At 39.6% G+C, this 57,671-nt stretch carries 46 protein-coding genes and 1 pseudogene; 12 read left to right on the top strand and 35 right to left on the bottom strand.

Going from position 1 to position 57,671, the window contains the following annotated elements:
• Nucleotides 1-617: 617 nt before the first annotated feature.
• The 3 genes from ESZ39_RS09295 to plsB all read right to left on the bottom strand — a co-directional run bounded on the left by ESZ39_RS09295 (nt 618) and on the right by plsB (nt 10,324).
• A complete protein-coding gene (locus tag ESZ39_RS09295; RefSeq protein ID WP_146879642.1) occupies nt 618-2,105 on the bottom strand; it encodes a glutamate synthase subunit beta in 1,488 nt (495 codons plus the stop codon).
• A 20-nt stretch (nt 2,106-2,125) separates the two neighbouring features.
• Nucleotides 2,126-6,733 carry a glutamate synthase large subunit gene (gene gltB, locus ESZ39_RS09300; protein ID WP_146879643.1) on the bottom strand — a complete coding sequence of 1,536 codons (4,608 nt, stop codon included), beginning with the start codon at nt 6,731-6,733 and terminating at the stop codon, nt 2,126-2,128.
• Nucleotides 6,734-7,882: 1,149 nt separating this feature from the next.
• Complete coding sequence (gene plsB / locus ESZ39_RS09305) at nt 7,883-10,324, bottom strand: glycerol-3-phosphate 1-O-acyltransferase PlsB (protein ID WP_146879644.1); 2,442 nt, start codon at nt 10,322-10,324, stop codon at nt 7,883-7,885.
• Nucleotides 10,325-10,535: 211 nt separating this feature from the next.
• Between plsB and ESZ39_RS09310 the strand changes: the two genes are divergently transcribed.
• A complete protein-coding gene (locus tag ESZ39_RS09310) occupies nt 10,536-11,027 on the top strand; it encodes an NYN domain-containing protein (protein WP_146879645.1) in 492 nt (163 codons plus the stop codon).
• 175 nt (nt 11,028-11,202) lie between these two features.
• Nucleotides 11,203-12,147: a response regulator gene (locus tag ESZ39_RS09315; RefSeq protein ID WP_146879646.1), complete on the top strand. Its 945-nt coding sequence runs from the start codon at nt 11,203-11,205 to the stop codon at nt 12,145-12,147.
• 497 nt (nt 12,148-12,644) lie between these two features.
• On the opposite strand, the gene ESZ39_RS09320 is transcribed toward ESZ39_RS09315, so the two are convergent.
• From ESZ39_RS09320 to ESZ39_RS09390, 15 genes and pseudogenes are all read right to left on the bottom strand, one after another.
• A complete protein-coding gene (locus ESZ39_RS09320) occupies nt 12,645-13,253 on the bottom strand; it encodes an SLATT domain-containing protein (protein WP_146879647.1) in 609 nt (202 codons plus the stop codon).
• A 155-nt stretch (nt 13,254-13,408) separates the two neighbouring features.
• Nucleotides 13,409-14,779: a reverse transcriptase domain-containing protein gene (locus tag ESZ39_RS09325; RefSeq protein ID WP_191321744.1), complete on the bottom strand. Its 1,371-nt coding sequence runs from the start codon at nt 14,777-14,779 to the stop codon at nt 13,409-13,411.
• 210 nt (nt 14,780-14,989) lie between these two features.
• Nucleotides 14,990-18,268 carry a type I restriction endonuclease subunit R gene (locus ESZ39_RS09330; RefSeq protein WP_146879649.1) on the bottom strand — a complete coding sequence of 1,093 codons (3,279 nt, stop codon included), beginning with the start codon at nt 18,266-18,268 and terminating at the stop codon, nt 14,990-14,992.
• Between the two features lie 27 nt (nt 18,269-18,295).
• Complete coding sequence (locus ESZ39_RS09335) at nt 18,296-19,333, bottom strand: virulence RhuM family protein (RefSeq protein WP_146879650.1); 1,038 nt, start codon at nt 19,331-19,333, stop codon at nt 18,296-18,298.
• Nucleotides 19,334-19,453: 120 nt separating this feature from the next.
• On the bottom strand, nt 19,454-20,044 hold the full coding sequence (locus tag ESZ39_RS09340; protein WP_146879651.1) for a DUF559 domain-containing protein: 591 nt from the start codon (nt 20,042-20,044) through the stop codon (nt 19,454-19,456).
• Nucleotides 20,045-20,073: 29 nt separating this feature from the next.
• Nucleotides 20,074-20,286 (bottom strand): hypothetical protein, encoded by a 213-nt coding sequence (locus tag ESZ39_RS09345; RefSeq protein ID WP_146879652.1) that lies wholly within the window; start codon nt 20,284-20,286, stop codon nt 20,074-20,076.
• A 103-nt stretch (nt 20,287-20,389) separates the two neighbouring features.
• Entirely contained in the window at nt 20,390-20,623 is a 234-nt protein-coding gene (locus ESZ39_RS09350) for a hypothetical protein (protein WP_223270317.1), read from the bottom strand.
• Nucleotides 20,613-22,043: a restriction endonuclease subunit S gene (locus ESZ39_RS09355; RefSeq protein ID WP_146879653.1), complete on the bottom strand. Its 1,431-nt coding sequence runs from the start codon at nt 22,041-22,043 to the stop codon at nt 20,613-20,615. The genes ESZ39_RS09350 and ESZ39_RS09355 overlap by 11 nt, the downstream gene beginning before the upstream one ends.
• Nucleotides 22,043-23,080, bottom strand: a complete 1,038-nt coding sequence (locus ESZ39_RS09360) for an Abi family protein (protein WP_146879654.1) — start codon at nt 23,078-23,080, stop codon at nt 22,043-22,045. Before ESZ39_RS09360 ends, ESZ39_RS09355 begins: the two co-directional genes overlap by 1 nt.
• Nucleotides 23,081-23,255: 175 nt before the next feature.
• Nucleotides 23,256-25,665, bottom strand: a pseudogene (locus tag ESZ39_RS09365) (N-6 DNA methylase).
• A gap of 34 nt (nt 25,666-25,699) precedes the next feature.
• On the bottom strand, nt 25,700-26,806 hold the full coding sequence (fic, locus tag ESZ39_RS09370; protein ID WP_146879655.1) for a protein adenylyltransferase Fic: 1,107 nt from the start codon (nt 26,804-26,806) through the stop codon (nt 25,700-25,702).
• A 264-nt stretch (nt 26,807-27,070) separates the two neighbouring features.
• Complete coding sequence (locus ESZ39_RS09375) at nt 27,071-27,934, bottom strand: YicC/YloC family endoribonuclease (RefSeq protein ID WP_146879656.1); 864 nt, start codon at nt 27,932-27,934, stop codon at nt 27,071-27,073.
• Between the two features lie 123 nt (nt 27,935-28,057).
• Entirely contained in the window at nt 28,058-29,782 is a 1,725-nt protein-coding gene (locus tag ESZ39_RS09380; RefSeq protein WP_146879657.1) for a GMC family oxidoreductase, read from the bottom strand.
• Nucleotides 29,779-30,549, bottom strand: a complete 771-nt coding sequence (locus ESZ39_RS09385; RefSeq protein ID WP_146879658.1) for a gluconate 2-dehydrogenase subunit 3 family protein — start codon at nt 30,547-30,549, stop codon at nt 29,779-29,781. The genes ESZ39_RS09380 and ESZ39_RS09385 overlap by 4 nt, the downstream gene beginning before the upstream one ends.
• A complete protein-coding gene (locus ESZ39_RS09390; protein ID WP_146879659.1) occupies nt 30,527-31,090 on the bottom strand; it encodes a thioredoxin family protein in 564 nt (187 codons plus the stop codon). Before ESZ39_RS09390 ends, ESZ39_RS09385 begins: the two co-directional genes overlap by 23 nt.
• Before the next feature lie 167 nt (nt 31,091-31,257).
• Here ESZ39_RS09390 and rph point away from each other — a divergent pair, with 167 nt between their 5' ends.
• Nucleotides 31,258-31,971: a ribonuclease PH gene (rph, locus tag ESZ39_RS09395; RefSeq protein ID WP_146879660.1), complete on the top strand. Its 714-nt coding sequence runs from the start codon at nt 31,258-31,260 to the stop codon at nt 31,969-31,971.
• An 18-nt stretch (nt 31,972-31,989) separates the two neighbouring features.
• Nucleotides 31,990-32,631: an orotate phosphoribosyltransferase gene (gene pyrE / locus ESZ39_RS09400; protein WP_146879661.1), complete on the top strand. Its 642-nt coding sequence runs from the start codon at nt 31,990-31,992 to the stop codon at nt 32,629-32,631.
• A gap of 97 nt (nt 32,632-32,728) precedes the next feature.
• Here pyrE and ESZ39_RS09405 read toward each other — a convergent pair whose 3' ends face one another.
• From ESZ39_RS09405 to bioH, 3 genes are all read right to left on the bottom strand, one after another.
• Entirely contained in the window at nt 32,729-33,736 is a 1,008-nt protein-coding gene (locus tag ESZ39_RS09405) for a putative metalloprotease CJM1_0395 family protein (RefSeq protein ID WP_146879662.1), read from the bottom strand.
• A gap of 5 nt (nt 33,737-33,741) precedes the next feature.
• Nucleotides 33,742-34,050, bottom strand: coding sequence for a hypothetical protein (locus tag ESZ39_RS09410; protein WP_146879663.1), 309 nt, complete (start codon nt 34,048-34,050; stop codon nt 33,742-33,744).
• A gap of 124 nt (nt 34,051-34,174) precedes the next feature.
• Entirely contained in the window at nt 34,175-35,011 is an 837-nt protein-coding gene (gene bioH / locus ESZ39_RS09415) for a pimeloyl-ACP methyl ester esterase BioH (RefSeq protein ID WP_223270320.1), read from the bottom strand.
• Between the two features lie 23 nt (nt 35,012-35,034).
• Between bioH and ESZ39_RS09420 the strand changes: the two genes are divergently transcribed.
• Nucleotides 35,035-35,802: a ComF family protein gene (locus ESZ39_RS09420; protein WP_146879664.1), complete on the top strand. Its 768-nt coding sequence runs from the start codon at nt 35,035-35,037 to the stop codon at nt 35,800-35,802.
• Between the two features lie 4 nt (nt 35,803-35,806).
• Here ESZ39_RS09420 and ESZ39_RS09425 read toward each other — a convergent pair whose 3' ends face one another.
• Nucleotides 35,807-38,275 (bottom strand): M14 family zinc carboxypeptidase, encoded by a 2,469-nt coding sequence (locus tag ESZ39_RS09425; RefSeq protein ID WP_223270321.1) that lies wholly within the window; start codon nt 38,273-38,275, stop codon nt 35,807-35,809.
• 319 nt (nt 38,276-38,594) lie between these two features.
• Here ESZ39_RS09425 and nfuA point away from each other — a divergent pair, with 319 nt between their 5' ends.
• From nfuA to ESZ39_RS18360, 3 genes are read left to right on the top strand one after another with little or no spacing between them, the layout of a single operon-like run.
• Nucleotides 38,595-39,173 carry a Fe-S biogenesis protein NfuA gene (gene nfuA, locus ESZ39_RS09430; protein WP_146879683.1) on the top strand — a complete coding sequence of 193 codons (579 nt, stop codon included), beginning with the start codon at nt 38,595-38,597 and terminating at the stop codon, nt 39,171-39,173.
• 27 nt (nt 39,174-39,200) lie between these two features.
• Entirely contained in the window at nt 39,201-39,437 is a 237-nt protein-coding gene (locus ESZ39_RS09435; RefSeq protein WP_146879666.1) for a hypothetical protein, read from the top strand.
• Between the two features lie 25 nt (nt 39,438-39,462).
• Nucleotides 39,463-39,513 carry a hypothetical protein gene (locus tag ESZ39_RS18360; RefSeq protein WP_411266872.1) on the top strand — a complete coding sequence of 17 codons (51 nt, stop codon included), beginning with the start codon at nt 39,463-39,465 and terminating at the stop codon, nt 39,511-39,513.
• A gap of 20 nt (nt 39,514-39,533) precedes the next feature.
• Here the strand turns inward: ESZ39_RS18360 and ESZ39_RS09445 are convergent, their stop codons facing one another.
• A complete protein-coding gene (locus ESZ39_RS09445) occupies nt 39,534-40,865 on the bottom strand; it encodes an MATE family efflux transporter (RefSeq protein WP_223270322.1) in 1,332 nt (443 codons plus the stop codon).
• A 100-nt stretch (nt 40,866-40,965) separates the two neighbouring features.
• Here ESZ39_RS09445 and ESZ39_RS09450 point away from each other — a divergent pair, with 100 nt between their 5' ends.
• The gene (locus tag ESZ39_RS09450) at nt 40,966-42,015 is read left to right on the top strand and encodes a polysaccharide deacetylase family protein (RefSeq protein ID WP_146879667.1); all 1,050 of its coding nucleotides are present in this window, start codon (nt 40,966-40,968) and stop codon (nt 42,013-42,015) included.
• 840 nt (nt 42,016-42,855) lie between these two features.
• Here ESZ39_RS09450 and ESZ39_RS09455 read toward each other — a convergent pair.
• The 5 genes from ESZ39_RS09455 to ESZ39_RS09475 form a co-directional block, all read right to left on the bottom strand.
• The gene (locus ESZ39_RS09455) at nt 42,856-43,521 is read right to left on the bottom strand and encodes an SCO family protein (protein ID WP_146879668.1); all 666 of its coding nucleotides are present in this window, start codon (nt 43,519-43,521) and stop codon (nt 42,856-42,858) included.
• Nucleotides 43,521-44,438, bottom strand: a complete 918-nt coding sequence (gene cyoE, locus ESZ39_RS09460; RefSeq protein ID WP_146879669.1) for a heme o synthase — start codon at nt 44,436-44,438, stop codon at nt 43,521-43,523. Before cyoE ends, ESZ39_RS09455 begins: the two co-directional genes overlap by 1 nt.
• Before the next feature lie 9 nt (nt 44,439-44,447).
• A complete protein-coding gene (locus ESZ39_RS09465) occupies nt 44,448-45,455 on the bottom strand; it encodes a COX15/CtaA family protein (protein WP_146879670.1) in 1,008 nt (335 codons plus the stop codon).
• Nucleotides 45,456-46,016, bottom strand: coding sequence for a hypothetical protein (locus tag ESZ39_RS09470; RefSeq protein ID WP_146879671.1), 561 nt, complete (start codon nt 46,014-46,016; stop codon nt 45,456-45,458).
• Nucleotides 46,017-46,097: 81 nt separating this feature from the next.
• On the bottom strand, nt 46,098-46,844 hold the full coding sequence (locus ESZ39_RS09475; protein WP_146879672.1) for an SURF1 family protein: 747 nt from the start codon (nt 46,842-46,844) through the stop codon (nt 46,098-46,100).
• 51 nt (nt 46,845-46,895) lie between these two features.
• On the opposite strand from ESZ39_RS09475, the gene ESZ39_RS09480 reads away from it, so the two are divergent.
• Nucleotides 46,896-47,105 carry a DUF2909 domain-containing protein gene (locus ESZ39_RS09480; RefSeq protein WP_146879673.1) on the top strand — a complete coding sequence of 70 codons (210 nt, stop codon included), beginning with the start codon at nt 46,896-46,898 and terminating at the stop codon, nt 47,103-47,105.
• Nucleotides 47,106-47,175: 70 nt separating this feature from the next.
• Here ESZ39_RS09480 and ESZ39_RS09485 read toward each other — a convergent pair whose 3' ends face one another.
• From ESZ39_RS09485 to lexA, 5 genes are all read right to left on the bottom strand, one after another.
• Nucleotides 47,176-48,060: a cytochrome c oxidase subunit 3 gene (locus tag ESZ39_RS09485; RefSeq protein WP_146879674.1), complete on the bottom strand. Its 885-nt coding sequence runs from the start codon at nt 48,058-48,060 to the stop codon at nt 47,176-47,178.
• A 30-nt stretch (nt 48,061-48,090) separates the two neighbouring features.
• Nucleotides 48,091-48,669, bottom strand: coding sequence for a cytochrome c oxidase assembly protein (locus ESZ39_RS09490; protein WP_146879675.1), 579 nt, complete (start codon nt 48,667-48,669; stop codon nt 48,091-48,093).
• 11 nt (nt 48,670-48,680) lie between these two features.
• Nucleotides 48,681-50,285 (bottom strand): cytochrome c oxidase subunit I, encoded by a 1,605-nt coding sequence (ctaD, locus tag ESZ39_RS09495; RefSeq protein WP_146879676.1) that lies wholly within the window; start codon nt 50,283-50,285, stop codon nt 48,681-48,683.
• A 12-nt stretch (nt 50,286-50,297) separates the two neighbouring features.
• Entirely contained in the window at nt 50,298-51,851 is a 1,554-nt protein-coding gene (gene coxB, locus ESZ39_RS09500; protein WP_411266871.1) for a cytochrome c oxidase subunit II, read from the bottom strand.
• Nucleotides 51,852-52,424: 573 nt separating this feature from the next.
• A complete protein-coding gene (lexA, locus tag ESZ39_RS09505; protein WP_146879677.1) occupies nt 52,425-53,039 on the bottom strand; it encodes a transcriptional repressor LexA in 615 nt (204 codons plus the stop codon).
• A gap of 346 nt (nt 53,040-53,385) precedes the next feature.
• On the opposite strand from lexA, the gene ESZ39_RS09510 reads away from it, so the two are divergent.
• Nucleotides 53,386-53,688, top strand: coding sequence for a hypothetical protein (locus ESZ39_RS09510; protein ID WP_146879678.1), 303 nt, complete (start codon nt 53,386-53,388; stop codon nt 53,686-53,688).
• A 202-nt stretch (nt 53,689-53,890) separates the two neighbouring features.
• Nucleotides 53,891-54,790: a DNA-binding transcriptional regulator OxyR gene (oxyR, locus tag ESZ39_RS09515; protein WP_146879679.1), complete on the top strand. Its 900-nt coding sequence runs from the start codon at nt 53,891-53,893 to the stop codon at nt 54,788-54,790.
• 132 nt (nt 54,791-54,922) lie between these two features.
• Here oxyR and ahpF read toward each other — a convergent pair whose 3' ends face one another.
• Nucleotides 54,923-56,524, bottom strand: coding sequence for an alkyl hydroperoxide reductase subunit F (gene ahpF / locus ESZ39_RS09520; protein ID WP_146879680.1), 1,602 nt, complete (start codon nt 56,522-56,524; stop codon nt 54,923-54,925).
• Nucleotides 56,525-56,632: 108 nt separating this feature from the next.
• The gene (gene ahpC / locus ESZ39_RS09525; RefSeq protein ID WP_146879681.1) at nt 56,633-57,202 is read right to left on the bottom strand and encodes an alkyl hydroperoxide reductase subunit C; all 570 of its coding nucleotides are present in this window, start codon (nt 57,200-57,202) and stop codon (nt 56,633-56,635) included.
• Nucleotides 57,203-57,671 lie beyond the last annotated feature (469 nt).

Below are 57,671 nucleotides of genomic sequence, written 5' to 3' on the forward strand. Positions count from 1 at the left end.
TAGTTAAAATAGCTCAAGGCTGTGTTGCTCTCAATCCCAATAGCCAGCTATTGCTCAATCGAGCGCCTTACCTTGAGTTATTTTTCCTGCGCACAACAAGATCACAAACTTAATGGAACTGGTATTAGATCTTTAGAGCCTAATGTCTTTTTTTTGGCAAAGTTAGCGTTTTGAGATCGACTCCCACTGGCTATATTGAGCTTGAAGCAGTCATAGGAATTATTCTCGTTCTATAACTGTATTTGATTTTTTGATCATGATATTAGTCTCAAAATAAATTTTTGGAACAGCTGCTATGCCAATGATTATCAGGTTAACTTTTGATCTGCTTGAGTCAACTAACGGATGTACAGTCGTTAGTTGACCTATACTGAAAATTTCAGACTAATTGTGGGTGGCTTTTGTAAATCCTCCTAAAACACTTACTACCAAATTTTTTCTATCTTTATTCACGAAAGCCCATTTTTCTCAACGGCATGAATAGGCTTGCATAGAATTTTGTTTCGATCTTTATTTAGCTTCTACACCTGTACATAAAAAAGTCCTACCGTCATTAAAACGGTAGGACTTTTTTATGCCTTGGTATGTTTACGTTAAAAGCCGTTGTCACTACTACCTTAAGGTAAGTAACTACTGCCCATTAAGTAAGTGTCTACTTCACGAGCGCAACGACGACCTTCGTCAATAGCCCAAACAATTAAACTTTGACCACGACGACCATCACCAGCAGCAAACACGCCTGGCTTGCTAGTAGCAAACTTATCGTATGCTGCTGCTATGTTAGAGCGATTGTCTTGCTCAAGGCCGAACTGCTCAACCAAGCCACCTTCAGGGCCCATAAAGCCCATGGCGATGAGTACGATATCAGCAGGAATAACTTTTTCGCTGCCTACCACTTCTTGTGGGAACATTTGTCCCTTGTCATTGCGCTGCCAAGTAATATCAACAGTATGAACCGCTTTAACGTTACCTTGCTCGTCACTTTCAATTTTTTTAGTCATCACTAAATATTGACGAGGGTCTTGACCTTGAATAGCAATCGCTTCTTTTTGACCATAATCAACCAACAAACGTTTTGGCCATTCTGGCCAAGGATTGTCTGCACTACGTTGTCCTGGAGCGCATGGCATAATTTCTAGTTGAATGGCATTTTTGCATTGATGACGTAATGAGGTGCCAATACAGTCAGTGCCGGTGTCGCCACCACCAATAACCACTACATTTTTGCCCTGAGCATTAATGTACTGACCATCTTTATGTTCGCTGTCGAGTAAACTTTTAGTATTGGCTTTCAAAAAGTCCATGGCGAAATGAACACCGTTAAGTTCACGACCTTCAACCGGTAAATCTCGAGCTACTGTTGCGCCAATACATAGCACGACAGAGTCAAAATCGCTTTCAAGTTGTTCTGCACTAATATCTTTACCCACTTCGGTATCAGTGACAAACACAATGCCTTCTTCAGCTAAAATATCAACGCGACGTTGCACTAATTCTTTTTGCAACTTCATATTGGGAATACCATACACTAACAAGCCACCAATGCGATCGGCGCGCTCATAGACAGTCACCATATGACCCGCTTTATTAAGCTGCGCCGCAGCAGCAAGGCCAGCAGGGCCAGAGCCAATAACAGCCACGCTTTTACCTGTGCGTGCTGATGGTGGCTGAGCAACGACCCAACCTTCTTTAAAAGCATGATCAATAATTTCTTTTTCATGCAGCTTAATCGCTACCGGGTCAGCATTAATACCCAGTACACAAGCACCTTCACAAGGCGCTGGACATACTCGGCCAGTAAACTCAGGGAAATTATTGGTTTTATGCAATAATTCAATGGCGTCTTTCCAACGTCCTCGGTAAATTAAGTCATTCCACTCAGGAATAATATTGTTAACCGGACAACCGGCCACCACGGGAGCAAACTCTGATTTCGCTGACTGACAAAATGGCACACCACAGTCCATACAACGAGAAGCTTGCTGCTCTACGTCTGCTAATGGTATTTCTTCATATACTTCAAGCCAATCAATTAAGCGCTCACTTGGGTGGCGTTCAGCTGGCAAGGCACGACCTACGTTGATAAATCCTGTTGGATTTCCCATAATATATTCTCCTTCGCAGCTTAAGCTTTTGCGCTAGCTATGTTGTTTAAATGGATATCGAATGCTTGAACGGCTACGTCATATTCTGACTCGAACTTACCACTTTCGCGGACGTCATTCATGTAACCTTGCATACGCTTGTAATCAACTGGCATGACTTTCACGAAACGCTTAACGCTGTTGTTCCAATCGCTCAATAATTCACTGGCAACATCTGAAGCCGTAGCGTCAAAATGTTCAGTAATTAAGGCTTTTAGTTCAAGACTTTCAACCTCGGTGTCAACAGTTTCTAATGCCACCATTTCCATGTTGCATTTAGCAGCAAAGTCATTGTTATTATCAAGTACATAAGCGACACCACCTGACATACCCGCGGCAAAGTTACGACCCGTCGTGCCTAAGATAACGGCTTTACCACCAGTCATGTATTCACAGCCGTGATCACCAACACCTTCAACAACCGCGGTCGCACCTGAGTTACGCACACAAAAACGCTCGCCAGCAATACCGCGTATAAAGGCACTACCTGAGGTTGCACCAAAGAAGGCAACGTTACCAATGAGAATATTTTCACTGGCTGAGAACTTAGCTTGCTTACTTGGGTATACCACCAAGTTTGCACCAGAAAGCCCTTTACCAAAGTAATCATTGGCATCGCCTTCTAATTCAAAATACAAGCCTTTGGCTGAAAAACAACCAAAACTTTGACCCGCTGAACCATTAAACTTAACCTTAATAGTGTTTTCTGGTAAGCCTTCGGCATGATATTTTTTAGAAATTTCATTAGAAATCATCGCGCCAACGGTTCTATCAGTATTGATCACGTCATATTCAAGTGAAACACTTTGCTGAGCATCAAGTGCTGCTTGAGCATCTTTTATCATCTTACGATCGATAATGTCGTCAATCAGATGTTTCTGGTCAATTGATTTATACAGGGTTTCATTTTCACCACAGGCTTCTTTGTGCAATAGCGGTGTTAAATCAACACCTTTGTACTTCCAATGATCTACGTTTTCAAGTTGCTTAAGACATTGGGTCTGACCAACCATTTGCTCAATACTACGAAAGCCTAGCTCCGCCATGATTTCGCGTAAACCTTCCGCCATCATGGTAAAGAAATTCACTAAAATATCAGCACGACCGGTAAAGCGCTCACGCAGGCCTGGATCTTGTGTTGCTACGCCAACGGGGCAAGTATTTAAATGACACTTACGCATCATAATACAACCCTCAACCACTAGTGCTGCCGTTGCCATGCCGTACTCTTCTGCACCCAGCAGTGTCGCAATCGCTAAATCGCGTGGTGTTTTAAGTTGGCCATCTGTTTGTACGGTAATACGGCTACGCAGTTTATTACGTACCAAGGTTTGATGGGTTTCAGCCAAACCAAGTTCCCACGGCAAGCCGGTATGCTTAATCGAGCTAAGTGGTGAAGCACCTGTGCCGCCATCGTGGCCGGCAATCAATACCACATCAGCATAGGCTTTAGCCACACCTGATGCGACCGTACCCACACCGGCTTCAGAGACTAATTTAACGTTAACACGGGCATCGCGGTTAGCATTTTTCAAATCGAATATCAGCTGCGATAAATCTTCAATCGAATAAATATCATGATGTGGCGGCGGCGAAATCAAGCCAACGCCTGGTGTTGAGCCACGTGTTTTACCAATCCAGGCATCAACTTTATCACCCGGTAACTGACCACCCTCACCCGGTTTTGCGCCCTGTGCCATCTTAATTTGTAACTCGTCAGCATTCGCCAAGTAATGACTAGTAACACCAAAACGACCTGATGCAACTTGCTTAATGCGCGAATTCATTGAATCGCCATTCTCCAACGGCGTAAAACGAATCGGGTCTTCACCGCCTTCACCGCTGTTGCTCTTACCGCCAATGCGATTCATGGCAATCGCTAATGTGGTGTGTGCTTCCCACGAGATTGAACCAAATGACATCGCACCTGAAGCAAAACGTTTGAAAATATTTTCAATCGGCTCAACTTCACTCAATGGAATTGCAGGACGATCGCTACTTAGTTCCAGTAAGCCACGTAAGGTAAAGGCTTCTTTACTTTGGTCATCAACTGTTTTTGCGTACTGCTTAAATTGATTAGTATCATTACTCGCGGTTGAATGCTGCAACAAACGAATAACCGTTGGGCTAAATAGATGACGTTCACCATCATGTCGCCATGAGTACTCACCACCGGTGGGCAATAAGTTTTCAATAGCAATACGGCTCGCTTCAGGAAAACCTTCACGGTGGCGTAATAGCGCCTCTTGAGCGATTTGATCTAGGCTTAAACCTTCGATTCGACTCACGGTACCCGTAAAGTACTTATCGACAACTTCAGCGTTAATACCTAAGGCTTCAAAAACTTGCGCACCTAAATAAGACTGTAGCGTTGAAATACCCATTTTAGAGAAGGTTTTCAATAAACCACTGCCTACTGCTGCCGTATATTTTTTAGTGATTTGCTCGTTTGATAATTGACTATCAAGTACGCCTTCATCACGTAAACCATACATGCTTTCTAGTGCTAGGTAAGGGTTTACCGCGGCTGCACCGTAACCAATAACGGTGGCAAAATGGTGCGTCTCACGAATATCAGCAGATTCAAGAATAAGGTCAACGTAAGAACGTAAATCTTGACGAATTAAATAATGATGCACCGCGGCTGTAGCTAATACCGATGGAATAGCGACATGGTCGCTGTCAACTTCACGATCACTTAATATTAAGATGGCATAACCATCTTCAACGGCATTTTTTGCATATAAACAAACCCGATCAAGTGCCTTTTTAAGCGCGCCAGCTTTACCACTCGCTTTAAAGGTAATACTAATCGTTTTTGATTGCAGGTGATCATTATCAATATGTTGTAATTTACGTAATTGCTCGTTGGTTAGTACCGGTTGCTCAATTTCAACTTTATGACAATGTGCTGCGGTTTCTTCTAGTAAGTTAAGTGACTTACCGATATAACCACGCAATGACATTACCAACTCTTCACGAATCGGATCTATGGGTGGATTAGTCACCTGAGCAAACAACTGCTTAAAGTAATGTGATAATTGCTGTGGACGATGTGACAATACCGCTAATGGCGTATCGGTACCCATCGCGCCTAATGGTTCTTTAGACGTGCCCACCATGCCAGCAAGCACTAAATTAAGGTCTTCACTGGTGTAGCCAAAAGCTTTTTGTATTTTACGCAGTTCTGCTAAGGGTGGCTGTGCAATAGAAGCCGTTGATACGGGTAACTGATCTAACTCAATTTTGTTTTCTGCTATCCACTGACCATAAGGCTGTGCCGAGCTGACTTGCTGCTTTACTTCGTCATCACTGATAATGCGACCTTGCTTTAAATCAGCAATAAATATTTTACCCGGTTGCAAACGACCTTTTTCAACAACGGTGGACTGATCAACACACAAGGTGCCGGTTTCAGACCCCATTATTAAGGTACCATCGTCAGTTAACAAGTAACGCGAAGGACGTAAACCGTTACGGTCAAGGGTTGCGCCGATAACATTACCATCGGTAAACGATAACGAGGCGGGACCATCCCACGGCTCCATAATACACGCATAATATTCGTAAAATGAACGCTTGGTCGCATCCATATCTGTTTGAGTTTGCCATGCTTCTGGCACCATCATCATCATTACTTGCGCTAGCGAACGTCCACTGAGCACTAATAACTCAATCGCCATATCAAGGTTGGCAGAATCGGAGTTATCGTTATTACAAATCGGCGTTAACATTCTCAATTCAGCAGCGCTAAAATTAACTGAACTAAACAATGCTTCACGGGCATTCATCCAGTTAATGTTGCCGCGTACGGTGTTAATTTCACCATTATGGGCAATATAACGGAACGGTTGCGCACGACGCCAAGCAGGAAAAGTGTTAGTTGAGAAACGCGAGTGAAACATCGCCATACCAGAAATAGTTCGCTCGTCTTGCAGATCAAGATAATATTGGCGAACTTGCTGCGTAGTAAACTGCCCTTTATAAACAATTTTAGTTGACGACATTGAAGTAACATAAAATTCGTCACGTTCTTCGGCAATAGTGGCATTAATTTTATGCGAAGTGTATTTGCGCAGAACAAACAACTTACGTTCGAACGCTTGTGCCGTTAATGCTGCTGGTTTGGCAATAAACACTTGTTCAATGTTTGGCTCGCTGTCAAATGAAGCAGCACCTAACATTGAGTTGTCACCTGGGACATCACGATAACCTATCAAGGTTAAGCCCAGATCAGTAATATTTTGGTTCAATATGCTTTTGCACGCATCACCTTGCGCTTTTGAGCGTGGAAAGAAGATCATGCCGACGCCGTAATCTCCAGCATCGGGTAAAGTAAAACCTAAGCTTGCAACTTCTGCGCTTAAAAAATCATGGGGGATTTGAATAAGAATACCGGCACCGTCACCACTTTTCACATCGAAACCCGTACCACCACGATGTTCCATGCAACTCAACATGGTGAGTGCATTTTCAATAATATCGTGAGATTTTTTACCCTTTAGGTTGGCAACAAAGCCAATGCCACAACTGTCATGTTCAAACTCGGCGCGGTAAAGGCCTTGGGGTTTTTTACTCATATTATTCATTGCTCATTCCTATTTCATCAAGCGATTGCTATTAGCTAAATTGTCTTTGCTAATTAAGTCATCTATTGTTAATGCTCAAAGTGTGCGCTACTGATCCTTCAGAATATTACTTTGAATTTCTTGAACATCTATCGCAAAACTTCTACTGAGTCTTTATGAGACGATATGCCATTAATGAAAATCATTATTTAAAGCGGCCGGGAAAATTATCTGTAAAATGGCTCTGAGTCAACTCTAATGTGAATTTATATTCTAATTATTTGCATATAAATAGTAATAAATTGATATTAAAGACTATTTATATTTACCCTAAAAGTCTCTATATTGGATTTTATCACGGCATACTCGCTACTTGAGTATTTTCATAACGTATTCTTTCTACTGCATATGTAGTTAAACTTAAACTTCACGGCAAAGGAAGTTGCTCTATTTTTACCCTGATTTCTTTCATTGTCAATCATCTCACTTTAAGGCATTACCTACTCATACAATTGGAGGGGGCGATATAAATAATGCTCAACCAGCTAAATTTATTTTGACTACATTCGCACCTATATACCCGCTCCACTTCAAGGTGCAGGTATATAAACTGGTTCGTGCTCAATGTGGCAGTGAAAAAACTAAAAAATGATTGCGCGTAAGCAAGTATGCATAATGCTAGAACCACTTTATATCAGGTAATAACCGCTAACTGCAGATGGCTGCCTTTCGTGATTAGCATAAAATATTATGATGAAGGGGTATTTTTAGGTGAGATTAAAGCAGGATAGTAATTAATGCTAAGGTGAAATAGTCACCTTAGGTTATTATATTGAGGCCATAGTAAATGCACAGCCAAAAAAGCAAACATAAGATGATTTTTATTGTCTCTTCAAGGCTGTTAAAGCGATTATAAGCACCAACACACAGCCTCGGTGTGATATGACCTTAAGTATGGCATTGATTGCACTTGTGCCTTTAGCTGTGAGCCTACAACAGCAATAGCAGCGTTACTTCCACCTTCTACGATTAATTACACCTATGCGCTTGCCACTTTGCCACACTATGAGGCAGACATTTAAGGTTTTTTCAAACATTATCCGCCCGCATTATCCGCCCGCATTATCCGCCCGCATTATGGGCTACTGCTTTTGGCACTAACGAATAGTACTAGCGGACAATACTTTGTAAAACCTCGATATCAACCAAATTGCTGACTGAACTTTTCAATAAGCCTAGCGTGCTGCTATCAACTAGTTTATCGTCGTCATCTAACACGATATAGCCTTGATTTTTCATCGCAGTAATTAATGTCGCTTGCGCTTTTTTATCAATAAATTCAGGAGCATTGATATTGTTTAATACTGATAAACGTTGAGCAATAGCCACCACTTTTTCAGTTAACTCTAGCTTTTTAATCGGTGCTAACTGACTAAGTAGTGAGGTAATAATAGCAACACGTTGCATCGTTTCATTAACACATTCTGCTATTAAGCGTATTTTCGCCCGATTTTCATCACCACTGCTTAATGACCAAACACCAGCTTTGCTTTGTTTTGCAATACCCTCTTCAGCCAAAAACTGACAAACAGCTTGTACTTGTTGCGCAACGTCATCGGTTGATTGCCATAAAAATAAATCTGTTTTTAGTAATTCTATTAAGCGCTGAACTTGAGCAAGTAAGCTGTCATGACTAATTTTTGCATTGCGCTCTAATAAACGACAAACCAATGACGGCAATATAAAGGTATGCAAAATATTATTGCGATAATAACGCAGCTCTAAGATTGCACTGTCGGTCAAAGAAATAATGTCACCAAAACTGTCTTGGTTTACTGTCACTTTATTAAGCAAAATTACGTGCTCTAACAGTGCTGCGCCGCTGTCATCTGGTATAGTTAATTCCACATGGTATGGCGCAAAATCTTGCATGGCGATAAAAAAATCAAGTTGGCTAATTAACTCAGCTTTAGATAACGCTTTATTTTCTGTCGCATGTAAAATCAGTGACACCAAAGCAACGCCATTTAATGCCGCGCATTGGTTGATTGAGGTCATGACTTGCTGTGCTAACAAGTTAACGCTGGGGTTTAACCATTTAGGTTTTTGTGGATCAATAGGATCTATTGCTTGTTTCCAGTCAGGTACCTGATTATTTAGAAACTGATTAACATTAATTGGCTCGCCAAAATTAACGTAGCCTCTACCATAATTGCGCAAATTTCGTATCGCTTTAATCACGCCAAATATCGACTCCCCTTTCTTTTGGCTGCCACTCAATTCTTTATGATAAGTACCCACTTCCATGACGTGTTCATAACCAAGATAAACCGGTACTAAGGTTAACGGCCGGTCGATACCGCGCAGCATGCTTTGAATGGTCATCGCGAGCATGCCAGTTTTGGGTGACAGTAGTCGACCTGTTCGGCTACGTCCACCTTCAGAATAATATTTAACGGGGTAACCACGTTCAAAAAGTAAACCTAAATATTCACGAAAAATAGTGGAATAAAGCCGATTACCCTTAAAGCTACGGCGAATAAAAAAGGCGCCAGCTTTTCTAAAAATAGGTCCCGCTGGCCAAAAATTTAGATTAATGCCCGCGGCAATGCGTGGCGTCACTAAGCCTTGTTGAAAAATCACGTAAGTGAGTAGCAAATAATCCATATGACTACGATGACAAGGCACATAGATAATTTCATGCCCCTCTTGCGCTAAGTTACGTAATCGCTCAGCTTTATTGACTTCAATACCGCTATACAGGCGATTCCATAGCCAACCGAGAATGCGTTCACCAAAGCGTACAGTAACATCACGATAATCACCGGCGATTTCGTCCATTATCGCTAATGCCTGCTTTTTTGCTTCTGCTTCAGTGATATTTTTATTTTTTGCTTCTTCACTAATCACGCGTTTTATCGCGGGGTTGACCATTAAGTTGGCAAACATTTGTTGACGATGCATTAGCCTTGGCCCTGTGGCCGCAATAATTTGTCGATGAAAGTGAAAACGCGCAATACGCATTAATTTTCGTGCGCTGGCTTCGTTACTACCGTGCTTATCTGCCATATGGCGAAATGAAATCGCTTCACTAAAACGCACCAAGGTATGGCGACCTAAAAATAAAACAATAAAAAATTTACGTAACCAGTTGGGAGATTCTTGATCGGCTAAGAGTGTACCAACATTAGTATTGTTTTTTTCTTTTGTCGGAGTACGGCCCCAAATTACATTGGCGGGAATAAGTTGAGCATCTAATTTTTCGTTATCAGCATGCAGGTTAAGTAATTCAAACCCTTGCGCTATTGCCGTAGTTTTTGTTGATTTACGCCAATGAAATAATGTGGTGGGTTTTTCCAAAAACAGCAACCGTGACAAAATTTGGCCATCAACATTCACTGGGTCTAATGGATCAGGTAGATTGGCTTTTTTACAAGCGGTGCGTAACGATAAAACATCACTGGCCGATTGATGGCGTAAGACATAAAATACCGGTTGCTCAGTGGTTAATTGACCTGAATTAATTATTTCATCAGCAACCACTTTGCAATGCACGAATAACTTTATGGGTAAACGTAGTAATAAATAAAATAATTTACGAATGGCTAACATCTTGTTTTACTCAGCTTTATTTGACCATTTATTGTAACACTTAGCTTAAAACTTGTCTCTTAACTAAGACTAATTTTTTGTTTTCAATGGTAGTTCTTGCCTGCTAATAATTAACTACTAATAATACTCAAACCAAGTACCATAATGAAATATAACGAATTTATTGAAATAAAGTCAAAATATAGCTTTATTTAGCAAAGAGGACTTTTTTATGAAAAATAGCACTAAATCACCAAAAATTGCCATATTTGTTGATGTACAAAATATTTATTACACCACGCGAGATACGTTTCAACAGCAATTTAATTATCGAGCATTTTGGCAGGAAATCAGTCAACAAGGTGATATTGTTTTGGCAAATGCTTATGCCATACAACGCAGTGACGACCAACAGCATAAGTTTCAAAAAGCGCTAAAACATATCGGCTTTGAGGTAAAACTAAAACCTTTTATTCAACGTCGCGACGGCTCTGCAAAAGGTGATTGGGATGTCGGTATAGCCATTGATGTCATGGAGGTGGCGTCCGAAGTTGATGTCGTTATTTTACTTTCTGGCGATGGTGATTTTGATTTATTGCTGAAAAAGGTCATGTTACGCGACGGCGTAAAAACTCGGGTTTATGGCGTTATGGCTCTAACCGCACAGTCATTAATTAATGCGGCAAGTGAATTTTGCCCCATTGATCGCAAGCTATTGTTGTAGTTAATATTGTGGGTAGCCAACTTGGCAATATTAAGTGTATGCTATTACTTCAACTGCCTCGAGTGCAAGCAAATGTTTTTCAATACCCCGTGAGTTGAATTACAGCTTTGAGTTACATATTGCATTTGCAGGTCGATTTAAAAATAATAAAAATAATAATACACAAGGAAAAAGTATGTCAGTAGAAGCATTATATAAAGTGATTCTATACCCGTTTATTAACGAGTCACTTGCCAGTTTAAAAGCGATGACCAACCTTGTTGGCGAAGCTGGTGAGGCTTTTGTAGACAATGTTGATGATTTTCGCTTTAAAGGATATGCGGTATGCTCTGAAGTTACCGGTGGTTTAGATGGGGTTATAATGATGCACCATTATCCAGAAACCGCTATCGCAGTCGGCAACTCTGTTTGTCAGCATATGTTTAAAGAAAAATATCAATATACTGAAATTAATGAAGAGTTAAGTCATGCCTTAGCTGAATGGGCCAATACTATTGTCGGTCGTTCAACCGATTTACATGGCCGTTATAGCTTAGATTATAAATTCTCTAGTCCGTACTTTGTTCACAATGTAAATGACATGGACAAATACTTAACAGGTGTAACCGAGGTTATAACCGTGCCGATCACTATCGAAGGTGTTGGTCGTTATTATTTTAACCTCTTGATCCGCAATGTTGAATATCAATCAATAGGCGTTAAACGAGCAGCTAGCACCGGTATTAGTAATCCTCATAGCCAAACATTACCGCTAGACAGCAAAATACTTTTAGTTGATGACAGTGGCATGATCCGTAAAGCGTTAAGGCGTTATTTATCACAGCTTGGTTATAATAACATTCTTGAAGCTGAAGATGGTCTGGTTGCCGTTACTATGGTGCAAGATCACAAACCTGACTTTTTGTTTATGGATGTTGTTATGGGCCAAATGGATGGGGACCTAGCATTAGCAAAAATTCGAGCTGATGGCAGTAATGTTCCTATCGTCATGCTATCTTCAGTAACAGATCAAGTGTTAATTAAGCGTTGTGAAAGCCAAGGTATTTCTGGCTTTATTTTTAAACCAATTAACGCGGATACCGGTGCACAAGTCATTGAACAATATTTGAAAATAGCTTAAATAACGCCAAGTTGATGATAATTCGACCGGTACATCAACAACGTTTTGAACGTCCTATTTTACAAAGCACAGAACAGATGCACCGTTATTCTTTTGATTGTGAGCTCATGCTGTTGATAGAAAGAAAACGCTGCTCTGGTGTTATAGTTTCTTTTTCTAGCATCATGTCGATAATGCGATTTTGCCTTGCGGATAATATAATCATATTTATAAGAGCAACATAAGAAGGATAAATTTTTTAGCCCAATTTATCCTTTAATTTTGTAATTTTTAAAATCAGCATACACAAACAAAAAAACCTCGAAAACGAGGTCTTAAAAATAGATTTTACATCATTAAAGGTTAATAACTATTCTATATTCGCGATCTGCTTATAGATTTATATTGGTTAATTATTGATATTGCTATGTAATTATCAAAATAAACAGCCTTTGATTGTTTTTGCCCACCATTTAGCCCACCATTGTTTTTACTTAATGGACATTAACGTAAGTTAATTAACCCCAAATGATTTTAATAGTTAGCAAAAGAGGAAGTACTGCAAACAGCGCAGCTTTTACTTTATCGTAATGTGAATAAAAGAAGTTAACTTTAAGTACGTTAAAAAAACCGCTTGAGTGCATATTTGGAAAGTCACTTGGGTACTGTAATTGGAAAAATTCATCATCGACTGTGTCATGATTAAGTAAGTACTTTTCAGTTACATCATTATAATCTTCAGTTAGTTTAATGAGCTCACTAGTATCACCTTCAGTAATATGTTGTAATTTTGAATAGCACCTATCAAGCTCAATCCCACATAAATGATGCCTCTCTGATTTCAAACCGTGTTCTTTTCCTCCCTCAAAAAGACTATAAGCTAAAATAATTATAGAAATAGTAATTGAAATAAAGTTAAGTAACTTAGATTGATCATCAGATAAAGTTACAAGATTACTTAGTTGAAGAATTGCGATTGCTAACAGGTGTATTGATGAGAAAGCTGTGATAAATGTTAAAGCCGAATTCTTCTTTTCTAGTCTTCTATAGGCATTAAACCTCGCCCCTTTAGTACGCCATATTCGATTATTTAAACTTGTTTTATTGCTTGCAGCATTTATAGTCATATATTTCTCTTAAAGGAGTACCCTCCTAGTGATTCAGATTATTAATTCTCTAACAACAGTAAAGTTTATTAGAAACTAGAAACAGCCTAAGCCGATTTTATTACCTCAGCCCATTATCTTAAGATAGGGACTTGTACTAAGTACAAGGAGGGTACTTAAGATATATTACCAACATCTTCTTCTAATTTCACTATTCGTGACATCTTTGCTATTTCAAATTTTCTTTCAATTTCTTCTTGTGAATAATTTTTAGTGTCATCTTCAGCGATATAGCCAAATCTAACCAAAAATTGGATTTTTTTAGTTACTGAATCATAAAGCCAATAGTTATGGATATACCCATCAAAAGTAGTAAACTTTGCTGCATAATGGCTTTTAACTAAACTTTTCAATTCAAGGGGGGGAGTAGAGTCAAACATATCCAATCTCTTAAATTGATTGGTAATTATTGCGTCAATCTTATGAAGTAAGTGAATATCAGTAATCTCTATAAAATAAAATATCCACCCGTATCGTTTCTTCTCTGTTATTGCCCCAGTAATCCTTTCATTTAAGTTTAGTAAAAATAAATCTTTAATATTCGTAGCAGTCATCCATTTAGAGTTTTTTACACGGTGTTGAAAATTGTGTTTAAAATCTGTAATCATCGCTATTATTGATGTAATAAAACGATCTATAGTTGATTCTCTTACAGAAATATTTTCAGATGATATCTGATACCCAAGATAATCAAATGATTTAGATATTTCACCTTTTTCTGTTTTATCATTAGTTTCAAGACCTATATTAATTAAAGCTCTTTCTACCTTTTGTTCTATAACATTTATTTCATGTTGTTTTGCAAAAATTAAAATATCATCAATATACCTCATATATTTTAATCCAACATTATTGAACTCTATATCAAACTCTTTCATATAAATGCCCGCAAGAACATTAGATATTGACAAGCCTTGTGGTACGCCAACTTTATTATGGTATGAAGAACTATTTATTTTTTTATAATTTTTAGGCACTGTTTTATTTATAATTGCTCGTCTAATTAGCGTTATAACACCATTATGGTTAATATCTTTTAAACAATCCTCGAGCAAAATTCTATGATTTAAGTTGTCGTAAAAACCTCTAATATCAATTTTTAAATAGTACAGCTCATCTTCATTTTGAAGTAGTAAGGATTTAATTTCTCGAATAAATGTATTCGGTAGCTGATTTTGAATACAGTCCTCATACAATTCGTGCAGGGTATCTTTAAGCGCACACAAAACAAGCTTGTCTCTGATTGTGGGCTTAGATATTATTCTCGGTTGTTTACCTCTCCCTTTTGATTTTACTATCTCAAGGTATGGACTAAACCTATACGTTGATGAGATTGATTTTGCGGATAACCTTGAAACTATTGGTAATAATTCGCTTTCAAACTGCGCACAATTAATGCCATCGATACCTTTACCTGATTTATTCTTTATATTATCTTCAAAAATAGACTTTAGATTTTCTACCGAAAAGTTTTGTTCGAAATTCATTCCTGAATTACCCATGATTTTCACGTCCGATGTTGACTTTAAGTACTTTATTATGAACCCACCAATTAAGTGAATATTAATATCCCATATTGTCAAAGCATTATAAACAAAAAGCTATAATGTTTTGGCTTGCAAAGGATATCGTTGCGACATATAAAAAATCGACATAGATTGATCTCCGCTGAGCGCTCATCAAATGGATTATAAAATTTATTTATCAGCCAACTGCAACAAATCAAACACCAATCTCGAAAAGCCATTAGCCTTATCTGGATTCGATAATAACTGCATCATTTGATTTTCATGAGCTTCACCGCTATCCATAATTGCATCCATTAATGCTTTAGGGAAATCACCTAACATTGCTTGCTCAGGTGTGTTGTTGTCTATCTGCTTCATCACTAGCGTATTTTCTTTCATCTTATCTTTGATGGTATATAAGTAATTTATCATGTCTTTATCGGTTAACATGTCAGTGATAAACAGCTCATTTAAACGATAAATTATTTGAGAAAGAAATTCTTCTTTAGGATCTTTAGCTTTGGCAGTACCGACAGCATCACCGGGTACTAATGCATAATCTGCAGAGTTTTCTTTAATTTGAATATCTTGCTGGCGAATTTTTGATAAACGGTAATGGCTCATTACTACATTACTTAAATCAATGTCACTTTCTTCCACAGCTAATTCACGTAACATAGGGCGAAGGTTTCGAGCATAAAGACTCAGTTTCTCTAGCTCCTTATCATCGTAATCCACAATCTGAGACATAAACTCATAGAAACGTACGAATGTACCTAAGTCCTTTTTAAATACCTCTAAAGCGTCCTTTTTCTGCTTACACTCTTTCAAACAGTTCTCAGCATTAGCTATTAATATGGCATCGCCTGTTTTTTTGGTGCGCTCGAACGTCTCTTTTTCTTTTTTGTAGGCATCAGTGGCAAATTTATAACCTTTTTGCCAGCGCTCAACGGCTGGTTTACAAATATTAGCGATAGCCGCGTTACTTTTGCTTTTAACAAAAAATGCGTTGCAGAATTGCTCTACTTCTTGCCATTGAAAAATGCCTGAAGCCTTCAGCTTATCTTGTAAATCAAAAATGAGATCAGGGTCTGATACATCAGCTAGTTCAGCTGTTTGAAAGTAGGGCTGAAACGATGTAAGAATATCTTCTGGTTCATTGAAAAAATCCAGTACATAAGTACCTGTTTCTGCTTTACCAGGGAACGTACGATTTAAGCGCGACAATGTTTGTACACACTCAACGCCACCAAGCTTTTTATCAACATACATTGCACACAGTTTTGGTTGATCAAAACCTGTTTGGAATTTATTGGCGACGATCATTACTTGGTAATCATCGCTATCAAATGCCTTGCGCATATCTCGGCCTTTGAGCTTTTCATTCATATTCTTTTCAGTAAACTTAACATCAACAAAAGCTTCACAGCCTGGGTCTTTATCGATGAATTCTACCTCACCAGAAAATGCGACCATTGCATGTATTTTTTGATAGCCTTTCTCAACTATGTACTTATCAAAGCCTTGTTTATAACGAACCGCTTCTTTACGTGAGCTAGTTACAACCATTGCTTTAGCTTGGCCACCTAATAGCCCCATCACATTATTTTTAAAGTGCTCAACAATAACTTGTACTTTCTGGCTAATGTTATAGTCATGCAAGCGTACCCACTGATTAAGTTTTATCTTTGCTTTTTTACTTTCAACCTCTTGATCAGTCCCTTCCATTTTCATCGCAAGGTTATAAGCTACTTTATAGTTAGTATAGTTTTTCAATACATCTAGGATAAAGCCCTCTTCAATGGCTTGGCGCATACTATACACATGGTAGGCTTCAGGCTTATTCTGTTTAGAGGGCGCTTCATCAGGCTTAGGTAATCGGCCAAATAGCTCAAGAGTTTTGGTTTTAGGTGTTGCGGTAAACGCTAAGTAACTTAAGTTACTAGACGCCCTACGTGAAGCTACCGTAGCGTCTAATATATCTTCAGTCGTAAGTTCTTCATCAGCGTCTTTAGAATCTATCATTAATACTTCTTTCAGCTGGCGTGCGGTACTACCTGTTTGTGAACTGTGAGCTTCATCAGCAATCACTACATAATTACGCTCTTTTAAGCTAACACTGTTTTCAATGGCTTTTAGAACAAAAGGAAAGGTTTGAATAGTTACAATAATAATTGGCTGTGAGTTTTCTAAAGCGCCAGCAAGTTTCTCAGATTTAGAGCCACTCCCTTCGTCGCGGTTTATTCTGCCCACCATGCCTTCAACAGCGGTAAATTGGGATATTGTTTCTTGCAGCTGATCATCAAGTACGGTTCTGTCGGTAACAACGATTATTGAATCAAAGAGCTTATTACCTTCAGCGGTATGAATAGCAGATAACTGGTGCGCAGACCAAGCAATAGAGTTGGATTTACCAGAGCCCGCACTATGTTGTATTAAATACTTATGGCCAGGGCCTTCAATGCGAGCAGCATTAACTAATTTATTAACAACATCCCACTGATGATAACGGGGGAATATTAAGGTTTCTTTTTTATATTTACGGCCTTCCCAATCTTCTTTTTCTTCAATTTCTAAATGGACAAAACGAGCAAGAATATTTAGCAGATTATCTGGCAGTAATACTTCGTTCCATAAATAGTCAGTAGCATAATTATTGATGTTTTCTGGTACATCATTACCAGCGCCACCTTCACTCGTGCCTTTGTTAAAAGGTAAGAAAAAAGTATCATCACCTTCTAGGCGTGTAGCCATATATACTTCATATTGGCTTACTGCAAAATGTACTAAAGCACCGCGCTTAAAAGTTAATAATGGCTCAGGCTTTTTAGTGGCAGGGTCTATAGCAAAACGTGTGGTTTTATATTGTTTAATCGCATTTTGTACTGCTTGCTTAAATTCAGATTTAAGCTCAAGCGTCACTACAGGTAAGCCATTAACAAATAGCACTAAATCTATGCGCCATTTCTTAGCTCGCTTACTATCACTAACAGCATTTTCAGCTTCATGCTCGTCAGTTGAGCTTTTATTAACAGACCAAGGTGAATAAACGAGTTCAGGTACTACACGTAATCGGTTTTTTTGATAACGCGCTAAAGTGTCAGGATTTAAATCATGCTCAGGTTTAAATTGACATAAACTAAAACGTGTACCTCGGTCACGTATTTCATGACGTAAAACACCTAACGTACCAAAAGTACGCATATCTTTATTAGCAGCATTTGGGTCAGCTTTATTTAGCTGTGAGGCCACGCGTTCTAAAAATTTTTGTTCAGGATTATTAGGGTATAGAGCACAAAACTTTTGCCATTGAGTATCCTGGGTATCTTTCACAAAACCCAATACATCTTCTTCATATAAGGCTAACTCGCGATTGTAGTTTTCAGGCTTACCTAGCAACCAGCCATTAGCGACTAGCTGGCGAATCATATCGTTTTGAAAAACCACTTCTTGTGTTTTGTTACTCATTTTTATCCCTACTTCCTTGAGCTATTCTTATTTATTCGGTGTTTTATTAGTTAAGATTTTCACTGCATCAGCTAAGTCTTGGTCAACTTGGCTAGGCTGTAAATCAATAACTTTTCTAAATTTATCGTATTCTTGTTTGGCTTTTTGCTTTGCTTGTTCTGCAGATATTTTTCCTACATGAATTAACACATCAAAATCACTTAATTTAAGAAAATCATTTAACTTACTTGCCCAATCAGCCATCTTCATTAATTTACCGTTACGTGCTTGCAGCTCTGCAAATTCAAGGTAAGAAGTAACCAAACGGTTTAATGTTTCAAGTTCATCTTCAGATAAGTAATTTTTGCCGACTATAACTTCTTTGCGTATAGGTTCTTTGCCAGAATCTTTACCTGGATAATTAGTTAAACCTAAATGTGGTTTATTGGCATCAATACGATGGTGAACTACTTCAGCAGCAGTATGGCCATGTGCAGCCCAATGCATTTGATTTTGAACTTGAGAGAAAAAACTGATGCTTGATTGTGCTTTACCGTCATAATCGATACTGGTTGCGTAGATATCACATACCTTCCGCCAGAACATTTTTTCTGAAGAACGTATATCACGAATTTTGTTAAGTAATTCTTCAAAATATGGGCTAGATTCAGGCTGTTTTAATCGCTCATCATCCATAACAAAACCTTTAACCAAATATGATTGCAAGGTTTTAGTTGCCCATTGCCTAAATTGAATACCTTGAGGGGAACGAACTCTGTAACCAATAGCAAAAATTGCGTCTAAGTTATAATACTCAAGTAACCTCGTTACCTCCCTCTCACCCTCTATTTGAACTGTTGCATATTTTGCAATGGTTGCTTCTTGTACTAATTCAGCATCATCATAAATATTTTTAAAGTGCTTAGAGATAACTGACTTGTCGCGTCCAAATAAAGTAGAAAGCTGGTTAAGGTTCAGCCATAACGTATCATCTTCAAGTCGACACTCAACTTTAGTTTGCCCGTCAGAGCCCTTAAATAGAAATAACTCCCCGCCAGGTGGATTAGGTATTAAATTTTCAGTCATTACTTACCCTTATCTAATTAATTCATTTATTTGAATATATAAGTTGATGCCATAACAGACTATCGCATTTCACATTTTAGAGCTGAAACGGCCAAAGATATTTTAACGCTAATAATTAAATTACTGCGCACTAAATATAAACTTTATAATCCGATTAAGCCCTTGATGTTCATCACCTTCCGCAACACGTATAAAAGTAATATTTTTTATTGAATCATTTACTACCTGCTCTCGCTTAAGATCTAAACTTAAATTGTGATGCTTTTTATGATGTTTTTCGTCATATTCAACCGCTAAGGTAAGTTCACTACAATATAAGTCTACTAGATATTCTCCAACTCTATATTGCTCTTCGAAATTACAAATTCCATCTAAAGATTCTTTAACCAATTTAAAAAACTCCCGTTCTTTAACTGGTAAAACCCTTACTTCATTTATATCGATACCAATAGCTTTGCATTTATCAAGTAATGCAGTTAATACTTCATATTCCCTAGCCTTTATTCCAAGACAATAAACAAAATCAAGATCATAGTGAAGCTTATCTCTTCTAATAGTTCTCCTACCTTCAAGCTGGGCTACTTTAAATATTTTAATTGAATTAGGTTTTGACAACTCAATAGCTTTAACGTGTTCATTAATTGTTGAAATCGATTTGTCAAAAATTAATGATATTTGGACTTGTGAAAAATAGATGGTTTCATTTTCCATAATAAAATCCCCTTTATAACCATCTAATCTTACATTGCGCAAATGCACCTCCAAAATCGCCCAATTATGCTTTTATCTATTATCGAAGCATGATAGATAATTATATTTTTAGGCGTTAACTCTGCAACATATTTAACCTTTGCCAGTTGCCAATGTATCGGAATGTCCTCTAAGAAAGAGCTTCCAGAGTCTTTATATTCAGGATAAGTCGCATACTTTCCGCCCATGGCTGCTTTGTTCATTATTGCTCACCTGCTTGAAAAAAACTTATGTTCTCGCCAATCACCAACAAAACTCATTGAAGATACGGGCACTTCAGGGTGCAATAAAATTAACGTTTTCAATTTATTTTGCCGTTGGCTGTCGGGGCTTATTTTGTTCGATTTCACCATCACTATAAATATTAGATAAATGTTCATTAATGGTAGGCACACCCTTTTGGTATAACTCAGCAATTAACGCTTGAGTAAGCCATAAGCTTTCAGATTCAAAACGACATTCAACCTTAGTACTGCCATCAGTACTATTAAATAAAATAAACTCACCCTTAGGTGCTTCGGGCATTAAGTTATCGGTCATTGGTGGCTCCATTAGTTGAACTTGGTGTAGGCATAACCCAATTTCTTACATCTATTTTTCCAGTGACGGCGGCGGAAATTAGGGCTGTGCGGCGTTCTTGTAACAACGCAATTTGAGCTGCACCTTTCTCTTCTGCTTTATCAAAAGCATCCACTTTCCTATTCACATACTTTATGATTTCGTCCCTTTCTTTTGCAGGAGGAATAACTAAAGGTGTTTCTTTAATATTTGTAGAAGAGATAGAAGCTAAATTTGTACTTTGCTTAGCTACTCTATAAAAGTGAAACTTTGCATAACTAGTGCGAGTGACTAGGTCCAACCATTCTGGCTCGATTGAATAAGGACGGATTGCAAACACATGGTTCTGATGGATGCATGGTTCAATTTCATTTTGCCATACTGCACCACGACCAAGTTTGTCATTATCACCACCTTCATTCATCAGAACGTCACCTTTTTGCAGGGAAAATCGTTCAAGTTGCTCAGGTATAATATCCATCTTATGCACATCATTAAGGTTCAAATAGCCATCTTGTACATTTGCAACCCTCAACATAGGTACACTGATACTTACTTTTCCTGTTAAGTCTTTTCCTTTAGGAATACCTGATTGTAGCTTCGAGGTGTGTTTTAAGCGACGAACGATCCAATGTTCGGGCACTTCACCTAACCACTCAACACCTGAGTCGCGCATGGGGACGTTAGGCTGCTCTTTATTCGATATGCCTTTGGTGACGGCATGGCTGATAACGGCTTGGCGCTTTTCTTTTAGCAGTTTGATTAGCTGTTGTTGTTTTTCAATCAGCGTGTCGATTTTGGCGGTTTCATGATCGAGGAAGCTGGCTATTGTTTTACGTTCTTCTAGGGCAGGTAGCCAAATATTAATCCCTCGAAGAATTGCCTGTGTAACACTAAATACTTTCACGCCTTTCACTGCGTGTCTAATTTGTGTTCTTATTTCCAGAGAATCCAAAAGATATGCATAAAAACGGTAGCATTTACGGTCGTTAGGGCGAGCTATAATCGTGTGATAACCAGCGAAAACGGTTTCATCACTTGTTAACTGTGTAAAGTTTCCTGAACCTTCAATATCTTCTGATGTGTCTGCAAAGACTAAATCACCTTTAAACAAAAGAGAATTCGATGAAGATTTAATATAATTATCACTAACACATTTAAGAGGATCAATTGCAGGATCTATTTCAAAGCCATATTTTGAATGGACCTCGCCATAATTTACACAAGGAACTCCTTTATCTGTTAGGTTTGCCTTCGTAATGGTTAAGCCTTTTCCAAAGGAAAACTTATAACGAAGTTTACTCTCCTGCCAGTGAGCTGGAAGCTTTTCGATCCAATCCACCTCAGAATTTCTATATTCAGGATAAGCCGCATACTTTCCGCTCAAGGCTGTATTGTTCATTATTGCTCACCTGCTTGAAAAAACTCATGTTCTCGCCAGTTATCAACAAAGCCCATTGGAAAGAGTGGTACTTCGGGATGCAATAAAATTAAGGCTTTTAACTTATTTTGCCATTGGCTGTCGGGGCTTATTTGCTGCATCAAATACGCGAGCATCAGCAATACCATATAAATACGTCGATTTGGTTGTATTTGGCTTGGGGTTAATCGCGCAGGTAATTGCCATAAATCACCACGGGGTATTTTGGGCTGTATGGCTAATTCTCGGTTCCATAACCGGCTATGGTGGGCGCAACAGTTACGGATAAAGTTTAGCGTATGTAACCAGCTTTCTAGCACTTCTTGAGGGACACTAAAGCGTTTCGCAATGGCTTTACGGTCACTATCTTTGGCAAGCCCACTATATAGGTGTGAAATACTACCGAAGGTTAATTCTTCTGCCATTGCCCAACCTGGCATGAGTTCGGGCGTTGAATAGTGGTGCTGATAAAATCTAGGGTAGTTTTCTTTAATTCTGCGCTGTATGCGTTGTTCTTGTACTTCGGCTGAGGCATTACTACGCTGAATTTGTGTTATATCGCGTTGGAGAAGTTGATACTCCTTGGTTTGCTTGTCTTTAATATCTCGCAATAAGCGTGGGTGGTCAAAATTTCGTTTGAATAATCGGCTGTTCATGTACCAATGTGAGCCACTATTTGGCTCTGTTGTTTGGTACTTTGTGCCCATAACATTATTAAATGTGGCTCTAATAGCGACCTCTACTCGTTCAACGGCATCCATAATTAACAAACGTAATTCACGGTCAAAAGCATATAAGTCAACAATTTGCTTAAATTCTACTTGGTCTTTAAATTGGTGCTCTACAGCTTGTTCAGGAAGAGGACGCTGAAAAGGGCGCATGTAGGCACTTAAACGAAAAAAACTAATAACTTCTAAGTATTTTTTTGCACGTTCTGGCGATTGAATTTGTAATTTTCTGCTGAGTAATAGTTCAATTTGTTGATCAACATTAATGGCGGGCTTGGTGAATTGAGTCATTATGCCCTCGCTAACTTAACTAAAGTAGCAGGCATAAAAAAGCCCACACAATTTGAGCATTCATGAAGAGGCTTGGTGGGCGTATTACGTATTATTTTAGTCGTTACCGTCTCATGCGTCAACAATAATATTGCTGTAAGTTCATTAGTAAGGTTAATAAAAAAGCGATAAAACATTACGAATGTACCTCGCTAAGCAGTGCCATAATATCGCTTGATACTTTGTCTAAATCGGCATCAATATCGGCTAAGTCTCTTGGTGGTTGGTATTGATAAAAATGGCGGTTAAACGGAATTTCATAACCAACTATGCCCACTTCCTGATCTTTGTCGTCTTTTTTATTGGCGTCTATCCAGGCATCAGGCACATGCGGTTGTACTTCTTTTTTGAAATAGGCTTCGTTAAGGTCATTAACTGATTGTGACGGGTTAAGGGCGACGTTTTCGTTATCACGCAGATCACCATCCGTTTTATATTCCACTACTCTCTTTCCGTTGCCAGCACCACCACTCACTGCAAACAATCCATAGAGAGGAGCAGCAGCGGTTTTGTGGATTTTCTTGATAACTTTTTCAGCTACGGGGTTTTTCCAGCTAACAGCTGAAGTAATTAGTTTTTTCTCTTTAGGGTCTAATTTAATAGAGCCATTTTTACAGGATTTGCTTAGTACTGCGTCAAAAGTATTCATATCGTCGCATTGTGCTATGCCTACTTGCTCTTGCAGTTGGCGTGCTTTCAATAAAATTTGTAACTGTGAAGTCCATGTTTTTTGGTCTAATAGTTCTTTTATTTTGGCCTCTTTTACTTCACTGAAATGGGCTTTAAGGTGTTTGCGGATTTCGGCTTCATATGCGGTTAATACACCGTACTCTTTACTTTTATTAGCCGCAGGCGCTTGCGAACAGATTTCGCTGTCAGACCATGCTTTACCTAATACAGAGCCATACGTTTCATAAAGCCATTTCATTGGTGCATTTAATGGTTTAGCGGCAAAGCGCAGTTCATTAATACGTTCATCGCTGAATTGGAAGCTCTCACGTAATGGACGTTCGATAGTGATACGGCGATAACCAAATTCGTGTGTGTCGAATATTTTACTTGAGAAGGTTTTAGGGGCTTCAGTTTTGGCGCTGGCGGACTTACGGCCACGGTTGCTTTTTTGCTCAGCTGGTTTATCCAGTTCGCGGGCATCAACCACCTCAAAGGCACCAAAGCTACGCGTGATAGTAGCAATGTCATTGGCACTCATTTCATTACGTTTGGAGCCTAGCGATTTACGCATTTTTCCGCAAAGGTTTACGCCGTTAATCAGCTGTAACTTGCCTTTACGCTCATCCGATTTTTTATTACTCAGTACCCACACATAGGTGGCGATACCGGTGTTATAAAACATATCGGTAGGTAGCGCAACAATAGTTTCCAGTAAATCAGCTTCAAGAATATAGCGACGAATTTCAGATTCACCTGACCCTGCTCCACCGGTAAATAGTGGTGAGCCGTTAAGAATGATACCAATTCGACCACCGCCCTCAGAAGCATCACGCAGTTTACTAAGTAAATGCATTAAAAATAATAATGAACCATCAGATACTCTGGGTAACCCGGCACCAAAACGCCCATCAAAGCCTTTAAGGGTATTTTCATCTTTAATCGTTGCTTCGATTTTTTTCCAATCTACGCCAAAGGGTGGGTTAGATAACATGTAATCAAATTTATCGGCGTAGAGTTGGTCGTTCGATAAGGTATTACCCAATTTAATATTGGCAACGTCTTGCCCTTTGATCAGCATATCGGCTTTACAAATAGCGTAACTTTCAGGATTCAGCTCTTGACCATAAGCACGCATAACCGCTTGTGGGTTTAATTCGTGTACATATTCCATACCCGAAGATAAAAAGCCGCCTGTACCTGCTGTGGGGTCGTAAATGGTGCGGATAATGCCAGACTTAGTCAGGGCTTCATCATCTTCCATAAATACCAATGAAGTGGTTAAACGCACAATATCGCGTGGAGTGTTCCCCAGCCGTTTCATTGGAGCCTTCAGCAAAGCGGCGAATTAATTCTTCAAAAGTTAAGCCCATGTCGTGATTGGTTATACCATTAGGATTGCTAGGGCTTTTAGGGCTTAAATCAGTGGTTCGAACCTTTTGCACTACTTTCCAAAGTAAGTCTGCATCATTAAGCTGACCAATGAATTCACCAAAGTTGAAGTACTCAAATATTTCGCGCGCGTCTTTAGAAAAGGCTTGAATGTAGCTTTCAAGGTTGGCTTTAATACTTGATTCACCAAGCTTAGACATATCCATTTTTGAGGTGTTGAAGAAACTTAAGCCATGAGGATTGTTTGCAGACTTTGTTGTGCGTAATAACATCTTTTCTTGCGCTTCTTCAGGCAAGTTCATTGGTGCGATTTTATCAAGCTCTACTAAAACAGCTTCTTTACTTTCTTCTAATACACCTTCAAGACGGCGTAATAACGTAAAGGGTAATATAATACGGCCATACTGAGATTGCTTGAAATCACCTCGAAGTAGGTCAGCAATAGACCAGCAAAAAGTCGCTAAATTGTTAGGTGTTTGGTTCATTAAGTATCTCTTTATTAAATTTGTTATCTAACTTTTAAACGTAAGGCTGAAAGTTATCATCGTCTTGAGACATTAAGCGCATTAATTTAGGATGAAAAAAGAGCTTTTCTTTACCAAGCTGCATTTCTTCTAATACCCCTATTTCCGCTAGCTGCTTTAAATACACTGAGGCAGTTTGTCGTTTTGCAATGTCGCGTTCAACTAAGTTATTTATACGACAATAAGGCTGCTCAAAAATAACCTGTACCAATTCATAACTGTATATTTTGGGCAGTTTATCTTGAATATACTTACTGGTATCTTCAATTAATGTGCGAATAGCGGCTATTTTTTTTGTTGTCCAACGTGCCATTTCTGTTACGCCATTAAGAATAAAAATAATCCATTCTTCCCAATTAGCATCTGATGTAACACTTGTGAGTAGGCGGTAATAGTCAGCTTTATGCTGCACGATATATCGACTTAAGTACAAAATAGGCAGGGTTAGCAACTCTTGCTCTAATAAGTAAAGAATATTGATTATTCGCCCCGTTCTGCCATTACCGTCAAGAAACGGATGAATGGCTTCAAATTGATAGTGGCTAACGGCCATTTTAACTAAGGGGTCTATATCATCTTCTGCATGAAGAAATTTTTCCCAATTAGTTAATAAGTCACGTATAGCGGTTTCACCGATTGGCGGGGTATAAACAATTTCCTGGGTATTTTGATTACTTATTACGGTGCCAGGTACTTTGCGAATATCCATAGCTGCAGCTTTTAAAGTGCAACATATTTCAACCGCCGTATTGGTGCAAAGCGGGCGTTTTTTTAGGTTTATATAGCCTTCATAAAGCGCTGTTCTATAGCTTAACGCTTCTTTGGTAGCAGGGTCAGCTAAATTATCTTCTTGTGAGAACTGAAAGAGCTTATCTGTTGTGGTGAAGATATTTTCTATTTCAGAGCTGTCTTTAGCTTCTAACAATGGCAGTAAGTTTATTAATAAGCTTTGGTTTGGCAATAGCTCGCCAGCTTGTTTTAACTCTGCAAGTGCAGCACGAGCAGGAATACACGCTTTGAGAATATTAATAGATTCAACATTATCTCTGGCCGGTGGTAACAATGGCATATTGTTAAACGGAACTTCAGCTTGCCATGACATGTTTATACATCCTTACTGTTTCGACATGAAAATAGTATATGTTGATAGGATCAACACGTAAAGGCCATGTGTCGATAAAGATTGATTATATCGACATATAGTAACGTCGTGTTTATAAGATCAAGATGATAATGAAAAATTATTTATCCAAATTTCTACTTCAATTTTGTAAAGTTTCATTTTTTAAAATCAGAATACAGCAACAAAAAAACCTCGACAATCGAGGCTTTAAAACTAAAATTCAAATAGTTAAGCGTTAATATACTATTCTATATTTTGGATCTGCTCACGCATTTGTTCAATTAACACTTTTAGCTCCACCGCTGAGTTGGTGATATCGGCATTAATAGATTTTGAACCTAAGGTGTTTGCTTCACGATTAAATTCTTGCATCATAAAGTCTAAGCGGCGGCCTTGTGCGCCACCTTTTTTCAATATGCTGCGAGTTTCTTTTACGTGACTAAATAGGCGGTCAATTTCTTCGTCAACATCCATTTTTTGTGCTAGTAATACCAACTCTTGCTCAACACGTGATGATTCCAGTTCAATGTTAGCGTCGGCAAACTTGTCGGTAATGCGTTTACGTTGCCATTGAATAATTTCTGGCATATGGCCTTTTACCATATCGGCTTGCTCAATAATGCCCTCTAAGCGTTGCTCAAGCAGCATCTTAAGGTTTTCACCCTCATCGGTACGAGCAACAATAAAGTCTTTTAATGCTTGGTCAAAACCGGCTAATATTTCTGCTTGAACTGTACTCATGTCAGCTTCTTCAGCTTCCATCACACCAGGCCAGCGCATAATTTCAATCGGATTTACCGTCGCGTTATTCGCTAAGCTGGCAATAGTATTGGCATGGGTCATTAATTCGGCGGCTAGCTCTGCATTTAATGTCACTTTATTTTTTGCGGCCGGGTTAGCATTAAAACGTAAATTACATTCTACTTTTCCGCGATTCAATTGCTTGCGAAATCGTTCACGCAATACTGGCTCTATGCTTCTAAATTGTTCGGGTAAACGAAAGTAGGTTTCGAGGAAACGTTGATTAACAGAACGAATTTCCCACACGGCATTGCCCCATTCGCCCTTTATTTCATGGCGTGCGAACGCTGTCATACTATGGATCATTGAGTTTCCTAAATTTTTTAAATTAACATTGTGGTGAATTATGCCCTAGCTACTACTGGGTATCTACATTAATAAAGTGTAGTTAGAGAGATCATGCTGCAATACACCCGCTCCACTTAAATATTAAGCCTTTGCTTGCTGCCAGCGCGCTTTAATATGGTCTGCAACGCGAAACGAGTTGGCATAAATGGTAAAGGTGTAAGGCACACTACCTCCTGTTGGCATAAATGAGGCATCGGTAACAAATAAATTTTCGACCTCATGCGTTTGGCAATGTTTATTCAGCACTGAGGTTTTAGGGTTATTACCAAAACGACAACCCCCCGCCATTAAGTTGGTGGGTGGTGAACTACTCACCGATGATGAAACATTGCTCGCGCCCATTTCTACCAGTAACTTCTCGGCTTTTTCAGCGAGATACTCACCTACATCTAAGTCGTGGTTATGCGCGCCAATACGTACTTTCGCCACAGGGTCGCCCCACTTATCGGTTACTTCATCATCTAAGGCAACGAAACAATTATCGGTTGGCAGCCAGTCATTAAACACTTCAAAACGTAGCGTTTTATAGCTGGTGAATTCGGTTTTCATGCTTTGTTTCAGTGCTTCACCCCAAAGTAGTGTTTCACTATTTTGGCTTTCATCATATTGCCATTGTGTGCCTTGTGCGCGCGAAATAGGGTTTTGATAGAATAAGAAGTCTATCGTGCCGCCTTTGGCTTTACCGTCGCGATTAATGCCGGTAAAGGCTTTATCATCAATTTGATACCAGTCTTGTAAAGCACGATTAATAAAAGGCCCTACTTGGGTAAGTTGCGTTTTTTTCTCGTTGGTTAAATCTTTATAAAAGAAATCACCACGACCCGTGCCACCGGCACTAAAGACTAAATTTTTGCCTACTTGGCCGGTGTTGTTGGCTAAACCGTTAGGAAATTTCTCTCCTTTGGAAGCCAATAATAAACGTGATGTTTCAATGGCTTGGCACGCCACGACATAATATTTAGCCTGAACAGTTTTTTTGCGCCCTGCTTGGTCGTAATAGTGCACGCCAGATATTTCGCCTTGGCTATCGGTAGCAATGTTATACACTTTTGCATGTGGTGTTATGGTGCAATTACCCGTAGCAACTGCGTGGTTCAACAATGCTGCTCGGCCACCGCCTTTTGCGCCTGACGAACAACCATAACTGCTACAATAACCTGAATATTCACAGCTATTTCTGCCCATGGCCGGTTGAGATAATATCGCTCTAGGCACTGGCACTGTGTGATAACCTATTTTTTCTGCACTTTCGTCTATCCACGATGAAATGGCATGTTCAGCCAACGGTGGATACGGAAAGTCAGTTGAGCGAGGTTCCTGATGTGGATGCTCGGTGGCTCGGCCTGATACCCCAACCACCTTTTCAACCATGGCGTAATAAGGTTCTAGCTCATCATAACTGATCGGCCAGTCAACGACGTTTGCACCTTTAATCCTGCCAAATTCAGTTTTCAAACGAAAATCGACTGGCTTTAAACGATGAAAGTAGCCACTCATAAAATTTGATGAGCCGCCAACTACGGTGCCATTCCAAAAGCTCCAACCCGATTCACTGGTGGGCTCGCCTTGCCAAAAACTTTCACCGGCTGCGTTTTCATATTCTTCTTCAATAACGTGCTGTTCGTCTTCAAGCTTAGGGTTGTAAGCATCACGTAAGCTAATCGCCAGTTCGTCTTTATAAAACTCTTTTTCTGTTAACCAAGCACCTTTCTCTAGTACTAACACTTTAGCGCCTGCGTTGGCTAAGGTATAAGCCACCGGTGAAGCGCCTGCGCCACTACCCACTATACAAATATCATATATCATGCTTTTCGAGTTCCTATTTGCTTGCCAAGATATTGCTGATGGCTGACAACTTGCGTACTTGTTTTATTAGCAAGCGGCGCTTTGTTGCTCAGCACAATAGCTTGTTTACCGGGTAATTCGTAATAACGCTGCCCGGCTTGAGGTAAGGGAAAACCGGCTTGATGGTCTAACCACTGCCAACCTATGCCATTAGGGTTGCCGCCATAACTTGGCGGCGTAAGCATAGCCTCGAAAATATAACTGACTAAATTACTTAGCCAATTTTCACCCGCGCGTGATTGACTAATGGCCTGTAATATTTTTTCTTTTTCATCAAAGTTTAATAGCACAAAGTTGTTCTGTAATTCACTATTGCTGTAGCCATTTAGCCAGCCAACACCTTTATAAATAAATTCAATTTCATCGTTATCGGTCGGTTGTTGAAACACCACATTATATAAATACTGCGTTGCTTGAATTTCTTTTGCACTCGGGCCGGTTGGTGACTCAGGTAATAAATGTGCAAGTACCGCTTCAAGGGTTAGCCATGGGTCGGTCTTCAGGACGCTGGAAAATTGCTCACCGGCCAGTGCTGACCAAGCACGTAATGGTATGGCGGCAACCATAGTGGCGCCCGCTGCAGACTTTAGTGCACTGCGCCTGGAAACTTTCTTTTGTAACCATTTAGGTATGCGAAAGTTTTCATCAAAAAATGAATTCACTTGCGACATGGCTTTGCTCGTTGTTTGCTTTCGAACCGTGGCTTTAACCTTTTGCACTTGAGTCACTTAAATTTTCCTTATTATTTTTTACCTGCCATTTTGCTAGAAAAGTTAGCCAGTACGGTGCCGAGTACTGCAAATCGTCAAGTAATTCTGCGGTGTCTTTGGACAACAACATTTGACCGGTATTGGTTGAAACGTACATGTGCGGGTAACCTTGCACGGGTGGCAACGACTTCATAAAAGCTTCATTTTCATTGCTGTCACTCACGCTTATTTTAAGTAGAACATAATTATCATGCAGCGCTTGGTAAACTTTCGGATTTTTTGCTAAAAAAGCATCCATTTTATGGCACCAAGTACACCAATTGCCGCCAATTTCAATTAACACATTCCGGTTACTTGCTTGCGCGATAACAATGGCTGCTTGCGCATCTTTAAACGGATCGCGCTTGTCGTCATAAACTTTACTGTATAACGGCAAGTTGTTTGCGGTGGCAATGGTTAACTGGTGTGCAGAAACTTGCGCACTTGCTGGGCTGGTGAACAGTAAACTTGATAACAATACACTTGCTAACAATAAAACAATAAACAGCTGAAATTTCATAAATTCTCTCTACATCAATAATATTCAATGGCAACTAACAACAAACCCACAATATAGTGACCTTATATTAATTAACTATATTTCAAAATACTTGTAACGTCATTATGTCAAATTGCTATCCGAACGATTATAATGCGCAGCAATTATACTATGATAGGAAATGCAACATGCGTCCAAGCGGCAGAACTTTAGGGCAAATTCGTCCTGTAACCATTACTCGTCAATTTACCGCTCATGCAGAAGGCTCAGTGCTTATTGAGTTTGGTGATACCAAAGTTATATGTACCGCTACAGTTGAAACTGGCGTACCACGTTTTATGAAAGGCCAAGGCAAAGGTTGGATCAATGCTGAATATGGCATGTTACCTCGCTCTACTCACACGCGTATGCGTCGCGAAGCTGCCAATGGCAAACAAAGTGGTCGTACCTTAGAAATTTCTCGTTTAATCGCGCGTTCATTACGTGCTGCGGTTGATTTAGCCGCGCTAGGTGAAAACACCATTACGATTGATTGTGATGTTATTCAAGCTGATGGCGGCACGCGTACCGCTTCAATTACCGGTGCTTGTGTTGCCTTAGTTGATGCATTAAACCATATGCGCGCTAAAGGTATTATCAATAACAATCCCCTTAAGCACATGATTGCCGCGGTTTCTGTTGGTATCTATAAAGGTGAAGCGATTTCTGATTTAGAATATGTTGAAGATTCAGCCGCTGATACTGACATGAACGTTGTTATGACCGAAACCGGCAAGTTGATTGAAGTGCAAGGCACAGCAGAAGAAGAACCGTTTAGTTTTGACGAAATGCAACAAATGCTAGCACTGGCTAAAAACAGTATTAACGAACTGTTTGATATTCAAAAAACCGCTTTAAATTAAGCCAGACAGGAGCTGATTATGAAAGATTATCAACGCGAATTTATTGAATTTGCCTTAGCTAAACAAGTGTTACGTTTTGGCGAGTTCACCTTAAAGTCAGGCCGCATTAGTCCTTATTTTTTTAATGCCGGTTTATTCAATACTGGTGGTGATTTAGCCCGTTTAGGGCGTTTTTACGCCGCCGCATTGCAAGACGCTAACATTGACTACAACTTGTTGTTTGGCCCTGCTTACAAAGGTATTCCTATTGCAACCACCACAGCAGTTGCACTTGCTGACAGTTACAATATTGATATGCCTTATTGCTTTAATCGCAAAGAAGCTAAAACGCACGGTGAAGGTGGCAGCTTAGTAGGCTCCCCCCTTGAAGGTAAAGTGATGTTAGTTGATGATGTGATCACCGCAGGTACTGCCATTCGTGAGTCGATGCAAATTATTCAGGCTCACGGTGCTGAATTATCCGGTGTACTGATTGCGTTAGACCGACAAGAAAAAGGCCAAGCAGAGCTTTCTGCCATTCAAGAAGTTGAACGAGATTTTAATACTAAAGTGATTTCTATTGTCACGTTAGCCAACTTGATCAGCTACTTGGAAGAAAAACCAGACATGACTGATAGCTTGGCTAGCATCAGAAAATATCGTGAAGATTACGGTATTTAAGTGATAAATTAAGTATTGGTGTCATCACCAAACGTAAAAAGCCTGCAAGATTGCAGGCTTTTTTGTTATTAAAATCTTATAACAGGACCAGCGATCACTAGGCAGTTAGCTCAAACTGATAGCTTGCTGATTTTTCATAAGCTTGATTAATAGTAGAATAAAATTGTGCAATACGGCCCGCTCTTTCGTCAACCGCTAGCGGCCGACTTGGCACAACCACTTCTTGCGCTGATAAAGTTTGGGCAATTTGACGATCAAAAGCTTTGCTACTATCATTATTTTCAAGGCTCTCGTCACTTTGCAGTAGCTCTTTATCACGATATAAATGACCTAACGGCGGCTTAGCCTCGACATTGTTAGCGCCAATATTAATTAACTCTGCCTGAGCCTCTAAAATTATACTAGCCGCGGAAGCTGCAACGCGAACATCTTGTGCTGATGGATTAGCCGGTGCTAAAGCCGCAGCTTGCACTTGATTCATTTTAACAATGGTTTTTGTCGGGTCACCTGCAATCGGCGTTAAATCAACAGAGACTTCACCACCAACAGCATATTTTTTACCATTGGGTCCAATCTCGTATGAATAAGACGGCGCGCCAGTCAATGAGCCCCCAACAGCAGCATGAGCGCTTTCATGGCTACGCACGGCTTTATCGCGATTTTCCAAGTTGCGAATAATTTGTATATCTGCTAACTCTTCCGCACTCGATTGTTGGCCATGACTTGAGCTTGCTTGGCTTGGCTTTGATTCTCCAGAGCCATCGCTATTTTGCTTATTAGCCTCTTGTTCTGGGTGCTTTGCTGAGTCTTGCCCTGAGCCATTGCCTGAGCTATTACCTGAACTATTGTGCGAACTATTGCCAATAACATCGTTAGCGAGTTCAGCTTGTTTACGTAAGCTGGTGAAGTCTACTTGCTGATTGTTTTGTGCCGGAGTGCGACCACGCTCTTTATCAGAGGCCGGACCTTTTTCGGCGCCTGATTGACTCGACGGCTCAGGTTTTGTGATGACTTCTCTTTGCTGATTTTCACGGCGTAAGCTATCAGTCTGCAGGTTTACCGAAGTTTGTATGGGTAGATGAGTGTTTTGTGGCGTGATATTCATAAAAGCTAGACGGTAACGTCCAATAACGAACCTAAGTTTTCATCCGCTGATTGGATCACCTCAACAGACGCTTTCGCTTGAAATTCTGCCACACGTAAATCGACGAGTGACTGGGTTAGATTTACTGGATTATCACCCTTTTGTTTAGTGATTTCATTAACATTAGCAACAGGGCCGTTACTTGCTTGAGCGACGCCATAAGACTCAGCCGCTAGGCCGGCGCTAGTCGCTATATTTTCAGCCGCTTTATAAACATCTTCATTAGCTTTTTGAAGGCTTTGTACACCAACATTAAAGGCGGATTGAATTTCCACGGAATACTCCTAAATGGTCATTGACACTTACTCTGCACTTATCCGTTAAATTTACTGTTCAACTTACTATTCATTTTCCTGGTTAATTATCAACCAAAAGTGTTAAAAAGTAAACCGTTACTCGTTAGCTAAAATGTTCAGTTAACCAGCTTTTCAATATCGCTAAAAACTCAGCCTGATGAGATATAAATGGCGCATGTGAAGCTTGTTCAAATATATAATGTTGACTCTTAGGTGCAAGTTCACCAATCAGCGCAATAACTTGTTTAGGTACTAAGCCATCAAGTTTGCCGTAAAGGCGCAAAAATGGCTGATGAATATTTTGTAGCTGCGCAGACAAATCTGAGCTTTCTAATAAACTTAATGAGTCGTCTAGCACTTCTCGCGTAGGCTGCTCATACTGCATAACTAGCTCACGAATTTTTTTAATGTCTTGGCGAATATGTGGGCTACCCAGAGCTTGAATTTTCAAAAAATTACTAATAGTTTTTGTTGTGTCTTGGGCAAGTTGTTGATGAAATAACGCCAAAACATTGGCTTTAATACCCGGCCAATTATCTTGTGCTACAAATTGTGGTGAACTCGCCACAGTAACTAGTCCCAACACTTGCGCTGGGTGCTTAATAGCAATTTGACTGGCCACTAATCCCCCTAAAGACCAACCAATATAAACCGCGGGTTTAGCCACCACTTGTACTATGGCGTCTGCTATCTCAACTAATGAATATTGAGCCAGCTGTACTGATTTGTTAGTCGCAAAGCCGGGCAGGTCAACGGTGATCACTTCAAAGTCGGCCTGGAGCTGCGCTAAACATGGTTGCCAAACAGCTGAGTTAAGTCCCCAACCATGAATAAACACCAAGGGAATACCTTGACCTTGGCTCGCAATTTTCAATCTTTCTGCCATGCTTTTGTCATACTTAGTGTCATGCTTCGTCTGCTCAATATCCAGTAGGCGCACAGTTTAACCAAAGGAGGCTAAAAATGGAATTTAGCAGTAAGCGCAATAGGGAAATAGGGTTAACTTTACAGCAAACATTACGCCAAGAAATGCAAAAAATAAGGCTGCAAATAAGCTGCTGCTCGCTATGCGGTAACGCTTGCCAACATCACCCACTGCTTTGTCAGTATTGCCAAGCAGATTTACCTTATTTTAATCATCAGCATCTACCTTATGATTTATTATTATGGCCAGCTGTTACAAAACTGATCCCCATCAAGCATTTTGATCACCTATTAGCCATTGCGCCTTATGTATGGCCCTTTAATACTTGGATTAGTCAGTTGAAGTATCAACATAAAACCGAATTAGCTGAGCTGTTAACCTATCTACTTATTCATCACTGGCAGCAGTATCTTAGCCTTGAACACGCAAATTTAACACCCGATAACACGCTGATCCTAGCGGTGCCATTACATTTGAAAAAATGGCAGGAACGCGGATTTAACCAAGCAGACTTGATTGCGCGCAAGTTTGCTCAAGGTTTTGGTTATTTTTATCAAGCGGACCTGGTTATTAGAAAAAAATTAACTGAAAGTCAGGTCGGTAAGTCTGGTATTGAGCGCAGAAAAAATTTAAAACAGGCTTTTAGCTTAAACATCAAGCCGAAGGCAAGGTTACCTGAGCATATTATTTTGATTGATGATGTGGTTACTACCGGCACAACAGCCAATGAAATTTGTAAGTTGCTAAAAAAAAGCGGAGTGCAAAGTATTACACTCCTGAGTTTATGTTTAGCGATACCTAGCTAGCACTTTATTCTGCTAAATTGGCACTAAAGGCTTTAGCAAAAAAAAGACTGTTCGCAATAATTTTCATACTGCCTAAAAAATAGCCACGAAAAGCTAGATTATCTGTACTGGCGATAATTCGACCTTTACCAACATTGTGGGCCACCAGTGTTGGGTTATTTGCTAAACGATTCACTAAATTTTTATCGGTATAGCCACTAAGCAAAGGCACCTTACTGTATTTTGCTACACTGATAAATGGCTGTGATGTTTGCTCCATAATGACCGTGCTATTTCGAAATACTGGTAACTTACTGTTTTGATAACCGTATGCTAGCGGATGACTAGTATCTAATTCCGCTTGAAAAATAGCGCCAGCGATGCGTTTTCGCCCCGCAAGTTGCTCTTTATCACCGTAAGTTAATTTAACCGTATCAAACAACTGGTCGATATGCGCTTTACTAACAAAATCAATTTTTAATAATTCTATCTCTGAGAACCAACGTGCAGCGCGTTTTTGACCAAATAGCACACCACCATTAGTTAACCATGAAGTAAGTTTACTCTGTAGCTTACTATCTACCGCAGCATATCGGCCATCAACCATCATAATATGGCTATAATCAGCTAAATTAACATTAGCTAAACGCTGCATTTCAACCACAGTGACCGGAATTTCCAGCAAGCTATCAAGGTAGTAAAGCATTTCACCTGCTTCGTATTGAGATACACCCTTTCCACCCACCAATAGTACTTTTGGCGCTGAAACGGGCCGAAATGAACTACTGCCAATATCAATGCCCTTTGTGGTTAAGCCAGTCTCTAAAGCGTTAAGCGCTATCTGGCTTTTCGCAGCAAAGTCAGTGAGGATACTACGCCAATTTTCCACTTGCTGAGTGCCCGCTGGTATAATAATAGTGCCTTGATTAAAGGTTTTAACCTCGCCATTAACTGTCGCAGAAAACGTCTTGGTTGCTACTTTTGCCTTAATATTAGCATTAGTGATTTTATTTAACAGTTTAGGCGCTAAAAAATCATGCCATTCAAACACATAAGCGTAAGCAGAGTTGCTTACTTCAGCCAATTTCAAAACACTAGGTTGCCATGGTTTCTCTTCAGTTTTTAAGCCCCAAGTGCGTCCAATAGGCGCAAATTTTATGTTCATGGCAAGCGGTAATGTCCAACCTGAGACATCATAAAAGGTATTATCTTGAAAACTTTGTTGTTGATTAAATAGCGCTTGAATCACCCGATATTGAGGCTGTTCTAATGGAATATAGTAGCTATACTCAGCAAGATAATTTAGGTCATTAATTTTATAATCTTGTTTAAGGGGATAGACCTTAATTTGATGTTGCTGCAACTTATTTAAAAAAGTTTGTAGGCGATAATGGTCTTTGGTTTCAGTAAAAATATAACCATTAAAGTTTTCATCACTGGCTTGTTTTTGCGCCGATTGATAAAAGTTTTTACGATAAGCTTTAAATTTGGCTTGGTTTTTCCACGCACCTTCAATGGTTGATAATGAGGTTAACACATGGTTTTGTATGCCGTATTCAAAGGTCAGTAAGCCATTAACGGTAGCTTGCTGTAAACCTCGGCTGCTGGCTTGTTCAAACAAGATACCAATACCACCGTTGATATCAGGGTAAGTTGAACCTTTACCATAATAAAAATCATCAAAGCTTTCTTCACTGTAGTATAAACGGTCTTTAGCATCGAGTGCTTTGGCGTGATATGTCGCGAGTAACTGTGTTAACTCGGTATTTTTTGCCGGTGTTAGAGGATGCGTTCGCGTTGGAATTCCTGGCTGAAAAAAATAGCTGCTATTGGCGCCCATTTCATGAAAGTCACCTAAGACATTAGGTTGGTATTGATGAAAATAGGGTAGACGATTTTGACTTTCTTTTTGCGACAATAGCAACCAATCGCGGTTTAAATCAAAACCAAAATGATTGGTGCGACCGGTGTGCCAAGGTTGATGATGTTCGATATGGTTTGGATCTGGGTTTTCAGTTACACCACGATGGGTAGTTACCCAGTTAACAAATCTATCCATGCCGTCTGGGTTGATGCTTGGCTCTATCACAATAATAGTATCGTTGAGCATATCGGCTACGGCTTTATCTTGTGATGCGGCTAAATGATAAGCCACTACCATAGCGGCATTAGTACCACTAATTTCATCACCGTGGACACTATAACCCAACCACACAACAACAGGGTCTTTAGCAGAAGCGGCTATGTCTGAGCGCCGTGCTAAAATTTGTTCAAGGTTATTTAAGTTTTCAGGGCTAGAAATAGTTAATAATACTTGCGAGCGAAACTGTGTAGTTCGACCCATTTCTTCAATTTGCAGTCGAGATGACGATGCCGCGACTTGCTGTAGATAGTTTACAACTTGATCATGGCGTGGATGGCGTTCACCAATACCAAAGCCCAAAGCCGACTCTGGCGTTGGCACTTTTTCGCTATAAACTGCACCCTTTGGCAAGTATGTACTTACATTTGCACTAAAAACGGTAAACGAAACACTTAATAAACAAAATATTACAATTCGATACAACGATAACAACATACGAGATCTCCTGGTTAAATAGCTAGATAAAATAACAAAATAATGCCATATGAACTAGTTATCTTGTGATAATTACCTATTTATCTATTTTATTTTTAACTTTTCATCTGCTGGCTATATAAATTATTCTATCTAGGACTAGCACCAAATGACAGAGAAGAGTAAAATTGTTATACTTGAGTGAAATAGTCGGGTATTGAAAAGTTCAAGCCCAGTAGGGAGAGTAAATAGTATGATGGTTAACATTTCAGAAACTGCACAAGAACACTTTGTAAAACTACTTTCTGGGCAAGCTGAAGGTACTAGTATCCGTGTATTTGTGGTAAACCCGGGTACAGCAAGCGCAGAATGTGGTGTATCGTACTGTCCGGCTGACGCTATAGAAGCTGACGACATTGAACTAAAGTTTGAAAACTTTTCAGCCTACATAGACGCCGACAGTAAAACCTATTTAGAGGAAGCAGAAATAGACTTTACCTCTGACCAAATGGGCTCGCAATTAACCTTAAAAGCGCCAAATGCTAAGTTACGTAAAGTTGCCGATGACGCGCCATTATTTGAGCGTGTTGATTACTTCTTAAAAGCTGAGGTTAATCCTCAACTGGCTGGCCATGGCGGCGAATGTACGCTAATGGAAATCACCGAAGACGGTTATGCGGTCTTACAATTTGGCGGTGGCTGTAACGGTTGTGCCCAAATCGATGTCACCGTTAAAGACGGCATTGAGAAGCAATTAATTGACATGATGGGTGATGAAATTAAAGGCGTAAAAGATATGACAGAGCATGAACGTGGCGAACATTCATACTACTAATAACCTGTTGCTGTCAGTAACCTTTAAATGTCATTATTAGAAAAACTAGGCCAAGATCCACAACGCAGCATGCAGCGTTTTCTCAGTGGACTTGGTCTTTTTATTATCGGCGTCTGTTTTATATTTCTTGGTTACTATCAGCACTATCTTTGGCAAATGCTTGGCATAGTTATTTTAGCTTGCGGTTGTCTGCTTGCTATTTATGGTTATGTCGGATTATTTGCCAATCGTTTGTCTCAGATAATTAATCGCACTACACCTTAAAAGTGCTAACCTGAAAAGTGCTAACCTGAAAAGTGCTAACCTGAAAAATTCTAGTCTGAACAACATTAAACTGTAAAGCACAAGCGATAAAAATCGCTAAAAAGTATGCTTATTTCGCTGATAATGCCAAGCTAACGTCACGCCGCGTGCTAACATAAATATTGAAAATGCCGCCCACAAGCCATGATTACCATAATCCTTTAATAGCCACCATACTGGAAAAAAACAGCCAAAAGTAGCGATTATCATGCTGTTTCTCATAATATGCGCCTGCATCAAACCAACATATACACCATCATATAAGTAACACCAACAAGCCAGTAACGGTAAAGCAACAATCCAAAATAGATAGCGCTGGGCATAATCGACCACAGCCGATATATCCGAGATGCTGACAATGAAAAAATCACCGGCTAGGTAAAACAATAAACTGTAAGCGAGCGCAAATATGCCAGTCCAAAACAGTGCAATATTGACACTGACAAACATGATTTTTTGATTTTTTTCTCCTTTAGCTTTACCTACCATCACTTCTGCTGCATTGGCAATACCGTCTAAGCCAAACGAGATTAACAATAAAAAATTCATCAATATGGCATTGGCGGCAATAACATCGTCACCTAATCTAGCACCTTGAAAGGTCATAAAAATAAAGCATATTTCTAAACATAAAGTGCGAATTAGTATATCTCGATTCAGTTTGAAATAGCTTAACAAAGCTGTTCGTTCTAAAGCCGCAGCAAACATTTGCTGGACGCTAGTAAATAAGCCAATAAACTTTTGTTTAAAGTTTTTGTATACAAAGGCTAAGCCAATAAATAGGCCACTGTATTCGGCAATCAGCGTCGCCATGGCCACGCCTTTAACTTGCCAAGCAAAGCCAATAACAAACAGTAAATCTAGGCCTAAGTTAATCAAGTTAGTGGCAATAATTAACCACATCACTACTTTGGCTTGGTGATTACCCAGTAACCAACCCAAAATAACTAAATTAGCTAATGCCGCTGGTAAACCCCAAATTCGAATCGCGCTATATTCTTGCGCATAAAACTGTACTTGTTCAGAGCCACCTGCTAATGATAGCGCCAGATCGAGGTAAAAATTCTGCAATAGAATAACCAACAAGCCAATAGCAAATGCAACCATAATACCGCGCAGCAATATCAAACAGCTTAAGCTATTATTGTTTTGGCCAAATGCCTGCGCTGATAGGCCGGTGGTCGACATACGTAAAAAGCCACACAGCCAAGTGACTGCGGTAATGATCATGGCGCCAACCGCACTACCGCCTAAATAATAAGAGTACTCTAGGTGGCCAATAACAGCGGTATCAACTAAACCTAACAATGGCGCAGTAATGTTTGACAAAATCATCGGTAAAGCAAGAATAAATAACTGCTTATGACGTTCTATATTATTGAATTTCAAAAAAAGCCAACCTTTATGGCAAATGGACTGTATAAATAGTAAAAAAAAAGCTATTTTACCCAAGCGCTTAACGCTCTATAAATATCTCAGGAAGATTAACATGAAATATCATTTCTTGGCAGCATTATGCTATTGCCTCCACATCACCAGCTTCGCTACTGTCATTCTACAATATCATCATGTTAGCGAGACTACCCCGGCCAGTACCAGCATCTCTCCAGGGCAGTTTGCACTACATATGCAATACCTAGAAGACAACAATTTTGAGGTGATTGCCTTATCTACCTTAGTGAATTCGATTAAAACACAAACAGCGTTGCCAAATAAGTCGGTGGTCATTACCTTTGACGATGCTTATTTAGATATTTTAACCCATGGTAAACCCATAATGGATAAACACGATTATCCCTTCACCATATTTATTAACCCCGGTATTGTTGCGCAAAATTCCAAGCAATACCTATCGTGGCAGCAACTTAAAGTGATGGCTGACGATGGGGTAATTATTGCTAATCATGGCATGGAGCACGACTCGTTAGTCCGAATACCTGATGGTATGACGATGCCACAGTGGTTAGCAAAAAATACTCAATCACTACTAAGTGCAGAAAAGATAATTGCAGAAAAAACCGGGCAGAGTTGGCGCTATTTCGCTTATCCCTACGGTGAATATAGCCCTGAAATTCAGCAGTGGATACAAGACAATAACTTTGTCGCTTTCTCACAACAGTCAGGCGCTGTTGGCTTGGATACTAATACGACAATTATTCCACGCTTTCCAGTCTCACAGCCTTACGATCAATTACCCAGCTTACGCGATAAGCTCAATGCTCTGCCTTTTAGCATTCGCGTTGAGGCAGAAAATCAACAAACCATTTTTCAACAGGGTGAGTCAACATCAGTAAGCTTTAAAGTCGAGGTAGATGATTTTAATCCTGAACAATTAAATTGCTATATTTCTGGTTTAGGGCGTCAGAAAATTCAATGGCAAGGGGATGAAATGTTTACTATTAATTACAGTGCACCGCTGCCAACCGGACGTGTGCGTTGCAATTGTACCGCGCCAAGTATTAGTGAACCTGGACGCTACTATTGGTTTTCAAAGCCTTGGTTTATTCTCAAAGAAAACCGTCAGTGGTATCCGCTGTAGCCTTATTCAGTGTAAGCATTATCCGCTATCACTATTGGAATTAAGCCAGTGATATTAAAGAATATTTATTAGGTAGGAGTGTCTGCCGTCAAAGCATTATTTCACCTGTTAAATTGAGTACTAAATCCAGATGATGGACTGAAGTCCAACCGACAAAAAACCAGATAACTGTTGGTGATTAATCATTGTAGGTCGGCATTTATGCTGTCAAATAAGCATTTAGCCTGTGATATCTAACACTAAATCCAGATGATGGACTGAAGTCCAACCTACAAAAATCCAGATAACTATTGGTGATTAATCATTGTAGGTCGGCATTTATGCCGACAAATAAACATTTAGCCTGTGATATCTAACACTAAATCCAGATGATGGACTGAAGTCCAACCTACAAAAAACCAGATAACTGTTGGTGATTAATCATTGTAGGTCGGCATTTATGCCGACAAATAGACATTTAATTTTATGCGCATAGAACTGTGCTGAGTTATTCATTTTACTACGACCAATCCCATTAAGTTATTGCTCACTTGTACTAGTTATACCAAGTTGATTAATTACCTGCTCATTTTTAATGGTTAAAATGAATAACTACAGCGTTATAAAATTTATAAGGTGAATAACTACTGACTAAATTTTATGCCTTGTATTTATCCATTTTTCCTCATGAAAAAGGTGATCACTTAATTAATCAAATTGGTATTAAAATAGCTCAAGGCTGTGTTGCTCTCAATAGCCAGCTATTGCTCAATCGAGCGCCTTACCTTGAATTATTTTTCCTGCGCACAACAAGATCACAAACTTAATGGAACTGGTATAAGACTTTACTCTAGCGTTAACTCAATACAAAGCAACAATCTTGGCAAAGTCACTGACCAGTTTATCACCCTCAATCACCGGAACTTCACCAAGTGCCTGTTTAGGTTTAAAAATAGCTTCTACTTTGCCAGCAGGGTTGATCAATACTAATGACGCACTGTGATCGACTAAATAACTGGTTGCTGTTGCGCCATGATTGTCTTTCGCATCGCTATTAATCTTGGGCTCTGATTCAGTTATCGCATACATCAAGCCTAAATTACGCGCAAATGGAAACAACACACCATGGTGACCATACAAGGCCTTAAATTCTGGATTGAAATAACCGATATAGCTGGCGAGTTTTTCTTGGGTGTCACGTTTTGGGTCAACAGAAACCAATAACACTTGGCTTGTATTGCTGATCGCTTTTAAATCATCATAAATAAAGTTCATTTCTTGTAAGGTTGTTGGGCAAACATCTGGGCACGATGTATAGCCAAAAAACACCCAACTCCAATGACCTTTTAACGACTCATTGTTGAATACTTCGCCAAGATGATCGGTTAATTCAAAGGCTTTAATCTCCCTTGCTTGTTGATAATGCAAAGCAAATTCAACCGGATCTTTTTTATTTAGCTGACCAAATAACATCACACCTGCTGCTAATGCGCCCAAGGCTACCATCAGAATAACAATTTTATTCATTAACCTGTTACCGGTAATAGATAATGATCGAGTAAAAGAATCATAAATAACGCCATTAAATGCACAATAGAAAACTTGAAGGTATCCATTGCAGTATTTTCATCAGCATTAAATTTTAATTTCCAAGCGTAAGCGAAAAACACTAAGTTTAATACCACAGCGCCAATTAAATATAACCAGTTACTCATACCGACTAAATAGGGTAACAAACCCACTATAAAGAGCAAAACGGTGTATAACAAAATTTGAGTTTTGGTAAAATTAACGCCATGTGTGACCGGTAACATCGGAATGTTTACTTTTGCATACTCGTCTTTTCGATGAATAGCCAAGGCCCAAAAATGTGGTGGTGTCCAAGTAAAGATTAATAACACTAACAATAATGCATTGGGGTGTATTTCATTGGTCATTGCTGTCCAACCTAATAAAGGTGGAATAGCACCCGCTAAACCGCCAATAGTAATATTTTGCGGGGTAGCACGCTTTAAATACATGGTATAAACAAAGCTGTAACCCACTAAGCCTGAAAAAGTTAACCAAGCAGTTAAGGGGTTAACTAAGCTATATAGAATAGCAAAGCCGGTTACCGCTAGCGTCATGGCAAATGTTGAAGCATTACGCGCGGTAAGCCTACCATTAGGCAACGGACGATTATGAGTACGCCCCATTTCACTGTCGATGCGCTGATCAACAATATGGTTAATCGCTGCTGCAGCAGATGACAAAAAGCCAATACCTATCATCGACGGCACTAATACTTGCCATGGAATAACGCCCGGCACCGATAAACACATACCCACTAAAGCGGTTAATACTAATAATGCCACTACCCGAGGTTTGGTGATTTCATAATAATCGCGCCAAATGGGTGTACTAGGTACGCTATGACTCGCTTCTATTGTGTTGCTTTGACTCATAATATGCTCCTAAGTTTTACGTTTTAAACTATATGTCATGGTAATTAATGACATCATTAACATCGCGGCCACTACGTTGTGACTAACCGCAACATTTAGCGGTAGTGAGAACCAAACATTACTAATACCCAAGCCCACTTGCACACTGAGAATAAAACCTAAACTCAATGCGGCGTTCTTAAAAAATGGCGCTTGTGCCTTACGGTAAATACTAATAGCTAACCAAAATAAGTACAGTGTTGTTACTATAGCTCCTAAGCGATGCATGACATGAATGGTCAAGCGTGAGGCATGATCAAGGTGACCAAATTCATAACTTTCTTTCTCTGGCGGAATAAGATCAAAAGCATGCTCAAAGTTCATCTGCTCTACCCAACCCGCTTGACAAATAGGGAGTTCAGCACAAGTAAGCGCGGCATAGTTAGACGATGTCCAACCACCCAAAGCAATTTGTCCGACTAAAATAAAAATACCAATCACAGCAAATTTAAAATATTTTTTCAGGCCAATGTCACCGCCAGGCACTCGAAAGTCACTCAAACGCAAATACAGTAATAGCAATAAACACAGCGTGGTGAAGCCACCCAGTAAATGCCCCATCACCACCACAGGCATTAACTTCATGGTCACAGTCCACATGCCAAGTGCCGCTTGAAAAGTCACCACTATTAAAATTAAAATCGGCAGCCCCAACGGACCGCGTTGCGCGCGACGCTTCAGCGAGATTAAGGCAATAATCAGAATCAATACCCCTAATGAGCCTGCGAAATAACGATGGATCATTTCATTCCATGCTTTTTCTGGTTCAACAGGACGCTCAGGAAATGCTTGCTCAGCAGCAATAATTTGGGCACTGGTTTTAGGCACCTCAACTAAACCATAACAACCTGGCCAATCTGGACAACCAAGTCCTGCATGGGTTAGTCGTGCATAAGCACCTAAACTAACCACTACAATGGCTAATAAAATACTAACAAAAACAAGTTTTCTGAGATCGGAAGAGCTTTGTGTTTTCATTTAGCCAATCCTTGAATACTTTAACAGTTTCTTAAAGTCAGCCAATATCGCTTTGCCAAATTGTGGTAGTTGCTCGGCACTTTTTGGTGGTACATGGCTAAGAATGACATTACCTAGGGGGTCAACAATTAACACTTGTGATTGCGTTATCACCGATTTTGCCAAAGCAGGCATGGTTTGAATATGCCAGCGCTTAAGTTGAATTTTTTCGGCTTGCTCTGCGCGTAAATCTTGTTGAGTTAAACCCACCAGCTTAACGCGCGGCATTTCTTTACCGAGAGCAATATAGGTATTGTTGACACTGACTAGGGTATTTTCACATTGCTCATCACAACTTACTGGCAAGGTGTATAACATTAGCCATTGATGCTCAAAGTCGTCAACACTTAGCCCAAGTTGCGCCAAGGTTAATTCATTCTCGATAAGTTGCCCTTGATTGGTAACACCATAATTAAACCATTGCTGATTCAACGCCAATTTTGCTAGCGCGATAGGAATGATAAACACTGCTAAGAGAATTATCATACTGCGGCGCGATTTATTTAACTCTGAAGAACTCATACAACTCAGCCTTTTATTCTTATTATTTGGTGTTGGTATTTGTCTAACCTGCTTTCTTGTGCTTATCCAGGTTACTTATGCTTATTCAGACGGATGTTTGTTACTGGTTTTTATCGCGGCCCAAACCATCAAGCTTATCCAAGCTAACGCTAAACTAAACCATTGAAACGCATAGGCTCGATGTTTTTCTGGTGGCATTACGATGGGCTGCCAATTTTTTACATAACCTATCGTCTCTTTTTTATCTAAATAAACCACAAAGGGCAATAGTTTCTTGCTAATTAATTGTGAAAACTTATCTAATTCAATTTGTTGTACTCTTAATGGCCATGACGGATTAGTTAAATTTTGTGCTTGCAATTGAATGCCTACTTCGACTTCTCGCACATGACCAGATATCGTATGTTGGCCAGTAACAGGTATTACATCAGGTAATATATTTCGATCAATTGAGCCCTGTACCCAGCCCAAATTCACCAATATGGCAGCATCATTACTTTCAATAATTTGATAGACCCGGTAGCCCAAACGGCCTTTGTCTGGTTGGTTGTCGAGCAGAAATACTTTATCGCCAACAAAATCGCCCTTTAACTGAATAGGTAAATCGTTAATGCCATCTTGTAAACCGCTAAGGGTTAATACTTGTGCTAGTGATAAGGCTTGGCGTTGACTTAATTCACTAATGCGCTGTTGGCGCTGTTCCTTTTCAAGCGCCCGGTCAATTTGCCAAAATCCGAGCTTGATTAATGACAAAAATACTAGCATGGTAAATATAACCATCGGCCAATTAAGTTGCTTTAATTTGTGCTGAAGTGATACCGAATTCATAGACTACCGCATATTGACTAACTAAAAATAGATGATAAAAGAGAGAATGCTGTGTTAATTAAATTTATTGTTGTCGGCTTATTAGCCTTTATGGTTTATAACTTATTTCGGGCGTTATTCATCATGAATAAAAATGACCCTGATAAACCACCCATGTCTAAATTTATTGGTCGACGGGTAATGACCTCGGTTGTACTGGTGTTATTACTACTACTGGGTATACTGACCGGCGTGATCACACCTAACCCTAGTCCGTATTAAATGGGCAAAAGGTACGATATTTATCATCATAAATATCGTACCTTAAAGCACTTATTCAAGCACTATAGCGTTAAATAATATAAACAAAGACAAACAGTATTACCCACACTACATCAACGAAATGCCAATACCAACTCGCGGCTTGAAAGGCAAAATGGTTTTTCGGCGTAAAATGACCCTTAAATACTCGAATAAGCATCACTAGCAGCATAATTGTCCCTAAGGTCACATGCATACCGTGAAAGCCCGTCAGCAAATAAAAGGTATTGCCATAAATGCCACTATCTAGATAAAGCTTCATTTCGTCAGCATAACCATGGGAGTATTCTAAGCCTTGGCAAAACAAAAACACCACGCCCAACACAACAGTCAGTCCTAACCAAAACTTCAATAAGCCACGTTTGTTCTGCTCTAAAGAAACATGAGCAAAATGAGCGGTAATTGATGAAGTTAACAGTAAAATAGTGTTAATTAATGGTAAGCCATACCAACCCATAGCAGTAGTTTCAGTACCGTCTGGCGTTTTAATTAATGGCCAAGTCGCGGTAAATTCAGGCCATAAAATAACCGCCGTTGCCGCGTTATTTCCAGCACCATCAAGCCAGGGTACCGAAAAAGTACGGGCATAAAGTAAAGCGCCAAAAAAAGCGGCAAAAAACATCACCTCTGAAAAAATAAACCAGCTCATACCTTGGCGGAATGAATTGTCCATTTGGTGACTATATTTTCCTGACATTGATTCGGTAATCACATTGTTAAACCAACCAAACATCATATAAATAATCAATGCGATACCAGCAAGTAATACCCAGCCCCCGCCTGCATTTTCAGGATTATTTAAATTCGAGACATAATTTGCCGCACCTACTGCAATCAAAAACAACGCAATAGCGCCTACTATTGGCCATTTGCTTTGCGCTGGTACGTAATAACTTTCGTATTCTTTTGTTGTCATTGTTGTTCCCCTCATTTAAGTGCCAAGCACTTAAGAATCAACCGAACTTGTAATATCGTACAAGGTGTAAGATAGGGTGATGGTAGATACGTCTTCGGGTATGTCTAAATCAACATAAAACTGCAATCCCATTTCAACATCCTCACTGGCTTTTAACGGTTGGCTATTAAAACAAAAGCATTCTATCTTTTGAAAATAAACCGCCGCCCGCCCTGGTGATACTGACGGCACAGCTTGGCCAACAATATCGCTTACAGACTCATTTTTAGCATAAAATTTAACGGTTTTGCGTTCACCTGGGTGTACTTTTACTTCATTAACCATTGGCTCAAACTGCCAAGGGATTCCTTTGGCAGTTCGCGTCAAAAATTGTACGGTAATCGTCCGCTCGGTATCGATGCTTTTGGCAGTATAACTTGCCGCAACATCAGATGTTTTCCCGTTTAACCCGGTGATATCACAAAATACGTCGTATAACGGCACCATCGCAAAACCAAAACCAAACATAGCAAAAACAATCAACATCAGTTTTTTTACTGTTTTTTTTACTGAAGCATCATGCGTCTGTGCTTGTTTTGATAACTTGTTTTGCGATTCACCGTTAGTCATTTTAGCTCCAATTAATCAATTTTTGGTGGTGTTGTGAACGTGTGATATGGCGCAGGGCTAGGCACTGTCCATTCCAAACCTTCCGCTCCATCCCAAGGTTTCATCGGCGCTTTCTCGCCACCTCTAATACACTTGATCACCAATGCCAAGAAAATTAACTGTGAAATACCAAAGGCAAAACCACCAATACTAACCCACTTATTAAAATCAGCAAATTGCAAAGCATAATCAGGAATACGACGAGGCATACCCGCCAAACCTAAAAAGTGCATGGGGAAAAACAATAAGTTTACCGAGATAAGTGAACACCAAAAGTGCCACTTACTTAAGGTATCGTTGTACATATGACCCGTCCATTTTGGTAACCAGTAATAAGCGCCAGCAAAAATAGAAAATAACGACCCCGTAACCAAGACATAGTGAAAATGAGCCACAACAAAGTAAGTATCATGATACTGAAAATCAACCGGTGTCATTGCTAGCATCAAGCCAGAAAAACCACCAATAGTAAACAAAATCACAAAAGCAATAGAGAACAACATCGGGGTTTCAAAGCTGAGCGAACCCCGCCACATAGTGGCGGCCCAGTTAAAGACTTTCACTCCAGTAGGCACCGCAATTAACATGGTGCAATACATAAAGAATAATTCGCCAAAGAGCGGCATCCCCGTGGTAAACATGTGATGAGCCCAAACGATAAACGACAAAAATGCAATTGACGCAGTAGCGTAAACCATTGAACTATAACCAAATAACGGTTTGCGTGAAAACGCTGGAATTGTTGTAGAAACAATACCAAACGCTGGCAGAATCATAATATAAACTTCAGGATGACCAAAGAACCAGAAAATATGCTGGAACATTACCGGATCACCACCGCCGGCGGCATCAAAAAAACTGGTACCAAAGTAAGTATCAGTTAATACCATAGTGACAACACCGGCGAGTACCGGCATCACCGCTATCAACAAGTAAGCTGTAATGAAAAATGTCCATACAAACAATGGCATTTTCATATAAGTCATACCAGGCGCACGCATATTCATAATGGTTACAACAATGTTAATTGCGCCCATAATGGAGGAGATCCCCATAATATGTACCGCAAAAACAAAGAAGGCTGTACTGCCGTTACTATAGGTGGTTGATAATGGCGCGTAGAAGGTCCAACCAAAGTTTGGTGCACCACTTTCCATAAAGAAAGACGACAATAAAATAGCGAAAGCAAAGGGTAGTATCCAAAAGCTCCAGTTATTTAGCCTAGGTAGTGCCATATCTGGCGCACCAACCATCATAGGTAACATCCAGTTCGCCAAACCGGTAAAGGCTGGCATTATCGCGCCAAACACCATAATAAGACCGTGCACTGTGGTCATTTGGTTAAAGAAATCAGGCTCAAGTATTTGTAATCCAGGCTGAAATAACTCAGCGCGGATAACCAGCGCCATCATACCGCCAGTTAAAAACATGATAAATGAGAACCATAAATACATCGAACCGATATCTTTATGGTTTGTGGTGTATAACCAGCGCTTCATGCCAGTCATTTTATGATCATGGTGCTCACCGTCATGTGGATCATGCTCGGATTGATCATTAATTACATCTGTAGTCATTATAACGCCTCCCTACTTCGCGCTAGCAGCAACATCTGCTGGCTGGACTAAATCACCGGTGTTATTACCCCAAGCATTACGCTCGTAAGTGACAACCGCAGCAATTTGCGTTTTAGTTAATTGGCTGGCAAAAGCCGCCATCGCTGGATTTTTTTTGCTACCGTTAAGCACCATATCTATATGCACTGCGACATCACCGGTAGCAATCGCACTACCTTTAAGTGCAGGAAAAACAGGCGCCATACCTTCACCACTGGCTTGATGACAAGCAGCACAAGCTGTCATGTAGACATCTTCACCTAGGGTCATTAATTCATCTTGGCTATAAACCTTTGATAAATCTTCTTTTGGTATGACTTTAGCCACTGTTGCCACCGCGGCTTCTGTAACATCTTCAACCGCTTGTTCAGCAGTATCTGAAGTACTTGCACCACTAACCGCTTTGACATCGGCAGCTTGAACAGCTTCGCCAGTATTGTTACCCCAAGCATTACGCTCATAAGTTACAACTGCCGCAATTTCTTTTAAGCTTAGTTGCTTACCATAAGCCTGCATGCCCGTGCCTGCTTTACCATTAACAACAATATCTATATGTGCGCTAGCTGGACCCGTTGTGGCAATAGCACTCCCTTTAAGGGCTGGAAATGCAGGTGGTAAACCTTGTCCACTAACCTGATGACACGCTGCACAGTATGCAGTATAAGTTGTTTCGCCCAGTTGCATTAATTCGTCCATTGAAGCCGAAGCATTTAACGACGCCGCTTCAGCGGCTGCTGCATTGGCCTGCATTTGCTTCTGCTCATCAAGCCAAATGGCATAATCAGCTTCAGACTTAACTTCAACAACTATCGGCATAAAACCGTGGTCTTTACCACATAACTCAGCACATTGGCCGCGATAAATACCGGGGTCATCTACCTTGGTCCAAGCTTCGTTAATAAAGCCTGGGTTAGCATCTTGTTTTACCGCAAATGCTGGTACCCACCAAGCATGGATAACATCATCAGAAGTAATAACAAAACGTACTTTTTTATTGGTTGGAATGACCAAAGGACGATCAACTTCTAACAGGTAGTGTTCACCTTTTTCTGCTGACGTACCATCTTGGTTTTCGTATTGTTCACGCGGAGTAGAAAGCACTGAATAAAACTCAAGATCTTGATCAAAGTATTTATAATGCCATTTCCACTGAGAACCCGTTATTTGAATGGTTAAATCCGCATCATCGTTGTTTTCCATATCAATGAGCGTAATAGTGGCAGGAAAAGCCATAGCAATTAAAATAACGACTGGAATCGCCGTCCAAAGAATTTCAACTTTTGTGCTTTCATGGAAGGTTGCTGGTTTAAAACCTTTTGACTTACGGTGAAACACCATAGACCAAAACATGGCACCAAATACCACAACACCAATAGCGACACAGATATAGAGCACCAACATATGTAAATCATATACGTCTCTACTCACCTCAGTAACACCTTTGGTTAAGTTCAGCGACATATCTGCCCATACTGAACTAGACAACAAGCCCCCTAGCAACAGCAAACCTAGGTTACATCTTTTCACGCGACATCTCCTTCACCCTTAATTTAGGCCAAATAACGTGTTTTCATTATAAAACTGGTTATTTAACGCATACATTTATTATTATTTAAGTGACGCATTAATCGACAGCTGTCAATTGCGCCCTATTATTTTTTTGTACGTTTTCCAGACTAGAGTTACTTAAAACTTGATAGGGGTCAATTCTTAATTTCAAAACCATGATAAATAAAAGCCAACAAATACAATAGAGTAAAAGCCCTAAACTGTACAAAAAGTACAGTTTTAAAAGGATAGCGGCAATGTTCATATTTTGTTCAAGGCCTATTTCTCATACTGAATAATAAATAATCAATGCAAAAATGGGTTGTATAAAAAGCAGGCTATTTGTGGTGTTTATTGCTAAATAAGAGGATTGTTCTCATCAAAAACGTTAGGTAGATCAATGGGGGGTCAAAAGTAAGAAAAGCGCAGATTTAAGCCCATAAGGTTAAACCAATCAATCGTTAAATCTGCGAAATATAGTGTGGGAAAATGGTGTGTAAGCACATCTAGCGTAGGTAAATATTAGAATGTATAAATTAAGTGCAAAGTAAACTACATCCAATCAGCTGCGCGAATAACACCAACCGCTAAACCTTCAACATTAAATTGCTGAGACGTTAAATCTACCTCAATCGGTGAAAAATCTTTATTTTCAGCATGTAAATAAACCACATTGCCCTCACGCTTAAAACGCTTAACGGTAACATCGTCTTCAACACGCGCAACAATCACTTGGCCATTTTGCACATCAGTTGTTTGATGAACGGCTAACAAATCGCCGTCCATAATACCAATATCTTTCATACTTTCGCCATTAACCCGCAATAAGTAATCAGCTGGAGGATGAAATAAACTACCATCAATTTTATAATGTTGCTCAACATGTTCTTGCGCCAAAATAGGCTCACCTGCGGCAACACGACCAATAAGTGGCAAGCCGTCTTCAGCGATAAACTCTTGTGTAAGACGAATACCACGCGATGTGCCAGGTAATATTTCAATATAACCTTTCTTCGCTAGCGCTTTTAAATGTTCTTCTGCTGCATTGGCCGACTTAAAACCAAAGAAAGTAGCAATTTCGGCACGCGTTGGCGGCATACCCGTATCAGAAATTTTGTCTCGGATCAGATCAAAAATCTGCTGTTGTCTTGGTGTTAAAGGGCGCATCGTTATTCCTTAAGCTACTTAAGAGCAAGCCTGTATTTTTAAACAGTATTACTGTTATTGTATACAGGCTGTAAATAAACGCAAGAAAATAATTATCCGCCTTTGCTAGTATGGTTCTTTAATTACAATGCTAGTGTTTTCAGGCGCATGAAGTACCCTATCTATATCGTTGTAAGTGGATATCACCATTAAAATTAGTCCGGTATTGAGCACGTTAGCCTCATTATTAATGATTCCAAAAGCACTAATGATTAAAGGCATTTAAAATACCGATGAATAAAACTACTCACCTTACTCAAAGAGCTGGTGTATATTTAAGTAAACCTTAGAAAATGAAGGGAAAATAATGAATAAATACGAATATTTAGATTGTTGCAAAGAACAGTTATTGAACGTTTTTAAGCTCACTAAAAACCATAAAAAGGATGAACAGCTAAAATTCAGGACCGAAGGTTTTATTCATGCGGGTAAAGCCTTAGGGGTTATATCTCATGAAGAGGCTGTCGGTATTATCGCGCAAGCTCACTTTGAGGTTTTTGGTGAAAGTATTGAGTCTCGTCAAAATAGAAAAGCCAGCTTAAAAGAAGCCGTTGCAAAAGGTGATGAAACTTTTATTAACATTCCAGCTTATCAGCGATTAAAACTTTAATACCTCAATCGCTTTAATGCTTCAATGCTTTACGACTTAAAAGTACAGTAAGTCATTTCAAATAGCGGCTCAATTAACCAAACTGTTAACAAGTTTATAGCCTTTGCAAGCAGGTTTTACTTTTCAACATAATAGCTAAACTTAGTTGCTTAAGTTAACATCAAGCTAACTATCATTATCCCCATATCAATAGATTTAAACTATGATAAAAATTCGTGATTTAGAGTATCTAACCGCCATTGCCGAATATAAACATTTTGGCCATGCTGCCGATGCTTGCTTTGTTAGTCAACCAACACTCAGTGGTCAAATTCAGAAGCTAGAACAGCGTCTTAAGTTGACCTTAATTGAACGTCAACCGCGCAATGTTATGCTAACACCAGCAGGAGAAAAGTTAGTACAACAAGCTCGGCAAGTACTGAACGCTGCAAATAACTTTGAAGAAGCGGCAAAAGCGCTACTTGATCCACTGTCCGGTGACTTACATATAGGCTTAATACCGACCTTAGCGCCATATATATTGCCGCATATTATGCCCAAACTGAACAGCAACCTGGCGAAAATAAACTTCTATTTACATGAAAATAGAACTCAAGATTTACTGCAGCAATTGGAAGCAGGCAAACTCGATATTTTAATTTTGCCTTGGTTGCCAGAAATGGTGCGTTTTGAACGCTACGATTTATTCACCGAGCCCTTGGTGATGGCAACGTCACCTTCACATCCATTGGCTAATAAAACAAAAGTAACCTTTGATGATTTACATAATCAAAAAATTCTCACCTTAGAGGATGGGCATTGTTTGAGAGATCAAGCCATGGGCTATTGCTTTAGCGCTGGTGCGGAGGAAGATGACAGTTTTCGAGCCACCAGCCTTGAAACCTTACGTTATATGGTGGCAAGCAATATAGGTATTACACTGTTGCCACAATTGGCGACTATTAATTATGCTCCGCAAAAGCATATTCATTACATTCCCTTTGAAAGCCCACAACCCGTGCGTGAAATATCCTTGCTTTGTCGTACTGGCTACGCCCAAATGGAAAGTGTCAGAGCCGTTGTTAATGAAGTGCGCCAAGCGGTAACTGGCTTATTTGATTAATAAGAGTAGCGCGCTATTAACGAAATAAACACTACCGCTGCTCACGGTAGTGTTTATTGTTTTAGTACTTATTACACTGGCGTTTCAGCGCTAATTTAAGCCGCCAAGCTAGTCCGCCTAGTTAATCTGCTATTACGCGGCAACTTGGCTAACGCTTTCAGTATTTTCAAGTGGGTTCGGTGTTCTAATTAAATAATCAAAAGCACCTAATGCTGCTGTTGCACCGCTGCCCATGGCAATAATAATTTGCTTAAATGGCGTGTTTGTTACATCGCCCGCCGCATAAACACCCGCAATATTGGTTTCGCCTTTGTGATTAATAATCACTTCGCCTCGCTCGGTTAAATCAACAGTTCCTTGCAGGAACTTTGAATTTGGTACTAAGCCTATTTGTACGAAAATACCGGCAAGTTCGATGCTTTCTTGCTCATCTGTCGCACGATTAAGGTAGTTTAGCCCAGTTACATGCTTACCATTACCTAATACTTCAGTTGTTTGAGCATTAACGATAATCTCAACATTAGGTAACGAACGTGCCTTATTTTGTAATATGGCATCGGCACGTAATACGCTGTCAAACTCCAGCACAGTGACATGTTTAACTAATCCAGCAAGATCAATGGCGGCCTCGATACCAGAGTTACCGCCACCAATAACTGCCACTGATTTACCTTTAAATAATGGCCCGTCACAGTGTGGACAATAAGCCACACCTTTACCGCGATATTCTTGCTCACCAGTAACGTTCATTTCTCTCCATCTTGCCCCTGTGGCAATAATGGTTGAGCGTGTTTGTAAGGTGGCACCATTTTCTAATTCAACGGTGATTAAGCCACCTTCAACATCACTTTCGATAATATTTTTCACCTGTTGATTATTCATAATATCAACATCATATTCATTAACATGGGCTTCTAAATTAGCCACTAGCTTAGGCCCATCAGTTGCATTGACTGAGATAAAATTTTCAATTGACAAGGTTTCTTGTAATTGGCCACCAAAGTCGTTAGCCACTATACCCGTGCGAATACCTTTACGGGCACTATATATCGCTGAAGATGCACCGGCTGGACCACCACCTATGACTAATAAGTCAAAAGCTTCTTTATCGTTGATTACTTTAGCTTGTCTCGCGCCAGCATTGGTATCAACTTTATTTAAAATCTCAGTTACCGTCATTCTGCCTTGGCCAAACGCTTTGCCATTTAAGTAAACTGCGGGTACTGATAAAATATCTCGTTTGTAAACTTCTTCTTGGAATAATGCCCCATCAACCATCACATGCTTAATTTGCGGATTAATTGCCGCCATCATGTTAAGTGCTTGCACTACGTCAGGGCAGTTTTGACAACTTAAGGAAATATAGGTTTCAAAGCTATGCTCACCTTCTAGTGAGGCCACTTGCTCAATAACCGCTTTATCAAGCTTTATTGGATGTCCACCGCTGTGCAGTAAGGCTAATACCAGAGAAGTAAATTCATGCCCCATTGGTACACCAGCAAAGCGCATTTCGCCACCGGTTTTAACTGATTTTACTAACATTGATGGCACACGCTCGTTGCTTGCATCTGCTGCAACAACCGTGACTAATGCTGACATTTCAGCAATTTCTGTCACCAAGGTATTTAATTCTTTTGATTTAACGTCGTCACCTAAAAATACTGATAATTCAACAGCCGATGTTAAATTCTGTAAATAGGTCGTTAGTTGTTGCTTTAAGTTCGTATCTAACATGGTTTATTCCTTTGAAAAACTGATGAATAGGATGATTTTTAGGTCATTCTGCATTGGCTTGGTAAATACCGCGATATTGTTAAAATATCGCGGTAATTTTTACTTTATTTAAATTTTGCCAACTAAATCTAGTGATGGTGTTAATGTTTCTGCACCTGGCTGCCATGCTGCTGGACATACTTCACCGTCATGTTCAGCTACATATTGTGCCGCTTGAATTTTGCGCACTAGCTCTTTCGCTGAACGGCCTATACCTAGGTCATGTATCTCAGCAATTTTAATTTCGCCTTCAGGATTAATAACAAACGTGCCACGTAATGCTAGGCCGTCATCTTCAATCATGACACCGAAGTTACGAGTAATTTTGCCTGTTGGGTCGCCAATCATTGGGTAAGTAATTTTACCAATAGTGTCTGAACTACCGTGCCAAGCTTTATGGGTGAAATGTGTGTCAGTTGATACTGAATAAACTTCAACGCCCATTTCTTGTAATTGTGCATAATGGTCAGCCATATCACCTAACTCTGTTGGGCAAACAAAGGTAAAGTCAGCTGGGTAGAAGAAAAATACTGCCCATTTACCTGCAACATCGGCTTCTGAAAGCTCAACGAATTCGCCTTGACTAAATGCGGTTGCGTTAAATGGCTGGATGGTTGAATTGATAATTGATTTATACATGTTTATCTCCACTTGTTTTAAAAATATGAGTACTTGTTAACTTGGGACAATGATACGTCGATAATTGAAATAGGAACAATCGTTTGAATTTATCATATCAATAGGTTTTAACTATTAAAGTAGCAATAAGAAGACCGAGAGCGATTGTAAGTGTTTAAACTTTATTTAATACTTTGCTAAAATTTCAACTTTACAAAAAAAAGACAAAAAAAACGCCCCTCAAATGAGGAGCGTATAAAAATATAAAACACTAATAAAAACAAAACCGAGGGGGGAAATCTCTTATTAAGTAAGAGTACCTGTATCGCGATTAGTTCAATTTTATTAAAAAATATAAAAAATATAATATTTTGCTCATTAATCACCGTTACTGTGATGGGTCAAATATAAATAGCCAAGTTAATTTCACCTAACGACAACCATTAACAACAACAGAGCCTATTAGCAACATCTTGTCCGTTAAAACAAG

This window comes from Colwellia sp. C1TZA3, from assembly GCF_007954265.1.
Lineage (GTDB): Bacteria > Pseudomonadota > Gammaproteobacteria > Enterobacterales > Alteromonadaceae > Cognaticolwellia.

What these genes read in the sequence shown, in the direction of transcription:
- ESZ39_RS09295 (WP_146879642.1), bottom strand. Translation starts at nt 2,105, where the DNA reads ATGGGAAATCCAACAGGATTTATCAACGTAGGTCGTGCCTTGCCAGCT.
- gltB (WP_146879643.1), bottom strand. Translation starts at nt 6,733, where the DNA reads ATGAATAATATGAGTAAAAAACCCCAAGGCCTTTACCGCGCCGAGTTT.
- plsB (WP_146879644.1), bottom strand. Translation starts at nt 10,324, where the DNA reads ATGTTAGCCATTCGTAAATTATTTTATTTATTACTACGTTTACCCATA.
- ESZ39_RS09310 (WP_146879645.1), top strand. Translation starts at nt 10,536, where the DNA reads ATGAAAAATAGCACTAAATCACCAAAAATTGCCATATTTGTTGATGTA.
- ESZ39_RS09315 (WP_146879646.1), top strand. Translation starts at nt 11,203, where the DNA reads ATGTCAGTAGAAGCATTATATAAAGTGATTCTATACCCGTTTATTAAC.
- ESZ39_RS09320 (WP_146879647.1), bottom strand. Translation starts at nt 13,253, where the DNA reads ATGACTATAAATGCTGCAAGCAATAAAACAAGTTTAAATAATCGAATA.
- ESZ39_RS09325 (WP_191321744.1), bottom strand. Translation starts at nt 14,779, where the DNA reads ATGAATTTCGAACAAAACTTTTCGGTAGAAAATCTAAAGTCTATTTTT.
- ESZ39_RS09330 (WP_146879649.1), bottom strand. Translation starts at nt 18,268, where the DNA reads ATGAGTAACAAAACACAAGAAGTGGTTTTTCAAAACGATATGATTCGC.
- ESZ39_RS09335 (WP_146879650.1), bottom strand. Translation starts at nt 19,333, where the DNA reads ATGACTGAAAATTTAATACCTAATCCACCTGGCGGGGAGTTATTTCTA.
- ESZ39_RS09340 (WP_146879651.1), bottom strand. Translation starts at nt 20,044, where the DNA reads ATGGAAAATGAAACCATCTATTTTTCACAAGTCCAAATATCATTAATT.
- ESZ39_RS09345 (WP_146879652.1), bottom strand. Translation starts at nt 20,286, where the DNA reads ATGAACAAAGCAGCCATGGGCGGAAAGTATGCGACTTATCCTGAATAT.
- ESZ39_RS09350 (WP_223270317.1), bottom strand. Translation starts at nt 20,623, where the DNA reads ATGACCGATAACTTAATGCCCGAAGCACCTAAGGGTGAGTTTATTTTA.
- ESZ39_RS09355 (WP_146879653.1), bottom strand. Translation starts at nt 22,043, where the DNA reads ATGAACAATACAGCCTTGAGCGGAAAGTATGCGGCTTATCCTGAATAT.
- ESZ39_RS09360 (WP_146879654.1), bottom strand. Translation starts at nt 23,080, where the DNA reads ATGACTCAATTCACCAAGCCCGCCATTAATGTTGATCAACAAATTGAA.
- fic (WP_146879655.1), bottom strand. Translation starts at nt 26,806, where the DNA reads ATGTCATGGCAAGCTGAAGTTCCGTTTAACAATATGCCATTGTTACCA.
- ESZ39_RS09375 (WP_146879656.1), bottom strand. Translation starts at nt 27,934, where the DNA reads ATGATCCATAGTATGACAGCGTTCGCACGCCATGAAATAAAGGGCGAA.
- ESZ39_RS09380 (WP_146879657.1), bottom strand. Translation starts at nt 29,782, where the DNA reads ATGATATATGATATTTGTATAGTGGGTAGTGGCGCAGGCGCTTCACCG.
- ESZ39_RS09390 (WP_146879659.1), bottom strand. Translation starts at nt 31,090, where the DNA reads ATGAAATTTCAGCTGTTTATTGTTTTATTGTTAGCAAGTGTATTGTTA.
- rph (WP_146879660.1), top strand. Translation starts at nt 31,258, where the DNA reads ATGCGTCCAAGCGGCAGAACTTTAGGGCAAATTCGTCCTGTAACCATT.
- pyrE (WP_146879661.1), top strand. Translation starts at nt 31,990, where the DNA reads ATGAAAGATTATCAACGCGAATTTATTGAATTTGCCTTAGCTAAACAA.
- ESZ39_RS09405 (WP_146879662.1), bottom strand. Translation starts at nt 33,736, where the DNA reads ATGAATATCACGCCACAAAACACTCATCTACCCATACAAACTTCGGTA.
- ESZ39_RS09420 (WP_146879664.1), top strand. Translation starts at nt 35,035, where the DNA reads ATGGAATTTAGCAGTAAGCGCAATAGGGAAATAGGGTTAACTTTACAG.
- nfuA (WP_146879683.1), top strand. Translation starts at nt 38,595, where the DNA reads ATGGTTAACATTTCAGAAACTGCACAAGAACACTTTGTAAAACTACTT.
- ESZ39_RS09435 (WP_146879666.1), top strand. Translation starts at nt 39,201, where the DNA reads ATGTCATTATTAGAAAAACTAGGCCAAGATCCACAACGCAGCATGCAG.
- ESZ39_RS09450 (WP_146879667.1), top strand. Translation starts at nt 40,966, where the DNA reads ATGAAATATCATTTCTTGGCAGCATTATGCTATTGCCTCCACATCACC.
- ESZ39_RS09455 (WP_146879668.1), bottom strand. Translation starts at nt 43,521, where the DNA reads ATGAATAAAATTGTTATTCTGATGGTAGCCTTGGGCGCATTAGCAGCA.
- cyoE (WP_146879669.1), bottom strand. Translation starts at nt 44,438, where the DNA reads ATGAGTCAAAGCAACACAATAGAAGCGAGTCATAGCGTACCTAGTACA.
- ESZ39_RS09465 (WP_146879670.1), bottom strand. Translation starts at nt 45,455, where the DNA reads ATGAAAACACAAAGCTCTTCCGATCTCAGAAAACTTGTTTTTGTTAGT.
- ESZ39_RS09470 (WP_146879671.1), bottom strand. Translation starts at nt 46,016, where the DNA reads ATGAGTTCTTCAGAGTTAAATAAATCGCGCCGCAGTATGATAATTCTC.
- ESZ39_RS09475 (WP_146879672.1), bottom strand. Translation starts at nt 46,844, where the DNA reads ATGAATTCGGTATCACTTCAGCACAAATTAAAGCAACTTAATTGGCCG.
- ESZ39_RS09485 (WP_146879674.1), bottom strand. Translation starts at nt 48,060, where the DNA reads ATGACAACAAAAGAATACGAAAGTTATTACGTACCAGCGCAAAGCAAA.
- ESZ39_RS09490 (WP_146879675.1), bottom strand. Translation starts at nt 48,669, where the DNA reads ATGACTAACGGTGAATCGCAAAACAAGTTATCAAAACAAGCACAGACG.
- ctaD (WP_146879676.1), bottom strand. Translation starts at nt 50,285, where the DNA reads ATGACTACAGATGTAATTAATGATCAATCCGAGCATGATCCACATGAC.
- lexA (WP_146879677.1), bottom strand. Translation starts at nt 53,039, where the DNA reads ATGCGCCCTTTAACACCAAGACAACAGCAGATTTTTGATCTGATCCGA.
- ESZ39_RS09510 (WP_146879678.1), top strand. Translation starts at nt 53,386, where the DNA reads ATGAATAAATACGAATATTTAGATTGTTGCAAAGAACAGTTATTGAAC.
- oxyR (WP_146879679.1), top strand. Translation starts at nt 53,891, where the DNA reads ATGATAAAAATTCGTGATTTAGAGTATCTAACCGCCATTGCCGAATAT.
- ahpF (WP_146879680.1), bottom strand. Translation starts at nt 56,524, where the DNA reads ATGTTAGATACGAACTTAAAGCAACAACTAACGACCTATTTACAGAAT.
- ahpC (WP_146879681.1), bottom strand. Translation starts at nt 57,202, where the DNA reads ATGTATAAATCAATTATCAATTCAACCATCCAGCCATTTAACGCAACC.